The 57,671-nt window shown below is 52.0% G+C and carries 40 protein-coding genes; 22 read left to right on the plus strand and 18 right to left on the minus strand.

All coding sequences use genetic code 11. The annotated features are described in order from the left end of the window. Positions 1-371 precede the first annotated feature (371 nt). From FUA23_RS11205 to FUA23_RS22915, 6 genes are all read left to right on the plus strand, one after another. Complete coding sequence (locus tag FUA23_RS11205) at positions 372-563, plus strand: hypothetical protein (RefSeq protein ID WP_147930831.1); 192 nt, start codon at positions 372-374, stop codon at positions 561-563. Positions 564-970: 407 nt separating this feature from the next. Further along, positions 971-1,219: a hypothetical protein gene (locus tag FUA23_RS11210; protein ID WP_147930832.1), complete on the plus strand. Its 249-nt coding sequence runs from the start codon at positions 971-973 to the stop codon at positions 1,217-1,219. 651 nt (positions 1,220-1,870) lie between these two features. After that, complete coding sequence (locus FUA23_RS11215) at positions 1,871-4,690, plus strand: DEAD/DEAH box helicase family protein (RefSeq protein ID WP_187270982.1); 2,820 nt, start codon at positions 1,871-1,873, stop codon at positions 4,688-4,690. Between the two features lie 688 nt (positions 4,691-5,378). Next, positions 5,379-5,891, plus strand: coding sequence for a hypothetical protein (locus FUA23_RS11220; RefSeq protein WP_147930834.1), 513 nt, complete (start codon positions 5,379-5,381; stop codon positions 5,889-5,891). 1,075 nt (positions 5,892-6,966) lie between these two features. Then, positions 6,967-7,602: an exonuclease/endonuclease/phosphatase family protein gene (locus FUA23_RS11225; protein ID WP_246144166.1), complete on the plus strand. Its 636-nt coding sequence runs from the start codon at positions 6,967-6,969 to the stop codon at positions 7,600-7,602. 198 nt (positions 7,603-7,800) lie between these two features. Beyond that, positions 7,801-7,932 carry a hypothetical protein gene (locus FUA23_RS22915; protein ID WP_262713705.1) on the plus strand — a complete coding sequence of 44 codons (132 nt, stop codon included), beginning with the start codon at positions 7,801-7,803 and terminating at the stop codon, positions 7,930-7,932. Between the two features lie 1,058 nt (positions 7,933-8,990). On the opposite strand, the gene FUA23_RS11230 is transcribed toward FUA23_RS22915, so the two are convergent. Beyond that, positions 8,991-9,674, minus strand: coding sequence for a hypothetical protein (locus FUA23_RS11230; RefSeq protein WP_147930835.1), 684 nt, complete (start codon positions 9,672-9,674; stop codon positions 8,991-8,993). A gap of 705 nt (positions 9,675-10,379) precedes the next feature. On the opposite strand from FUA23_RS11230, the gene FUA23_RS11235 reads away from it, so the two are divergent. The 6 genes from FUA23_RS11235 (at position 10,380) to FUA23_RS11260 (ending at position 17,198) form a co-directional block, all read left to right on the plus strand. Next, positions 10,380-11,921, plus strand: a complete 1,542-nt coding sequence (locus tag FUA23_RS11235) for a tyrosine-type recombinase/integrase (protein WP_147930836.1) — start codon at positions 10,380-10,382, stop codon at positions 11,919-11,921. Between the two features lie 78 nt (positions 11,922-11,999). Further along, positions 12,000-13,385 (plus strand): metal-dependent hydrolase, encoded by a 1,386-nt coding sequence (locus FUA23_RS11240; protein ID WP_147930837.1) that lies wholly within the window; start codon positions 12,000-12,002, stop codon positions 13,383-13,385. Positions 13,386-13,805: 420 nt separating this feature from the next. Next, positions 13,806-14,660 carry a KilA-N domain-containing protein gene (locus FUA23_RS11245; RefSeq protein ID WP_147930838.1) on the plus strand — a complete coding sequence of 285 codons (855 nt, stop codon included), beginning with the start codon at positions 13,806-13,808 and terminating at the stop codon, positions 14,658-14,660. Positions 14,661-14,715: 55 nt separating this feature from the next. Further along, positions 14,716-15,216 carry a hypothetical protein gene (locus tag FUA23_RS11250; protein ID WP_147930839.1) on the plus strand — a complete coding sequence of 167 codons (501 nt, stop codon included), beginning with the start codon at positions 14,716-14,718 and terminating at the stop codon, positions 15,214-15,216. Between the two features lie 597 nt (positions 15,217-15,813). Beyond that, the gene (locus FUA23_RS11255; protein ID WP_147930840.1) at positions 15,814-16,224 is read left to right on the plus strand and encodes a hypothetical protein; all 411 of its coding nucleotides are present in this window, start codon (positions 15,814-15,816) and stop codon (positions 16,222-16,224) included. Then, positions 16,221-17,198, plus strand: coding sequence for an IS3 family transposase (locus FUA23_RS11260; RefSeq protein ID WP_147930841.1), 978 nt, complete (start codon positions 16,221-16,223; stop codon positions 17,196-17,198). Before FUA23_RS11255 ends, FUA23_RS11260 begins: the two co-directional genes overlap by 4 nt. 78 nt (positions 17,199-17,276) lie before the next feature. Here FUA23_RS11260 and FUA23_RS11265 read toward each other — a convergent pair whose 3' ends face one another. The 4 genes from FUA23_RS11265 to FUA23_RS11280 form a co-directional block, all read right to left on the minus strand. Beyond that, entirely contained in the window at positions 17,277-18,722 is a 1,446-nt protein-coding gene (locus FUA23_RS11265) for a replication initiation protein (protein WP_147930842.1), read from the minus strand. Between the two features lie 363 nt (positions 18,723-19,085). Further along, complete coding sequence (locus tag FUA23_RS11270; protein WP_147930843.1) at positions 19,086-19,301, minus strand: hypothetical protein; 216 nt, start codon at positions 19,299-19,301, stop codon at positions 19,086-19,088. 662 nt (positions 19,302-19,963) lie between these two features. After that, entirely contained in the window at positions 19,964-20,380 is a 417-nt protein-coding gene (locus FUA23_RS11275; protein WP_147930844.1) for a hypothetical protein, read from the minus strand. Positions 20,381-20,780: 400 nt separating this feature from the next. Beyond that, on the minus strand, positions 20,781-21,455 hold the full coding sequence (locus FUA23_RS11280; RefSeq protein WP_147930845.1) for a ParA family protein: 675 nt from the start codon (positions 21,453-21,455) through the stop codon (positions 20,781-20,783). A 1,347-nt stretch (positions 21,456-22,802) separates the two neighbouring features. On the opposite strand from FUA23_RS11280, the gene FUA23_RS11285 reads away from it, so the two are divergent. Then, positions 22,803-23,657 carry a GIY-YIG nuclease family protein gene (locus tag FUA23_RS11285; RefSeq protein WP_147930846.1) on the plus strand — a complete coding sequence of 285 codons (855 nt, stop codon included), beginning with the start codon at positions 22,803-22,805 and terminating at the stop codon, positions 23,655-23,657. A 20-nt stretch (positions 23,658-23,677) separates the two neighbouring features. Here the strand turns inward: FUA23_RS11285 and FUA23_RS11290 are convergent, their stop codons facing one another. Both FUA23_RS11290 and FUA23_RS11295 read right to left on the minus strand, forming a co-directional pair. Further along, positions 23,678-26,146 (minus strand): S8 family peptidase, encoded by a 2,469-nt coding sequence (locus tag FUA23_RS11290; protein WP_147930847.1) that lies wholly within the window; start codon positions 26,144-26,146, stop codon positions 23,678-23,680. Position 26,147: 1 nt separating this feature from the next. Continuing rightward, complete coding sequence (locus FUA23_RS11295; RefSeq protein WP_147930848.1) at positions 26,148-27,155, minus strand: AAA family ATPase; 1,008 nt, start codon at positions 27,153-27,155, stop codon at positions 26,148-26,150. Positions 27,156-27,202: 47 nt separating this feature from the next. Here FUA23_RS11295 and FUA23_RS23110 point away from each other — a divergent pair, with 47 nt between their 5' ends. From FUA23_RS23110 to FUA23_RS11310, 3 genes are all read left to right on the plus strand, one after another. Next, entirely contained in the window at positions 27,203-27,517 is a 315-nt protein-coding gene (locus FUA23_RS23110) for a DUF3883 domain-containing protein (protein ID WP_147930875.1), read from the plus strand. Positions 27,518-27,775: 258 nt separating this feature from the next. Next, entirely contained in the window at positions 27,776-30,223 is a 2,448-nt protein-coding gene (locus FUA23_RS11305) for a type I restriction-modification system subunit M (RefSeq protein ID WP_147930849.1), read from the plus strand. Beyond that, entirely contained in the window at positions 30,214-31,467 is a 1,254-nt protein-coding gene (locus FUA23_RS11310; RefSeq protein WP_147930850.1) for a restriction endonuclease subunit S, read from the plus strand. Before FUA23_RS11305 ends, FUA23_RS11310 begins: the two co-directional genes overlap by 10 nt. A 7-nt stretch (positions 31,468-31,474) precedes the next feature. Here the strand turns inward: FUA23_RS11310 and FUA23_RS11315 are convergent, their stop codons facing one another. The 5 genes from FUA23_RS11315 to FUA23_RS11335 all read right to left on the minus strand — a co-directional run bounded on the left by FUA23_RS11315 (position 31,475) and on the right by FUA23_RS11335 (position 35,312). Further along, entirely contained in the window at positions 31,475-32,143 is a 669-nt protein-coding gene (locus FUA23_RS11315) for a hypothetical protein (RefSeq protein WP_147930851.1), read from the minus strand. 19 nt (positions 32,144-32,162) lie between these two features. Further along, positions 32,163-32,702, minus strand: a complete 540-nt coding sequence (locus FUA23_RS11320) for a hypothetical protein (RefSeq protein WP_147930852.1) — start codon at positions 32,700-32,702, stop codon at positions 32,163-32,165. An 18-nt stretch (positions 32,703-32,720) separates the two neighbouring features. Further along, the gene (locus tag FUA23_RS11325) at positions 32,721-33,446 is read right to left on the minus strand and encodes a TIGR04255 family protein (protein ID WP_147930853.1); all 726 of its coding nucleotides are present in this window, start codon (positions 33,444-33,446) and stop codon (positions 32,721-32,723) included. Positions 33,447-33,517: 71 nt separating this feature from the next. Continuing rightward, the gene (locus FUA23_RS11330) at positions 33,518-33,982 is read right to left on the minus strand and encodes a hypothetical protein (RefSeq protein WP_147930854.1); all 465 of its coding nucleotides are present in this window, start codon (positions 33,980-33,982) and stop codon (positions 33,518-33,520) included. Positions 33,983-34,001: 19 nt separating this feature from the next. Further along, positions 34,002-35,312 (minus strand): AAA family ATPase, encoded by a 1,311-nt coding sequence (locus FUA23_RS11335; RefSeq protein ID WP_147930855.1) that lies wholly within the window; start codon positions 35,310-35,312, stop codon positions 34,002-34,004. Positions 35,313-35,386: 74 nt separating this feature from the next. Here FUA23_RS11335 and FUA23_RS11340 point away from each other — a divergent pair, with 74 nt between their 5' ends. Beyond that, positions 35,387-38,455, plus strand: a complete 3,069-nt coding sequence (locus FUA23_RS11340; protein ID WP_147930856.1) for a type I restriction endonuclease subunit R — start codon at positions 35,387-35,389, stop codon at positions 38,453-38,455. Further along, positions 38,455-39,177 carry a M48 family metallopeptidase gene (locus tag FUA23_RS11345; RefSeq protein ID WP_147930857.1) on the plus strand — a complete coding sequence of 241 codons (723 nt, stop codon included), beginning with the start codon at positions 38,455-38,457 and terminating at the stop codon, positions 39,175-39,177. Before FUA23_RS11340 ends, FUA23_RS11345 begins: the two co-directional genes overlap by 1 nt. A 38-nt stretch (positions 39,178-39,215) precedes the next feature. Here the strand turns inward: FUA23_RS11345 and FUA23_RS11350 are convergent, their stop codons facing one another. From FUA23_RS11350 to FUA23_RS11370, 5 genes are all read right to left on the minus strand, one after another. Continuing rightward, complete coding sequence (locus FUA23_RS11350) at positions 39,216-40,712, minus strand: hypothetical protein (RefSeq protein ID WP_147930858.1); 1,497 nt, start codon at positions 40,710-40,712, stop codon at positions 39,216-39,218. A 712-nt stretch (positions 40,713-41,424) separates the two neighbouring features. Continuing rightward, positions 41,425-42,675 carry a DNA/RNA non-specific endonuclease gene (locus FUA23_RS11355; RefSeq protein WP_187270983.1) on the minus strand — a complete coding sequence of 417 codons (1,251 nt, stop codon included), beginning with the start codon at positions 42,673-42,675 and terminating at the stop codon, positions 41,425-41,427. Between the two features lie 1,245 nt (positions 42,676-43,920). Continuing rightward, positions 43,921-44,499 (minus strand): SMP domain-containing protein, encoded by a 579-nt coding sequence (locus FUA23_RS11360; RefSeq protein WP_147930860.1) that lies wholly within the window; start codon positions 44,497-44,499, stop codon positions 43,921-43,923. Beyond that, entirely contained in the window at positions 44,499-51,074 is a 6,576-nt protein-coding gene (locus tag FUA23_RS11365) for a DUF6443 domain-containing protein (RefSeq protein ID WP_147930861.1), read from the minus strand. Before FUA23_RS11365 ends, FUA23_RS11360 begins: the two co-directional genes overlap by 1 nt. Before the next feature lie 38 nt (positions 51,075-51,112). Then, the gene (locus tag FUA23_RS11370; RefSeq protein ID WP_147930862.1) at positions 51,113-52,321 is read right to left on the minus strand and encodes a hypothetical protein; all 1,209 of its coding nucleotides are present in this window, start codon (positions 52,319-52,321) and stop codon (positions 51,113-51,115) included. Between the two features lie 1,288 nt (positions 52,322-53,609). Between FUA23_RS11370 and FUA23_RS11375 the strand changes: the two genes are divergently transcribed. The 4 genes from FUA23_RS11375 to FUA23_RS11390 all read left to right on the plus strand — a co-directional run bounded on the left by FUA23_RS11375 (position 53,610) and on the right by FUA23_RS11390 (position 56,719). Continuing rightward, positions 53,610-54,296, plus strand: a complete 687-nt coding sequence (locus tag FUA23_RS11375; protein ID WP_147930863.1) for a hypothetical protein — start codon at positions 53,610-53,612, stop codon at positions 54,294-54,296. Positions 54,297-54,391: 95 nt separating this feature from the next. Next, entirely contained in the window at positions 54,392-55,000 is a 609-nt protein-coding gene (locus tag FUA23_RS11380; RefSeq protein WP_147930864.1) for a hypothetical protein, read from the plus strand. Continuing rightward, entirely contained in the window at positions 54,987-55,442 is a 456-nt protein-coding gene (locus FUA23_RS11385) for a hypothetical protein (protein ID WP_147930865.1), read from the plus strand. Before FUA23_RS11380 ends, FUA23_RS11385 begins: the two co-directional genes overlap by 14 nt. 311 nt (positions 55,443-55,753) lie before the next feature. Then, complete coding sequence (locus tag FUA23_RS11390) at positions 55,754-56,719, plus strand: ArdC family protein (RefSeq protein ID WP_147930866.1); 966 nt, start codon at positions 55,754-55,756, stop codon at positions 56,717-56,719. Between the two features lie 89 nt (positions 56,720-56,808). On the opposite strand, the gene FUA23_RS11395 is transcribed toward FUA23_RS11390, so the two are convergent. Next, positions 56,809-57,660, minus strand: coding sequence for a KilA-N domain-containing protein (locus tag FUA23_RS11395; RefSeq protein ID WP_147930867.1), 852 nt, complete (start codon positions 57,658-57,660; stop codon positions 56,809-56,811). Positions 57,661-57,671 lie beyond the last annotated feature (11 nt).

Raw genomic sequence — 57,671 nt, forward strand, 5'->3', positions numbered from 1 at the left:
ACACTACTCTACATTTTTGGCTCCCTCTCCGCTGAGCCTTAAGCGAGCACGAAGTACTGCAAAGCAAACATAAAGGCGGGCGGGAGAAGAGGTGGAAAATCAAAAATGTAGAGTAGACCTGGTCTCAGGTACAGAAACTCGGCAACTGAATATTTCAGACAATCCAACCCCATTGTCATACATTTCACGCCAAAACGTGCTACTTTAGCATATTACAAATTATATTAGCCTCAATATTGCTATTGAGTGTTGAGCGGATTACCACGCTCCTTTTTACCGAATCATACTTCAGCGAAGCTTCTTAAGTGTTTTGCACTACCGCATTTCCCTGTCTTTCACAGCTTCTCTTCCGAACACTGTACCTACAACACATGCATAAGAACGACAAAAAAACACCTCCTGTCAGGTCATCCTCTGCCCAAAATGACGAGTCCAACGTGATCCTCGAAATCCATTTAGAGAAAGATTTGAACCAAAAACTCGACCAGAGTGCAAAGCACGATAAGCTTCCTCTAGAGGAAATCATCCTCAAAATCCTGAAAAAACGCTTCCAAAACCGCTAAGCGCCAACCTCAAATCAATGACTACCTGGTCCGCCACTACCTTCTGAAAAGGTAACATTTTCGTCCACGTTCAGAGCCCACTCCAATTCTCTCTAACGGAGAAATTGGAAAACAAAAGCCCGCAAAACAAACCCTCAGCTCAAAAAATATATGCGCTGAGCAACTTTTTTTAAAGTACAACCGCTTACCCCCCAACCCCTTGTAATACATAGGTTTTTCCCTAAATCTTCCCTCCCTCAAAAACGATTTTCGCAACAAGCTGCTTATCAGCAAGTTGCAACTCTGGAGCCATTTGTCATACATTTGACACATCGGGCCATCAGCTTCTCTGAACACGCTCCGCTGCAGCATCGCTGCTAATACACCGGCCGCGCTCCTCCTGCGAGCAGCGGCACAATCTCCGATTTATGCCATCTCCCGATCGCAGCGGGGGGCTGTCACCAACAGCCTCCAGAGCTACCGCTTTGCCCGCTAATTCCAGCCTCTATAACCGACAGGCTTATTTCCTCAGTCGCCTCGCTACAATCGGAATAAAAACCGATCAGGCCCAGGCTTACGGACTCAGCGCCGACCCCGAGGGCAACATCCTCCAACAAGTTCGCACCCTAAGCGGAGACTTCATCAAGTATATCCCCCACAAAAAACTGCATCAGTAGGAAAAACTACAAAATCGAAAAACAGCCTATAACCTTCACGAAGACGCTTTCTACAGCATCCTCAGCGTCACCCGCCGCCATCCCGACATCCTAGCCGCAGACCCCACCCTCCACAAGTACGACAATCCGTACAAGCAAAGCCTCAGGCCGCTCCCCGCTCCACTCGCCATCAAAGCGTATCGCGAAAAGAAAACCGGCGGACTCATCGTATTCCCCGAAGGCTATTTCAAAGCAGCAGCCCTCGATGTCGCAGGCATCGAAGCTGTAGCCTTCCTCGGAATCACTGTCTTCAGACTCAACCCCGACCTCCGCAACTACCTCCTCCAACGGCTCCCCGACACGATCTACATGCTCTACGATGCCGACGCTCTAAACCCAGGCTACAGCTCTGCTTCCCCGAAATGCGGCAGCAACATCACTCCTTCAGGGCCCACCTCGTCCCCCCTCTCCCGAGGACCTCGGAAGGAACAAGAAGCAAATCCTGTAGAAGTCGCGCATCAAGCACGAAGTATTGCGCAGCAAAAGGACCCACGAAAAAAGCTCCTCTCCTCCCGCCGAAACCAGGACTTCAATAACTCAGCCCAACGCTTCGCCGCCGAACTGTTCGACCTGTTCGCCACCGTCAACCACGAATGCAAAATCTGCTTCGTCATGGGCAGAACAGATATCCCAACGTGCAGCAGCAATACCACGCCTGCTACGTCTCCCCTCTCCCGGGGACCTCGGAGTGAACGCAAAACCGGTCACGTAGAAGCCGCGCATCGAGCACGAAGTACTGCGCAGCAAAAGGGGCCGGGGGAGAACGAAACCCCCAAAGGCGTCGACGACCTGATCGAAGCCCACGGCCACCAACCCGTAGCCTCCGACCTCTTGAAGTTTAACCTCTCTCCCTCCCTCCAGGAATCCAGATTCTTCGCCGGCTTCACCCTCTCAAAATCCAGCTTCCGCCATAAACTGAACCGACTCTTCCTCAAAAAAAACTACCGCGAGTGGGCCGAGTTTCACACCAAAGCAAACTTCAATGAGCTCGCCAAAGGTTTCTTCTATCAAAACGCCCGCTACCGCGCCCTCAGCACTGGAGACCTGCTAGACAATACCATCACCTATGAACTTATTACTGACCCCTTTCGAGTCGAAGTACCCACCATCAAACTCAACATCAACCGGTACCTCCAGGAACAATACCGGGCAATCTCGGCCATCCTGGCCACGCACCAATCCGTAGCCCTCGAAGCCCCCACCGGATCAGGCAAAACCACCTTCATCATCAAGTATGCCCGGCGCACGCGCCAACCTCTAGTCATCGCCGTGCCCACCATAAATCTGGCTCGCCAGATCGCCCACCAGCACAAGGGCTACGCCCTCACCGGAAATTTCAACCACAACAAAGTACAAGTCTCCAACGAAGCTGACCTCATCGTCTGCACCTACGACACCATCCACCAGGTGCCCCACCTATTCCTTCGACTCCTCGTCATCGACGAAGCTCATAATTTAGTCAATCAGTACGGACAAGTTTACCGGGGCTACAAACCTTTCCGCGCAGAAACCCTCCGCAAATGTGCCGCACTAATCCCCGAAGCTAAAAAAACGGTCCTCCTTTCCGGAACCATGTCTCCACTACTCTGCCAAACCCTCAAAGCTCAACTCGTCACCGTCTCCCGCAACCAAAATCCAAACGTCCGCGTCTTCGACATCGAAGCCGACGGAACCAACAACGAAGCCCTCGCCCGTTCCCTCATCACCCACCTCGCCGAAATCTTCCCCAGACCCCGAAGGGGGCAAACCTCCCTAACCCCGGGTGAAGCGCGTGCCGAAGGCACAAGCCGAACCCGGGGTTACGCAGCAACGCACGAAACCTCAGAGCGCTCAACCAAATCAGCCCCCCAGGGTAAGCTCCACGTAGTCTTCTGGAACAACACCGACCAGCTTACCGCCGTCAAAGAACTCGTCGTCCAGCTCGGCTACCTCCGCAAAGACCAAATCGCCACCATCTCCCGCAGCCACTACAACCGCGGCGAAGCAGATGCCCTCGATGATATCATCTCCCGCCAAAAAATCAAACCATCCATCAAACTCCTCTTCTGCACCTGCCTGATCAGCGAAGGCGTCAACATCAAAAACCGCAACGTCGGCCGCATCTTCACTGTCGGTCTTCGCGATGAAGACACCTTCCGACAGTTCATCGCCCGCTTCCGGAAAATGAAGGTCGTCAACGTCTTCTCCATCCTGCCCACCGAACGAAACCTCCTGCCAGATTTCTTCCCCTTCGCCGACGAAGAACTCATCAACAACCTCGAATTAGCCGAACTCCAGGCCCGCCAGCTCCGGCGCAGCAAAAAACGCTGGCAAAACGAATACCCTGCCGAAGACCTTCCTTTCATCACCAACATCGAGCAGAGCAACAACTACCAGTACCGGAACCACCTCCTCAACCTCGCTTACCAGCACGATAAGGAATGGATCCCTGATCCCCTACACGTACTCGCCGCAATCCACGGACGAAAGGTCGCCTCCGCCAACAACTGTTACTTCTATACCCGCCTCCGGGCCGTTGGCTTCACCATCCTCCGCGTCAAAAATAAACCATCCGCCGACCCGGTCAAGGATGCTGTCTCCAAAGCTGGCCAGACCCAAAAAGAAGAACGAAAGGCCTTCCACAAAGCACTCATAGAAGACCTCCTTCACCATCCCGCCCCTGTTATAAACGCCCTCTTCCTCTGGTACGCCGAACAGGGCAACCGCCATGGCCGCGCCAACCTCCAGCAACTAACTCCCAAACTCCTCGACAACGTCCAGGGAGCCACCGGAGCCCAATACCTTTCACAACACCGACGACGATGGGACGAGAAAGCCCGCACCCACATTCTTCGCTACTGCCGCCTCTTCGCCCTCGGCGTCACCGACAAAGAACATTTCCTCAACCTATCGCCTGCAGAATTTAACCACCAGTTCAGGGCCGCTAAATTTCACTTCGAACAGCAACTCTTCAACGACCCCAAAACTCGCAAACTCATGAAATCTGAACACAAGGAAGAAGTCCGCATCAAAAAGCACATCGCCCAACATCTGGCGCTCAATTTGCAAAACACAAATTCCGGAACTGAAGAAAATAAGGGCGCTAACGCAGGTGCCAAAATGGTTGGACGAGCATTGGTAGAACGCCTCAAACCCTTGCTTCTGGTCTCAAAAAAACCTCTTCTTCCCGCCAGATCAGCCCGCCCCCCTCTCATTGCAAAAAAACGCCGGCTTTCAGAACCTGAAGGCCTGATCGACCTCCTTGGCCTCTCCCCCGCCCGCGCCATCAACCTCGTCCGAAATATCACCCATTGTACCGTCGAAGGCTCCGGCCGCTACCGCACCATCACTATCCACGCCGCCTTCACCAACGACAACCCGCCGCCCCTGGCCGCCGCAGCCAACAACCTACTCGCTGACCCAGCTAAGATCCTCCCCCTCCTCGCAGCTTGATCCTGACAACTTAAGAGCAGATAGCTTGCACTTTAGCTGCCAGTTACAGATATCCTCTTACCCGCACCAGAGGGGCTCGCCCCCTTCTCTCGACCTCTCGCTTCTTGCTATCGGAGCCAGCCTCCTATACCAACGAATTGCTCTACCCCCACCAGAGCATAAGCCTATCTCCTGGCCATAAGCTTCCCTTCTCTCGTACTGGAGGGGCTCGCCTCCTCCCGCTCTTTAAAGCCGGAACCACCCGCAAAAACGAATTCACGCAAGACTATATAAGACAAACGTGAACTCAGACCCCACCCGGGGTCAACTCCCATTAACCCCAGGTAACAAAGTCGGCGCAGTCGACGAGAGAGCCTGGCGATGCTACGTCAACGAACAGACCCAAACCTCCACGATTCTTTCACAGAAGCACGAACGGAGTGAACTTCCACGTCTGCCCTCTCCAGCCCAGCGGTTTGGAGAGCGGCCGGGAAGAGAGGGCTTAACCACCCGCAAAAACGAATTCACGCAAGACTATACAAGACAAACGTGAACTCAGACCCCAACGGGGTCAACCCCCTTTAACCCCAGGTGACAAAGTCGGCGCAGTCGACGAGAGAACCTGGGGGATGCAACGCCAACGAGCAGCCCCTAGCCTCCCCGACCACAAAACAACACTCATCCTTCACTGCCAATCACCTCCTCCACTATGCAATCCTCCCTCCTACCCTTTCTCCTCCTCTGCTCATTCTTCCACCCCTGGGCACCAGGAGACCTGCCCGCCCAGCGCCAGGCCACAATCTACACCGGCAACCAAGACCCCATCTGCTTCGACGCCAACCGCTACCAAAAACAACACGTGGAATCATACCCCATCCTTCAGTTCCTCGGCGCACGCTGCGCCGAAACCACCAAAACCACCGCCACCCGCGGCCTATTCCGCTTCAAAGACGCCCACCCCCACTACCCCGAGTACCAGCGCCTCCCCCTCGATGTCTACTTCCAACCAAAAGGCGAACCTCTCGAAGAACTCTACCACATCAACACCGGCTCCGCAGCCTACCATATCACCCTACCCATGCGCTACGAAGGCACCTACTACGTCGTCATCCGCGACCAAACCAAACCCTCCGTCCTAATCGTCAACTCCGTCACCCTCGAAGCCGAATTCCGACGCTGCTGCGCCATCACCGAGTCCATCATCCCAAAATACAAAAACTAACCCCCAGGGCCGGAGGCCCGCCTCTCGTGGCGATGGGGTTTACCCCTTCCTTTTCGTTGAGACAGGATTCACACCCATCATCTTCCTTACGACGGGATTCACCCCATTCATCCTCGTTACCACCACCAGACTATTCTGCTGTTTTTATCTGAGTTTATTTTGTTTTGCAGCTCCGCCCAAGGGTGTTGGGAATCCCGGAGCATTTAGAAGGGCCGCCCCCATCCGATTGGGAAGCGGCCCTTCCCTTTTCGCCCCCCGCTGCGCCATCCCCCCCTCACCCCCCTCGACCCCAACGGGGTCAAACCTCCCTAACCCCGGGTACAGCAAGACGCGAAGCGACGAGCGGAACCCGGGACCCTTCACCACCGCCACTCACACACCCTACCGACCCCAACGGGGTCAAACCTCCTTAACCCCGGCTGCAGCAAGTCGCAACGCGACGAGCGGAACCCGGGATTCACCACCACCGCCACTCACACACCTCGACCCCAACGGGGTCAAACCTCCCTAACCCCGGGTGCAGCAAGTCGCAACGCGACGAGCAGAACCCGGGATCCACCACCACCGCCACACACACCCCCGACCCCAACGGGGTCAAACCTCCTTAACCCCGGGTGCAGCAAGACGCGAAGCGACGAGCGGAACCAGGGACCCACCACCACCGCCTCACACCCCCTTGACCCCAACGGGGTCAAACCTCCCTAACCCCGGCTGCAGCAAGTCGCAACGCGACGAGCAGAACCCGGGATCCACCACCACCGCCTCACACCCCCTTGACCCCAACGGGGTCAAACCTCCCTAACCCCGGCTGCAGCAAGTCGCAACGCGACGAGCGGAACCCGGGATCCACCACCACCGCTACACCCCCCAACCTGACCCGACCCCAACGGGGTCAAACCTCCCTAACCCCGGCTGCAGCAAGACGCGAAGCGACGAGCGGAACCCGGGATCCGGGACTAGGGACCCGGGACCCGGGACCAGATACCAGGGGCTCGGGTCTCAGGGAGCGGGCGGCACAACCTCCCCAGCCACAGGCTCCCGCGCCGTATCTTACAACCCCAACAATCTCAACATCATGCCCAACATCTTAGACCCCCTACCCGAAGAGCTACTACCCCGCTTCCACGCACTATCCGATAACCTCGATATACGCATCCCAGCAAAAAAAATCGGTCGGAACCTCCTCATCGCTACCTGGAACATCCGCGCCTTCGGCGACCTCTCCCGCATCTGGACCTCCGGCCAGGACGACTCCCCCCGTCGCGACCTCTCCTCCCTCAAATACATCACCGAAATCATATCCCGCTTCGATGTCATCGCCGTCCAGGAAGTAAAAGCCAACATTCGCGCATTCCGCGACATGATGAAACTTCTTGGCTCCAACTGGTCCTTCATTCTCACCGATGTCACCGCCGGCTCCGCCGGAAATGGCGAACGCATGGCCTATGTATTCGACACCCGCCGCGTTAACCTCTCCGGCCTCGCATCAGAAATCGTCGTCCCCAAAGAATGGCTCTCCGAGGTCGGGGAAAACACCCTCAAAGACCAGTTTGTCCGATCCCCATATGCCGTCAGCTTCCGGTCCGAATCTAAAACCTTCATCCTCGTTACCCTCCACATCATTTATGGCAAAAAATCCAAAGACCGCATTGCTGAACTAAAAGGAATCGCCCGCTGGCTCAGCGATTGGGCAACCGACATCAATGCCTAAGATCAAAACCTAATCTGCCTCGGCGATTTCAACATCGATGAACGCGGAGACCTCCTCGATCAAACATTCCTCGCCGAAGGACTATACGTACCGCCTGCTCTCCAGGACGAAGGCGCCACACGCTCTATCTTCAACAAGGACAAATACTACGACCAAATCGCATGGTTCAACGGAGAAAGCGGTAAACCAAAACTCTCCATGGACCTCCTCAGCGCCGGAAACTATGATTTCGTCCCGCTACTCTGGAACCAGGAAACCCACTCCAAACTCCAGCACTCCTGGATGATCTCAGACCACTACCCCCTCTGGACCGAATTCTCCATCCGCTAAGCCACCACCCACCCCCCTCGACCCCAACGGGGTCAAACCTCCCTAACCCCGGGTGCAGCAAGTCGCAGCGCGACGAGCGGAACCCGGGATCCTCCACCACCGCCACTCACCCCAACCTGACCCGACCCCAACGGGGTCCAACCTCCCTAACCCCGGGTGCAGCAAGTCGCAACGCGACGAGCGGAACCCGGGATCCACCACCACCGCCACACACCCCAACCTGACCCGACCCCAACGGGGTCCAACCTCCTTAACCCCGGGTGCAGCAAGTCGCAACGCGACGAGCGAAACCCGGGATCCACCACCACCGCCACTCACCCCAACCCCACCCGACCCCAACGGGGTCAAACCTCCTTAACCCCGGGTGCAGCAAGACGCGAAGCGACGAGCGAAACCCGGGACCATCCACCACCGCCACTCACCCCAACCTGACCCGACCCCAACGGGGTCCAACCACCCTAACCCCGGGTGCAGCAAGTCGCAACGCGACGAGCGGAACCCGGGGGTGCGGGGCAGTGCAGGGCGGGTGCAGGGCTGGGCTAGGCGGTGCAGGGCTAGGCGGAGCAGGACAGGGCTGTGCTAGGCAGTGCAGGGCGGTGCAGGGCGGTGCAGAGCAGAGCGGTTCATGGCGAGAGGTAGGGCACCGCCCCTCAGCCTCACCACCCCAGCCCCAACAGCGAAGGGGTCAAAACCCATCGGCCCTGACCCCTCATCTCTAACTTACTGATAACCTTCTTAAGGTACGAAAAATCGACAGTTCAACCTAGTAATTTCGTAGCAAAGGCTCCCTTATTTTATCCCACGGATCAGGCCAAACCAGCTCCCCGTTTATCGTATCCGGAACCACATTGTCCACTGATTCTTTGGGCGCGGACGCAGGTGCAGTACACGGTAGAAGAGCAGGAACATCCGACACCCCGATCTCCGGAGTCTCAGCCGCCGGCATCCCGTAAACCACCAACCGGTGATCCGAAGAAATAAAGGCGACGAATAACGCAACAATCAGCCCAATAACGGACCACCGAAGATGTCCCGCAACCAGTTTTCGGTAGGCTCCCCTAGTCATAATCAATAGCATTTAGAGTTTCACCGATTCCCCTTGTCAAGCCTCCCATTCCCCTAAAGGATGGCCCGGGATGAGGACGCTTCAACGTCCAAATCACCGCCCCTACCAGGGGCAACATCTCTTTAGTATCAAGCAGGTAAGCCTTGCCTCTAACCAACAACCCCGGTTCCCAGTCCTCTGGTATCCCCACTCCAAAGACCGACTGCCCACTCGACCCTGCAAACCGGCCAATCTCTCCCCGAACTTCAACCAGGGTAAGCTCCACTCCCTCGTTTCCCTCTACCATGAAAAGCGTTCCATTCTCCCCCCAGAAGTCTTCCTCCTCCGCCACCTCTTCACTGACAACGACGAACAACATCTTTGTAACCCGCTCTCTCATAAAGTAGTAATCTGTCCCTTTACCGGTTGTCAACCCATCACCTGAAAAGCCCTCATTGATTCGCTCCCAGGGGTCATCATGAAATTTTCCGCCCCTCACGCATTCCGATTCTCCGTAGAAATTCTCACGAATCCGGTCCCAGGGGTCTTCGTAACCCTTCGGGGAAGCCCCCTCCCAACAACCTATATAATAGGTTAGGCTCGTGCCACTCTCGGTTATAAATAGATTGTAGTCCTCCGTATCGTGAACACAGGTAGCCAGTAGCACCGCTGTAACCAGCATCGTTATTAGTCTCATCTCGATGAGTTTTAGTGACTCGTCGGTGCAAATCGAGATGGTCGGGGAGTTATACTCCGTGAAAGCCCTGAGGGCTCTAATCCGGTTGAGGAGCGGTACTCCTATTTTTTAATTCGCCCTTTTCGGACAGGAAGACTTTTGATGCAAATCCGGGCAGCAGCCATGCTCGACTACCACCCGGTCCGATTTACACCTAAGCCTTAATACCAGCACAATAGCCAGCTTTCTTTTCTTTAAAACGCTCAGCGTTTTCAATTCCTCCCCTCTCCGGTGAGCCTCAAGCGAACCTTACCGGAGAGGGGCCGGGGGTGAGGTTAAACTCAAAAACGCTCAGCGTCTTCAATTCCCCCCCTCTCCGGTGAGCCTCAAGCGAACCTTACCGGATAGGGCTCGGGGGTGAGATTAAACTCAAAAACGCTCAGCGTCTTCAATAGCTCCCTCCTCCGTGGGGAGGGTTGGGGAGGGGGTTTTACAACACAAATACGAAGTACCTCAGTTGCGAATTCCTCAGCAATTACGGGCCTTTGTTGCAAAAAATAAAATCTTCAAAATTTTACGCGTATATTAGTGTCCCCTTTACGCCTTTTCGGTGAGGGGACATTTTGCCCATAATGTCTCCCCCCACACCCCCCGATGCTACAGAAAGTTTTTTTGAAAAAAGTTTGCCGCTCAATGCTCGGGGCGCACGCGTAATCTGAATTTTACATGCTTAAGCTCCAGTCAGTGGGCAAGATGAAGTTCCTTAGCCCCAGGGAAGAAAAGGCCCTGCTCCAAAGCCTTGAAACCAAAATGTCCGGGAAGTACCTCGCCAAGTACCGACTGCTCGTACTACTGATGCTCGATGCCGGCTGCCGCGTCACCGAGGCCTGCTCCATGAAGCTCTACCAGATTCAGCCAGCCAAAAAGATCATCAACGTCAAGTCCCTTAAAAAGCGAGGTAAGAATGTATACCGCGAAGTCCCCATGACCCAGCGACTCCTCGATGCGCTGGCCGACTACTGGGCCTACGTCAAATCTCGTGACCCCGAAGCCTACTTATTCCCCTCCACAGTCTCCCCAACCGGCCACGCCGGAAGGAAAGTGATCTGGAGAGTAATCAAAAACCTAACCGGCAATACCCATCCCCATATCCTCCGTCATACCTTCTGTACCAAATTAGCCCAACAGGGAAACGATGCTTTTACCATCAAAGAGTTAGCCGGCCACGATAAAACCACCACCACCGAAATTTATATCCACGCCTCTAAAAATTCTAAAGAGGCAGCGATCTCTTCCATCGATCAAAATGGTTGGTGGGCCAGGATGTACCGGAAGCTCACTCCCCGCAGCCGGGTAGACATCATGCCCGTCCTGTCCGGCGGACTCCAAATCCACATCGGACGCAAAGACGAAATCGCCAGAATCGTTGACCTCGCCCAAAAGAAAGTCAACATCCTCATCACCGGCGAACAAGGTATGGGCAAGTCTCACCTCACCACCAACCTCACCGAAAACGGCCGCCTCGGCAAAGTCCTCCGCATCGACGACATGACCGCCATCAAGGGAACCCTGGCAGGTATGGTGCTTACCCTATTCGAAGGCGACAAAGACAAAATCAAAGACCTGCTCTACGGCACCGATACCGACGTAGAAAAAATCATCTCCAAGGAATCCATCAAACGACTCTGCGAGCTACTGATCCGAACCACCACCAAACATGAGTATACTATTGTGATCGATGATGCCACCCGCATCACCCCAATGGGAATTTCCACCCTGGAGAAGCTCAATGGTCATTTTCACATGATCATCGCCGCCCGTTCCATCAAACTCAGTCAGGTATCCTTCCTTTCCAACTTCGACAAAATCGAAATCAAGGGATTATCAAGGAATGAAGCCGTAGAACTCATCACTCGTACAAGCCAGGACTTCACCGATCGCATCGAAGATTGGGAAATGTACAAAGGCCATGTCTGGCGCGCGACTAATGGAAACCCCAAGTTCATCCTGGAACTCATCGAACGCTTCCGCCGCGAACCCTACGTCTCCACAGAGATGGTCCAGAAGATCACCCACACCACCGCCCTCAAAGAAGTCGACATGAGCCTCCCCATCATCATCGCCCTCAGCTCACTAATGATCCTCCGCTACGTCGGCGGCGAGGTCGGCACCGACGCCGGCGCCTTCCGCCTCATCGGCGGAGCATTCCTCGTTTTCGCCCTCTTCGCCCGCTCCATCCTCCGCTTCGGCACCCGCAAATATGTGTAACCACCACGAGCAAAGCGAGCAGCCCCTCGCGGCAGCAAATCGCATATCAAATATCGCCAATCACATATCGCATATCCCATGACCCTTCCCAACCACATCGCCGGTGGAATAGTATTCACCGGAGTCTTCGGTGCCTTCGCCGGAGTAAACATCCTCAACCACCCCGGACTGATCGTAATGACCATCGCCGCCGCCACCTTCGCCGACATCGACGTCCCCTCCTCCATCTGGGGTAGAACCTTCAAACCAATCTCAAAAGCCATCAACCGCAGGTTCGGCCACCGGACCATCACCCACAGTTTGTTATTCCTCTTACTCGGATACGGCGCGGTCGCCGGTGCAACAAAAGCTATCGGAACCGAGGCCCCCTACCCTACCGTCTTTCTCCTTGCCTACAGTTCTCACATCATCTTCGACATGATGACCGTCCAGGGGGTACCGCTATTCTATCCCTACAACAGAGCCCCCTGTGTAATCCCATCCGACCCAAAGCTCAGGCTGAAATCCAGTAACCCCCGCTCCGAAATCGCCGTCTTCGGCTTCTTCATCATCTCCGGCATCTTCCTCCAGCCACTAATGGCCGATGGCTTCTGGACCTCCTACAACCGGCTCTTCGGAACCATGACCCACCTCCAATCTGAATTCGAAAAAGCCGAAGATCTCCTCGATGTAACCTACCGCTACCGCGAAGCCACCACCGAATACTCCGGTTCCGGACTAGCCATCGAATGTACCGGAACCTCCGCATCCCTCTGGAACCCTGATGACGGTTGGCAACGCCTCGACGCAAGTCCCTCTTCCACAAAAACGATCCTCAAGGTAATTCCCCGCCATACCGGCCGTAAATTCAACCTCGTTCGCAAAAGCTTCGTCGCTATCTCCCCCGACAGCCTCGATCGCCTCATCCGAAACAACATCATCTACAAAATTCAACTTTCCGGAAACGAAGCATTCTCCGCCAATTACCAAACTTTCGCTGCCACCGAAAAAACCAACACCCGCTCCCTAAACCTCGACCTCCTCGAACACCTCTCCATCTTCGAAATCCCCGACAACTACTCCAACACAAACGTCAAGTACCATACCAGCCCCCGCATCCGCAGCCTCGAAGCCAGCATCCAGCAACTTCAAACCAACCACCAAAAAGAGGTCGCAGCAGCAGCAAATCTTACCCTCAGAATCCAAACCCTCGAAACCATCCGCGATGAAACAACCGACATCTACGAAGAACAACGCGCCGTCGAACAACTCGCCAAACTGAGAAAAAGGCCCGTCCTTGTGGGCGACATCGCGCCCAAAGTCAAGGAACTCCGCACCCAAATCGCAGAGTTACAAGCCGCCGACCAAATCAAATACGAAGAGAAGGTAGCTGCTGCTCAGCTGAAACTTCAAGCCGGCCGGTCCTCAGACTTAGAGGTTACCGGAATTGCGACCTTTGTGGAGTTCATTGAAGCCGGAAAGTAGTCAACCGTATATCAATAATACCCCCTCAATCTTCGGTGGCAATCAAGTCTCCCCGCACTTTCTGCCCCCCATTACAAAGTGGTCGAATTCGACCACTTTGAAGATAATTATGGCCGCAGCATGCTTCGAATCCAACTGCGTAACTTCCAAAAACACCAGGACGTTTGTGAATAAAAACCACTGCTTCCTTGTGGCTGAGTGCACAAAACACAGCTTTGGCCAGCAGAAGATTTCTCTGGCTCTAATTCCTCCGTGGACGAAGGCTGGCGAACGGATTTTGAAAACAGGAAGTCGAACTTCCTCAAGTTGCACCCCAACATCAAGGTCTTCATACCCCCACCGATCGAGCAAAGCTTAAATGATGTCAAATTCGACAACATTTAATCGAAAAGCCGTACATTTACTAGAAATAACCATAAAATGCCTAAAAAGGAAGTCTTACGCGTAGCGGATACCGACATCAAATATGACCGCACTACTGATTTCGTCTGCCTCAACGACATCGCCGCTCTGCAAGGAGATCCTCGCGTTCACATCCCTAACTGGTTACGCAATATTACCACCCTCGCTTTCATCGAAGAATGGGAACGATCCACCAACCCTAATTTCAACGCTCATCAGTTCACGCTCCTCCGGGGCCGTGCCGGTACCGGCGCCTTCCGCGTATCCGTATCCCAGCTAACCGATATCGGTTGTATCGGCGTCTATTCAAAAAAAGGACGCACCGGAGGTACCTACGCCGCTATCGAGTGGGCCATCCATTTCGCCAACTGGCTCGATCCTCGCTTCTACCTGCAAACGCTTCGCGGCTACCTCGCTATGCAAAAAAGCCTCTATGGCTTACACGCTACACACAAGCGTTTCGCCCGCGAGTTGGCCGCCGAAAATCACATCCTTCCCACATCAAGTGCAATATCTGCTCTACCCCCCGAAGCCGATGTACTCGTTGAACGGCGCATCGCATCTGTAGAAGCCGATATCGTCAATCTCGCCCTGTGGGGCATGACCGCCCGCGAATGGAGAACCCGCTTCTCCCAGCCAGATCCTAAACTATCCATGCGCGACTTCGCCACCCCCGAAGAACTCAAAACCCTATCCAGCCTCCTCGTCCTCAGCCAGGAACTCCAGCAACAAGGCTATAATTCAGAAGAACGACTCGACCGCCTCACAAATCGAGCCAACGACCTCATCAACCATTACTGTAAATCCTCGGAAAAACAAGATTTACTCACCCTCACTCAGCACAAACGAGGCTGGGGCCGTTTCATCTTTTAAGAAACGCACCCATTCTTTCCCACCCCCCTTATTTCCCACTTAGAAAGTAAAAACAGTGCCAGTCCCTACGCTCCGCCAACGTTTCAACGCACTTCGTAAAACCATGGCCTGGTCATGGAAAGACATCGATCAGATCACCGGCAGAAGTGACACCGGATCCAACATCTCCAAGGGTGTCCCCAACTGGGCCCGCCTGGCCATCGTCGCCAACGAACGCTACCAGCACCTTCTCCGCCTCCATATCATTGACGCCGTCCGCCGGGAAATCGGCTACGAATGGACCCTCAGACAACGATCCGACTGTGAGTTCACATTCACCCCTCCCCACCCCGTAGGCCATCACATAACCCTGAGTTTCAGCCCCGCTCAACTCCTGTTGCTCAGCAACAGCCCTCACCTTTCTAAAATCATCCACCTTTTAAATGAAATACACCCCTCAATAAAAACAGAAAAACGCAACAACGGAAACACAGCCACCACCTTCTGTCTTACTCCAACCAACGATCCTCCCACACAACTCAAACAGTACCTCGACGAGCACGCCCTCCCCGATTAACCCCAAAAAGCAGCACCAACTATACCACTCTTAGGGCGCAGCCGCAGGTGCAAAAACCCTTGGACGAAAGGACCCAGAACCCTAAAATTTCACACACCAACTAATACAAAGGGTTGGTGTGCAAAATTGGACCCCGGAAACTCCCCACCAGGGCCGGAGGTACACCTATCGTTGCGATGGGGTTCACCCCATCGTTTTCGATAGCAATAGGATTCACCCTTCCGTTTTCGTTAGTCCCTCGTTTTTGTCCCCCCCCCCTCATTGTTGCTTCCCCTTGTTTTCGTTTCACCCTTCTCGTCTCCCACCAGGGCCGGAGGCCCGCCTATCGTTGCGATGGGGTTCACCCCATCGTTTTCGATAGCGATGAGATCCCCCCTTCCGTTTTCGTTAATCCCTCGCTTTTGTTCCCCCCTCGCTTTCGCCCCCCCCCTCATTGTTGCTTTTCCTTGTTTTCGTTTCACCCTTCTCGTCTCCCACCAGGGCCGGAGGCCCGCCTATCGTTGCGATGGGGTTCACCCCATCGTTTTCGATAGTCCCTCATTTTCGATGGGGCTCTCTGAGTCGTCCTGAAATAGGTTGACACACAAATTGTGTGTTATGCAAATTCATAAGCGAATTAAAGATCATGGTCGCTACGACCGATCCCTCAAACGACAAGTCGCCCGCCGTTATCTAGCCGGTGAGTTCTCTTACCGTGTAGCTGCTGAGGAGTACGGACTCCGTGACGGTAGCGTGGTTAAACAGTTCGTCCGTTGGTACAAAAAGGAGGCTGCGTATCTTGATGCTGTGGAAGAGACGAATAAGCGGACAGAGGAAGAGAAGGATGATTTGGTGGAGTCTTCATCAGGGAGCTTAGCCGAACTCCACCGTCGCCTTGAACAAGCCGAACGGGAACGAGACGAAGCCCGGCTAGCTGCTGAAGGCTGGCGGACAATGATTGATATTGCGGAGCAAACCTTTAGCATTGAGATCGTAAAAAAGTCCGCAGCCAAACCGTCCGCGAAATGATCGCTTCCTATACCATGACGACGGTGTCGTTCTGGTGCGGGCTGTTTGGCTATACCCGTCAAAGCTACTACAAGAGTTTACATCGCCACGAGTTGCTGATCTTGCGAGAAGAAGTGGTTATCAAACTTGTTGAAGAGTACCGAAGCAAAGGACTTAAGCGTACGGGCACACGTAAGCTATATCATAAGTTGAAAGCGGATTTTGTGCTTGCGGGAATCAATATTGGGCGGGATACGCTCCATCAGATATTGTTGGGCAATGGTCTGACAATCAAGATTAAGCGTCGTGCGTCCAAGACCACCATAACGCATGCCTGGTACCGTAAATGGCCGGATCGGCGCCAAGGCTTGAAAGTGTTGGCCAGCGAACTACTCTGGTGTGCTGATATTACTTATATCCGTATCGTAGACGGCTTCGTCTATCTAAGCTTGATTACGGATGAATACAGTAAAAAAATCGTCGGCTGGTGTTGTCATGAGAGCCTGCATACGGAGGGTTGTCTACAAGCGCTTGAGATGGCCTTAGCCGCTCGAAAATATCCGGACCGCAAGCTTATTCATCACTCCGATCGCGGTTGTCAGTATTGCAGCGAAGCCTATACTGATCGACTGCTGGCTGAGTTCATCGACGTTAGCGTAACCCAATCTGGATCGCCTTACGACAACCCAATGGCGGAAAGTATGAACGGTCAACTCAAAGTAGAACTTGGCCTAGATGGCACCTTCGGCCATACCGCAGCAGCACAGTTAGGTTGTGGTGAGGCAATCAGATTGTACAATGATGAACGTAGTCACGGCAGCCTGGACTATCTTACGCCCTCCGAGGCCTACGCCATGACGGGGGAACAAGTCAAGCGGTGGCGTAAAGCTGGATCAGTAGATAAGACAACCCGTAGCCGGACAGCACTTGACGCTGTCAACCTGCTTCAGGTCGAAACAAATAATGTCAACTGCCAGCCGGTTGACGATTTTTAACTGTCAACTCTATTCAGGACGACTCACTCCCCTAGTTTTAGATAATTCCACTCATTCTAGCCTCTCCCATCCTCCCCACTACCCCCTACCCTTCCTCAGCACCTTCCCTTCAGCCTCAAACCCGGCCAGCAAATCCACAAAGTCATCCTTTGCCAACTCCATGATCTTCGCCTTTACTGCATCTACCAGAGCGCGGTCCTTACGGAAATCATCCACCGTCAATTTGCGGCCGGCCGCTTCCTCTTTTGTCTTGATGAAGATGCTCGTGATCGGGTCCGAACGCAACTGTTTGATCGCCTGATTGGTCAGCTTCGCATTCGCTTTCAGCAACTCACGGATCTTATCGTTAATAGCTGCTTTCTTACGTTCTTCCAACTCAGACAGAGCAGTAGCAAGCTCCATCTTCAGCTGCGCTTGTTCCTCCTTCTTCCTCGCCTTCTCTTCCACTTCGTCCGTAAAGCCATCCTTCAGCGCTTTCACAAAAAAGCCCGCAACGCTCTTCTTTATCTGCTGGTTGTACTTCGCCCGGTTCGTTACCCCTATCGCTTTTTCGATCTCTGCTGCAGAGTATTTCTCCAAAAGGTGCAAAAACACCGATGGCGTCACGGCAAACCGCTCAATCACGTCACGGTGGAACCGGTCAAAGAGCTTGTCCTTTTCCGTCTTAGCGATGCTGTGCTCCGCTTCCTGCTCCATTTCCCGTTCTACCGCTGCCGCTTCATCGTTCACCAGGTCAAGGCTAAGCTGCTGGATGTCCTCTCCCCGCATCTCCGCCAGCTCTATTTCGTTCTTCTGCCGAAACGTAAACTTCATCGCCACTACCCGGCGCCCTTCCTTAACCTTCTCGGTATCCGTTACCATCAGGTCCGTATACTCGTTAATCTCCTTGATCGCCGGACGAATAACCCACCGGTTGAAATCCCCAAACAACCGGTACTTATCCTCCACCTCAAACATGATCTTCATCTCGTCTACCCGGATCGTCCGGTGACCAATCGTCTGGTACTGCTTCAGCAGTTCATACACCCGAATCGGATACACCCCCAGCTTCACCACGTTCTGCAGGTCGTACGCCGTAAAGTTCTTCTGCAGCTGCAACAGCAGCGGCCGCATCACGTCCTCCACCACCACGTCGATGTACTCATTGTTCGTCGACCCCGACTTCCCCTCCTCTCCATCCTGCATCACGTCCACCGTCCGCAGAATGTGGTAAAGCTTCTCCCGCTTCACTCCTTTTTCCTCATAGTTCAGCACAAACTTCTTCGACATCAGGCTCCGCGCGCCGTCCCGCAAATACGCGTAAGAATCCCCCGACTTCAACCCGAATACGTTGATAACGTCCCGGTAACGAATACGATACGACTGAAACTCCTGGTCGTCCCTCCGGATCTGAGACAACACCGACAAAAATATCCGAGTCTCCCAAATATCAAACTTGTACCGCGACTCAATCAGATCATTAGCCTTCTTGATCAGTACTATCCGATTGCTTTTCTTCTTCGATTTGCGCGCCTTCGTAGCCATCTGTAAGAGTAATTTGGAAACAAACCTCTACTGATATGAGAGATTTAGAAACACAATGTAAGGCTTTACCACTCATTTTTTCCACATCTCTCATAATTGTTCTCCAAATTCCTCATTTCATCCATCCTCACGCCCTCCACTCCAAAATACTCATAACAGGCGCTACCGCCCAACTCACACCTCCAAATTTCTCATAGCCCCCATTTCCAAAACACTCATACTGCTACGCTCCAATATCCTCATATTTTGAATCCTCCCCACCAGGACCGGAGGTCCGCCTCCCGTGGCGAGGGGGTTCACCCCCTCGTTTTTGTTCAATCCTTCGTTTTCGTCCCACCCCCTAGTTTTCGTCCCATCCTTCGTTTAGGTTCCACCCTTCATTTTCGTCCCCTTACCCCTCTCATTCTCATTGATACCCTCCTTCTCGTTCAATCCTTCACTCTCATTACCACCTTCCTTGTCGCTCATTCCATCCCCATTCTCATTGCCACCTTCCTCCCCTCTTCTTCCCTTCCTCCTTACTATTACTGCTCTCTCCTTCCCCCCTACTATGAGAGATTCGGAACAATCCCCCTCCATCTCCCCTATTCTCCCCTCCGCATGAGTAAAATGGAACGAAACCAGCTTCAGTAACAGCCAACACCTTAACAGGAAGCTCCAAAACTCTCATAAAAGAGCAATTTGGAACACCACAACTAACCTACCTTCCAAAACTCTCATACCTTTTGCATCGGTCTTCTAAATCTCTCATACCTCAACTCCAATATTCTCATACAATTTTCCAATTCTCTCGTTACTTCGTCCCAAATTCCTCATACAAAACTCCAAAAGACTCATACAAAACCCTGTAAAACCTTCATTTACAATCAGTTACAAGGCCCTAAAAGACTTAAAAGGGTTAAAAATTAAAAAAGCCAACAAAACACACTTAGGCATCTTGTTGGTGCTATTTTTTTTAATTTTTAAAGAAGATTTCTCTTCGACCCACCAGCACAGGCCCCGTAAAAACGGAGGATCTGCTGCTCATCCCAATTTTCACATAGTTGTTGGAGAGCTCCTGTTCCAATCTTCTCACCTATGAGAGAATTGGAAATAGAAACTATGAGAATTCTGGAAGCCCCTGACTGGTGCAGACCTCCGTGTTGCCGCCAACGACAGCCACAGAACGCTCAGCGTTCCAACCAGCCCCTCCCCCGCGGGCAGAGCCCGTAGTCCTAAAATCAGCACCCCAAGAAGCAATGTTACTTCTTCTTCCGGATGTCCTTCACCTTCAGCAAACCGTGCAGGTAGTCGTTGATGATATCCTTCGTCGTCGACCTGTTCCGGAAATTATGCTCCCGCAAAGCGTCGTGCAGGTAAAATGGAATATCGATGGTCAGTCGCTTATTCCTAAGCAGCTTCTCCAGCTCTTTATCATCCTCCACCTTAGCTTTCTTTGCTGCCGACTTCGGTGCTCCCTCATTTGCCGAAGGCTTGGTGGCGGGCTTAGTCGATGGCTTGGCTGCAGCAGCCTTCTTGCGGGACTTCGGAGCCCCAGTGGTGGCCACCTGGTCAACAGCCTCCTCAATCGTCTTCTCGTCCGCCAGTGCCGATCGCCGCAACTTCGGCTTATCACCGTCACCAATTTTGATCGTAAAATCTTTTGTACTCTTTGCCATTTTGTTGTGTATTTTAATAATTATACGCCCCGCTACTTTTCATCCTTGTTCTCGAACGTTCAAGCGAAGGCGGAGCCGCAGTGTGTATCGCCCCCCTCTCCTCCGGACCTCCGTAGGAAGCCGGGCAGCGAATGGGAGCTGGGGGGTGAGAATACGAGCGCAGCGAGCATCCCCCTCTCCCCCTCTCCTACGGACCTCCATAGGAAGCCGCGCAGCTAATGGGGGCTGATGCTACGAGCGCAGCGAGCATCCATGTCTCCCCCTCTCCTACGGAGAGGGGGCTGGGGGGTGAGGTTACGAGCGCAGCGAGCATCCCCGCCTCCAACGCCAAGCAAGCCCAGCGCCGCGAGTGGTACGTGCGGCAGCGACTCCCGACTCCCACACTCCCGACTCAAGACTCCTAAGCCCCCGCAATCGTAAGAATCTCTTTCATCAAGCGGCCCATCTCCACCTTCGCCTTCCGGTTGTCCAGCTCCAGTACTCCTTTGCCCTGCATGCTCGCTTCGCCGTACACCACACGGTTGTGGATTATCGTCTCGAACCGACCAACGTCGTAGTGCGCACAAAGCTGGTCCATTATCTTGATCACCGACTCGTGCAGCACCACGTTCGTCTTATACCCGTTCGCCAGCAGAAAGGCCTCCACCTTCCCACCGTTGTCTTCCTTGATCTCGCGGATCTTCTGGAACTCCTTCAGCAACTTCTGGGTCACCTTAATGTCGTTACCGCCCGTTGTATTGATCGGAATAAACAAGTAGTCACTGATCGACATCGCCTTCACCGCAATCGGAGACAGCGCCGGCGGACAATCAATAATCAGCAAGTCGTACTCCCCGTCTTTATACAAGGCCTTCACCTGGGAAGTGAACGACTTCGGATTCGTCAAGTGAGAACACGTGATCGGTGGCGTTATCTCTCGCTCATGACGGTCCTCCGACCAGTCCATCGTCGCGCCCGTCCCGTCGGCGTCCACAATGCAAACCTTATAGCCGTTCAGCGTGAAGGCCACCGCAAGGTTCTGAGCCATCGTGCTCTTGCCCGTCCCGCCTTTGTAGTTTACTGATGATACGATCATTCTGATGAAAATATGTTTAGCGGCAAGCCGCAGGGTGTAAGTTGAAATGTGATTAGTCGTGCAGTCGTATACACGACCATACGCCTCGCTGTAGCAACGTATGCACGATGACACGACTAACCGTGCCATCGCAAACACGACTAACCGTTTGTACGATCAATCGTGTTCACGACTTTGTGGCCAGTCGTTTCATCGTGCAAACGACTTCACGATTACACGATAAATCGTGAAGTCGTTCGTACGCTGATGCGAATATACGACCAATCGTTCAATCTTGTAAACGATTGTACGATTTTTCGTGTGTGCGATGAATCGTTAAGTCGTTTGTTCGTGTTTACGACCACACGATTAATCGTATGAGTTTACCGCTTGACCGGATTTCATACGATCAATCGTGTGCACGATTGTACTGCTTTGATTTCATGCTGCCGCACGACTAATCGTGCAGTCGTGTGCGCGATCGCATTTGAAGATTCCCGCCCACCGTACGATTAATCGTATGTACGATCAAAAAACAACGGTTTTGAGGTGCTGCTGCGACGTTAGACTGTGCTGCGGGTAGCTTTAGATGCCCGTAGAGGGCAAATAGAGCCATTTTAAGCCCGTTTCGGAGGTTCTGCCTGGCGCGTACTTCTTATTGTAGTAAAGGTGATACAGGGCGCGTCTGAAGCTTTGGCGCAAACGCGGGATGCAAGGAACGGTTTTTTAAAAGGCACGCAGAAGAAAATCGGTCGCTTGACTCACGGTCAGAGCTCTCCAAAACGACCATTTTTCGCTTTCCCACAATGCGCCGAACGTTCACTTTAATTCGTTTTTTACCCGCATCAAGGAACCAGAAGTGAAGATTCTAGCACCAAAAAAACAATGGATTAGCCTTTTAGAAGAGCGATTAAGTTAACTTTTTCTGTAGCAGGGTAGGGGAAACCAAGTTAAATAAGCCGGGAAACCGAACCGAAATAGATGTGGGTCGCTGAAATTATTGAAGCATGATACCTGAATTTTACAGCTGAGGTGAGCAGAATGATGAACCAATTTTCCCTCAGTTTTCCAAAAACGCATACACTCGCCGACGCTATGGCGTCGTCTGCGCTTATCGCCTAGCAGGCTAAAACGCTGCCTTCGTCAAATTTTCACCTCATGTGACCGAGGGGTATAGTGTGAATAACAATTTGCAGAAATCCACGAAAATGTCACGAGTGTCCAGGACCGGAGGTCCGCCTCTCGTAGCACAGGGGCTCGTCCCTGTGTTTTCGTTCGTGCAATTTGTTATTTATACGGGGATATAAGTAATGTAACCTGGAATACAGTTCTTGCGTATATTCACCCTAATTAGCCCTAAAACTCCCCATGCCCCGCCCCCAAAACATCGAAATCCTCCTTACCGACGGAACACCCCGCGGTACCCGCATCGCCCACGTCACCAGCCGCATCGTTAAGGTGATCATCTTCCCCCGCAGCAAAATACAGGGCATTGGTGACCGCCGACCGGAACTTGATCAGGTCGGCACCTACTTCCTGTTCGGGGACCATCCCGATACCGGCCGCGAGACCGTCTACGTCGGCAAAGCCGAACACTGCCTGTCCCGTATCGGCCAGCACAACAACGGCAAAGACTGGTGGGACTACGCCGCCGTCTGCGTCGCCAAAGACAATACCTTCACCTTGGCCCATGCCGGCTACCTAGAGCACCTCGGCATTTTAAACGCTGGCCAGGCCAATCGCTTTGCCCTCGACAACAATCGCAATGAAAGCATGCCTCACGTCTCCGAAGGGACTGCTGCTGATCTTGAAGATACCTTCGAAACCATCAGTCTACTCCTCTCCACCCTCGGTTATCCTATCTTCGACAAACCCAAAAGCCGCGAGGAAATCCCCGTTTCCGAAGTCCTCAGCCTTTCCGGGAGAGGTGTAAAGGCCGAGGGCGATCTCACCGAAGATGGCTTCGTTATCTTCAAAGACTCCCGCGCCGCCGCCGAAGTCGTTTCCTCCTTCGGCAACTGGGCCGCAGGTAAACGTGACGAGCTCATCGCCGACGGCTCACTCGTTGCCGACGGTACGTCCCTACGCTTCACCCGTGACGTTATTTGTAGCTCGCCAAGTGGAGCCAGTAGTATCGTGCTGGGGCGAAACTCCAATGGTTGGGTAATGTGGAAGGATCGGCAGGGGAGGACGATTGATGAATTATATCGGCAGTCTACTTAGTGTAGCCTGGCCAATGAAACCTAGGTCTCAATAGTGACCTCCACCTGATTAGCTACTCTGATCGGGTTATAAACAGCTACCGCCTCTCCCAGTACTTCGATGGATACTACGATAGAGTAGGGGACAGCCGCTTTCGTTCGATCCCAGCCTTTATGTCCCTGAATAGAAAGATTAAAGGTTTCTGATAACTCATGCGACCGCACAAACGCCCAGTCCTTTTGCAAGCTACTGTTATTTCGATTGATTTCTTTTACAGCACCGTAATCTGAACGTCTCCTGATTTTCCAAGGGAAGCCATCCAGGTCATCCCTGGTCCCAGACTCGTAGGAGTTTTCTTCTCCGTTAATCGAGCGAAGCGCATAATCAGAAAAAGACTCGGCGGATTCTCCCATCTTACTGGGGAGCCAGTCAAGCCAGGTTCCTAAGTATGATTTTGTCTTTTGTCGGGTTCGCCGAACTTCAGCAGTATAGGCCAGCGTAACTTCAATAAGTACCTCAAAATCATATTCGGGAGAGCGGACTTCCTCCGGGATAGTAATTGAATACAAATGTCCCTCTTCGGCTGAAATCTCGCCCGAGTGGTAAAAAGTAACTCTATTTACCGCGTTGTCTGTAAGCCGGTCAAGCGTGGGAATCCCGTAGCCAAACTTAGAAATACAAAGGCGGGTTGGGTTCCGAAAAGAGTCACCGGGTAAACGAGCACTTTGTACAATCAAGGCGCGCATCAAATTAGGCCCCTCTTCTGGGTAAAGTTCTTTTACCTTGCCTGCTAAATAGGTGACATTAGGTGTAGCAAAAGAAGTCCCAACGGAATCTCTCCCCGTAGCACTTCCTCCTTGTAAAGTAGATCGCACTAATTCTGGAGAAAGCGTTTTATGTTCACGAACCCGGCCAGTAGCAAACTTTGAATCAACTAACCCTCCACCGTAGGTTACTACATCAGGTTTTACCATACCCCATATGCCCGGACCATAGCGCGTAAAGGGAGAGGGCTCGTCTTCTCTGCCTAGTGATGTATGGGTATGGTCTTCGAAAGAAGCGTGATTAACCGACCCCACCACTAGGGAAAAGCTACTTTGTCCGGGGTTCGCTATCCTACAAGCGGGCCTTTCTAGGTAGTCTGGATAAGCGCGTCCAGCATGTAGGTGACCATTAATACTATGGAGACTGGTATTCCCAGTAGAAATTATGAACAGAACTTCTGCTTGGTGGATAAGCTTATCTAGGGTAGCAGCCCAGGTAGACATGTGCTTCTTGCGAAACGGAGCACGTGAGGAAATGGAAAGATTAAAAATGGATAGATCGGCATGGTCGCCAACGATCTCTTCCATCAATGCTGCCGGGAATCTAGCCGTGAGTTTATTATCCTTATCGAGTACCCGCAGATTACGAAGGAAAAACGGTAGCTGGTAGGGCGAAACCATGTTTGATACACCTTCCGGATATAAGACTCGCCCGGCCACCTTAGTCCCGTGGCCGCCTCCCTGAACATAATCCGCCGTAGAGGCATCCTGGGTGTACGATACGGAACGCGTTCCATCAATGGCCGGAGCAAGCAACCGGTGGCCTTCCATAATGCCGCTATCGACAACCCCAATCTCCACTGAGGTTTCGGAAGGAGGGAGAACAGTTAAATCAGCTGCGACCTCCACATCAGTAGCTGTCACTGAAAGAGAAATATCGTCCTTCTCCGCGACCTCGAATACGTAAGGGTAGTTATGGACAAGGTCTTTGAGCCCCATACCGGTTAGCATTACTTCACAAGCGAAGCTGTCGTTGTTATCGACGAGGCTACTGGTCAGTTCACCGTAGTGACTAATGAAGGTTTCAAAGTGTTCTTGACGCTTCATCAAGGCCTCATCCCGCGCATCCAATGCTTGATAATGCTTGGCTAATCTCGTTTCACCTCCTTGCTTATCCGGATCTGGTGCTGCCGGAATCGGCACGTCAAAAGCGATACCGACTTCAACGGTGTAAGTAGCCGCGTCGTCAATCTCTCCCCATTGTTCCAGTAGCTCTGCGGATAGTACATGCTCTGGCTTCCAGGCTTCCCGGTCTCCAACCGTAATGGACCACAAATCCGCAACCTTTCCACTTCCGTGAACCTTATAGGCAAATCCCTGAATCTTTTCTGAAAGAGAAACCAGTTCGTCATACGAAGAACCTATTATGAAGCCATCCGCTTCCTCCGAAATAACCTCTATGCCAAGTGTGCGAAGGTCCGCATCACTTGATATCAAGCCAGGTTTAACTTCGAGGAATACAGGAATTGTAGTTGGGTCTAAAGAAGCGAGCCCTTCAGTGTCTCTTTGCTTAATATCTTGAATCCAGTCAGCTTTCTCTTGAGTGACACGCTCTGTTAACTGCTGGGAATGGCCCGCACGGTTTTGCTTGTTTGCTTCGGATCGTTGATGAGGGCCAACACGTCCAATTCGGCGTGGTTCGCCAACAATTGAACGGACAAAAGTTAAATGGGGGAATTGGGGCATTTTACAGGTGGCTATTCAGTCGGTTCTCTTTCAACACCTTGTCTAAATCAGCGGAGGAGATGGACGAGCGGGCCGTAATGACAGCTTCCTTCGCGGCGTCTTGCGCTACTTTAACGATGATGGCATAGGATAGCCCAACTAACCGTTTAGCGTAGGCTTTCAGGTCTACCGTAGCATCAAGAGTAAGGGCGGAGAAAGACATTTTTAAAATCTCGCGTACTTGCGCCAGTTCGGGCTTGGGCATTTCAATTAAATCGTCAAACCTGCGGAAAAGTGCTTTGTCCAAACTGTCCTCCAGATTGGTTGTAGCAATCAAAATTCCCTCCCCATTATACTCTTCTAGGAGGCCAAGCAGTACGTTGACAATACGATGAATCTCGCCGACATCGTTTGCGCTTAAATCCCGTTGCTTTCCAATGATGTCAAACTCATCCAGCAACAAAACGCAGGGGTAGTTGCGCGTGCTTTCCAGCAAACTGTGCAAGTTCGCAGCCGACTCCCCGAGGTAAGAAGATATAATAGAATCGAACCGAACTTTATAAAAGGGTAGGCCGAGTTCCCAGGCAATTTTTTCTGCCGCCATACTCTTTCCGCAGCCAGAGGGCCCGTAAAGTAAAACCCGTTTCCTCGGTTGTAGACCGAAATGAGCTAAGCGTTCCCTCCCTGAATACTCTTTTACAATACGACCAAGCTTCTCCGCCACCTTAGGGGGGAGAACCATCTTGTGCCGTAAATGATCCCGCTCAATATGGGTGGCTAAGGGGAGTTGATGGCGACGATCAAGAGGGACTTTGAAAGTACCTTCTTTGACGGGTTTAAGGGTGCGCGGTGCGCCAGAGCGCGTGCCTTTCTTCAGCTTGTCGTCCAGAATACTGCGCAACTTTGCCGCAACCTTTGTGTGTCCACGTCGGTCTTCGTCCTCGATTATACTGTACGCGACCTTTAGCAGGGCAGCGTTGCGATCCCCGTCTATCGTTTTAAAAAGCCGTGTTAGTAAGGACTGATTCATATTACGTCAAGCTCAGTTCTGTAAAAATACGATAGTACACTCAATTCATTGCATTCCGTTACGGCTTATTTTACAGAGCGAAAGGTGTAGGCTATGACCTCAAATCCTGGACCGTAGACGGTGAAGAACTGTACATCGAAGTGAAAACGACGACGGGGGGAATCAATACGCCCTGCTACCTAAGTGCCAATGAGCTGGCTTACGCCGAGCTACCCGAGAACAAAAGCCGGTACGTCGTCTACCGAATTTATGACTATAGCCAGTGCTGCAAGACCGGGAAATGCTTCATTATACGTAGCGGCGCTCAATCCATCGCAAAGGAGTGTACGGCCTTCAAGTGTCGATACAGCGGAAAGGCGTAACCTACGCCCCGCTCCTCTCAACCCTCCACCGCACCTGCGGCCCCGCCCACCAAATTTTAAATAGCCTAAACTTGTCTCAATCCCTCTTCTCGATAAAATCTGGAACTTCGACCACGTCCCCCCCCCGATGATGCCAGCAGGCAAAAGAATAAGTAAATACTAGGAGAAACTTGGATTACAGCGTAATAGTTAAGCGAACCGGTAACCTTCTAGGTTACAGATATTCCTTTATCCCTAAATCTTCCGTTTCTTCGCGCCATGGCCGTAAAAAAATCAGAACTATACCGCTCCCTCTGGGAAAGCTGCGACGAGCTACGGGGCTCCATGGATGCCAGCCAGTACAAAGACTACGTGCTCGTACTGCTATTCATCAAATACGTCTCCGATCGCTATACCGGCCAGCCCTTCGGGGCTATCACCATCCCCGAAGGTGCCAGCTTCAACGATATGCGCAAGCTTAAGGGCAAAAGCGACATCGGCGACCGCATCAACAAAGAGATCATCAAACCCCTCTTTGCTGCCAACAAACTGGCCATCAATCAGGGGGCCGACTTCGACGACGACAGCAAACTCGGCACCGGAAAGGCCAAAGTAGAACGACTCACCAACCTGGTCGCCATCTTCGAAAAACCGGAACTCGATTTCAGCGGTAACGGTGCCGCCGGAGACGACATCCTCGGCGATGCCTACGAGTACCTCATGCGCCACTTTGCCCAAGACAGCGGTAAAAGCAAAGGTCAGTTCTACACGCCTTCCGAAGTTAGTCGCATCCTGGCGGGTATCCTCAATATGCAGCCCGAAGAACTCGGCGCCAAAACCACCGCCTTCGATCCCGCCTGCGGCAGTGGATCTCTTCTGCTCAAACTGGCCGAGGCCGCCGACGGCAAAATCGACATCTACGGCCAGGAAAACGACAGCGCCACCACCGTGCTCGCCCGCATGAACGTCGTGTTGCACGATATGCCCGGAGCCCTCCACGAAATCAAAAACGGCAATACCCTCGCCGACCCCAAACACCTCGAAGGCCGCCACCTCAAACAGTTCGATTTCGTCGTCGCCAACCCGCCCTTCAGTTACAAAAGTTGGACCAACGGCGTCAACCCCGATAACGATCCCTTCGAGCGCTTCAGCGGCTACGGGGTACCGCCAACCAAAAACGGCGACTACGCCTGGGTACTTCACATCATCAAGTGCCTCAAAGCCACCGGCCGCGCCGCCGTCATCCTGCCCCACGGCGTCCTCTTCCGGGGCAACGCCGAAGCCGGTATCCGCCGCGCCATCCTGGAGCGTGGCCTGCTCGCGGGTGTCATCGGCCTGCCCGCCAACCTCTTCTACGGCACCGGAATTCCCGCCTGTATTCTCTTGCTCGATCGTAAAGGTGCCACCGACCGCAGCGAAGTCTTTATGCTCGACGCCAGCAACAGCTACATAAAGGATGGTAACAAAAACCGCCTGCGCGAGCGCGACATCCACCGTATCGTCGACGTATTCACCAACCGCCGCACCGAAGCTGGCTACAGCCGCAGCGTACCCGTCAGCGAAATCGCCGACGAGCAAAACGACTACAACCTCAACCTGCCCCGCTACCTCGACACCCGCCAGCGGGCCGACGACCAGGACATCGACGGACACCTTCGCGGCGGCATCCCCGTCGCCGATATCGACACCCTCAGCCCCTACTGGGCCGTCTTCCCCAACCTCCGTACCGAACTGTTCGAACCCCACCGCCCCGGCTACCTTCAGCTCAAAACCGACCGTTCCCAGCTCCGCCCCACCATCCTGGCCCACCCGGAGTTCCAAAGCTTCCGCCAACGTATGCGCAAGGTGTTCATGAACTGGCGCGGCCGCTGGTGCAATGAATTGGATAAATGGGCAATGGGCGACAACCCCAAAGACCTGCTCCACCGGATCAGCGAAGACCTCCTCGCAACCTACGCCGACCAGCCCCTCACCGAGCCCTACGCCGTCTACCAGCACCTGCTCGACTATTGGAACGAAACCCTCCAGGACGACCTCTACCTCATCAGTACCGACGGCTGGGACCAACCCGCCCGCCAGGCCTACCGCAAAACCAAAACCACCAAAACCAAAGGCAAAACCAAGGTCTCCGACGTCAAAGGCCCCCACGGCCTCGAGTCCAAGCTACTTCCCGCCCGCTACCTCATTGCCCGCTTCTTCGCCGAAGAGCAGGCCCAGCTCGACGCCCTCAACGCCGACCTCGAAACCGCCACCGCCACCAAAAACGAACTCGCCGAAGAACACGGCACCGAAGACGGCCTACTCTCCGAACCCGACAGCCTCACTAAAACCAACGTAAACAAATTCCTCACGGCCATCAAGAAAGACCCCGACATGACCGAAGAACGAGCCGCCGCCGAAGCCTTCATCGCCGCCTGCAACCGCGAGTCCGCCGCGAAGAAAGGCATCAAAGACCTCGAAACCACCATCGAAAACGAACTCCCCGAAACCTACGCCAACCTCACCGACGAAGAAGTCAAAACCCTCGTCGTCGAAGACAAATGGCTCGCCCACCTCGACGCTGCCATCACCGCCGAGCTCGACCGCGCCGGCCAAACCCTCGCCAACCGCCTCACCGTCCTCAGCGAACGCTACGCCGACACCCTGCCCCAACTCAGTCTGGCCGCCGACGGCCTCGAAGCCAAAGTCATCGCTCACCTCAAAAACATGGGCTACGCATGGAAGTAAGGAAAGGATATAAACGGACGGAAGTGGGGGTGATTCCGGTGGATTGGGAGTTGGTTTCTTTAGGAAACCTAATGGTCTTCAAAAACGGTATAAATGCCTCAAAAGAAAGATACGGAAGTGGAGTGAAATTTATTAACGTACTAGATATTCTAAGTAATGCACCAATTACATATGATAGTATTATCGGAAAGGTTCAAGTTTCAAATAGTGAGGTTGAATCTTATAAAATATCTTACGGCGACATTCTTTTCCAGCGTAGTTCGGAGACAATAGAAGATGCAGCTCAGAGCAACATCTATGTTGAGAAAGAGAAGACGGCAGTATTTGGTGGTTTTGTGATTGCTGGACGTAAAAATGGAGACTACAATCCATTTTATGTAAATTACCAGCTGAAGTCAAACAGTTCCCGAAAAGAATTAACAAGTCAATGCGGAGGTAGTACCAGATACAACATTGGTCAAAAGGGACTCAGTACTGTCAAAATCCCCCTCCCCCCCACCAAAACCGAACAACGCGCCATCGCCACCGCCCTCTCCGAAGCCGACGCCTACGTCGCCGCCCTCGAAGCCCTCATCGCCAAAAAACGGCAGGTCAAACAGGGCGTGATGAAAGAGGTGCTGACGCCGGGGGTGGGGTGGCGGGAGGTGCGGGTAAAAGACCATGTTTTTTTTCAGGAGGGACCGGGAGTAAGAAAATGGCAATTCACTGATAGAGGCGTTAAACTACTAAATGGTACGAATATCCAAAAAGGGGTTCTTGATTTGTCGAACACTAACAGATTTATTTCTGAAGAGTTAGCATATGGGCAATATGCTCATTTTCTTGTTGACTGTGGTGATATACTTATTGCTTGCTCTGGTATTAGTGTAGACAGATTCGAGGAGAAAGTATCTATTGCTGAAGAATGGCACCTTCCTTTATGCTTAAACACGAGCACTATGCGGTTCAAAGTCAATGAAGATGAGGTGGATAAGATGTTTTTCTTCCATTTTCTGAAATCTCAATTATTTAAACAACAAATAGGAGGAGCTGCAACAGGCAGCGCTCAACTGAATTTTGGTCCTTCTCATGTAGAGAAGGTTTATATGCGATGTCCTCCCAAACCAGAACAAACTCGCATCGCCACCCTCCTGTCCGCCCTCGACGAAGAACTGACCGCTCTAGAAGCTCAGTTGGCCAAAGCGCGGGCGGTCAAGACGGGGATGCTAGCGGATTTGCTGACGGGGCGGGTGCGGTTGGTGTAACGGCTTTTCACGCTGCGCCCTCAACGTAAACGGCGGGCGGTAGGGCGGTAAACGCTGGGACCTCCGCCCGTACCTGGTTCTGCAGCACCTGCCGGGCCGTCTTCAGAATCGCTTTGTCCCGTTTGTTCAGTTTCTTATTCGAGTCGTGGGGGTAGCGGTCACCGATGTCCGCTCCGGCATCATCTTCCACCCGCACCGAAAAGTGCCAGTAGTTTGAGCGGCACGGCGTGTGACGTACGCGCAGCGTAGCGTGGAAGCGTTCCCCTTGAAAATCAAACGGAAAGCGGTGATCGTTTACGTCCTCAATGAGCAGCGTATAAAGCGTGAGCGGAGCCTGGTGGGTAAATTCCGCCGTAGTTGGTGGCTCTGCTACCGTTTGTCCAGGGCTCCAGCCCTCAAAAACAAGGTAGTTGCGCCGGTTTTCATCGCCTATCCGCAAACGATAGTTGTAGTGCTCAGGGCAAAAATTACCGAGCAAGGAGGTGGAAACATCCTTCGTGTTTTTTGTGAACTTCTCGATGTACTCCTCTTGTGCTGGGAGCTCCGTCACCGGGTCGAAGAACTGCTCGGGTGGCAGGTCGTGCCAGCGCAACAAACTAAGCGCGGCAACGGGCGCCTCATTAGCGCGGAGCAGCTTGTAGTTTGGGGCAGGAATCAGTACTTCGGGGTAGTGCATCGGTGCGGGTGAAGATACGTTAGCCTACCACATCTGGCATAAATTCCTTCAAAATTACCGGCCACTTATCGTATTTGTTTGAAATCGACCGGCGGCCTTCGTAGCGGCTGTAGGTCAGGTAGAACTCCCGCTCTTCCGCCTCGAGGCTGATGCGCAAGAAGTCTTTACGCTGCTTATCTCCGTTCACCCGTGCGATGATGATGTCGCCATCCTCATTTGTGGAAGCGGTTACTGCAGTAAAGTCTTCGTTAAAAGCCATCAAACTTATGCCTAGAGAAAAGACAGCAAACCGTGTTTTGGAAAGTTCTTCGTCTTCCGTTTTTTGACCTAAAATCTCATTAACGACTGCCGCAATCTTAGCCTTCGCTGGCTCAAATTTGGCCAACAGCCGCTGCCGCAACACATCCGTTTCGTACTGTGGTACCGCTGATGTATAGTAGTCTGAGGTAGAAACCACTGCGGGATTAACCATGGGCCGCTCCGTACGGATTTCCGTAGGCGCGCCAAATAGTGCAACCGCCATAGGGATACCGATAGTCGAAAACTGTAGCAAGTCCATAATATCAGCGTTTTAAGGTTACTCGTAAACGGGGTGGAATCCTTCAACGAAGACCTCCGGAAGAAGTTCGCCAAAAAGGATTTCCTTATTCAAACGATGCAAAGAACTAAAAAAGTTCAGTATGTCGTCGTTGGTAGCGTCCGCAGTCGGGGGTAATACCCGGTGTAGAGCGGTATCAATGATGCCGTAAGGTTGCTCATCTTCCTTGATCAGGTTCTGGCTGGAAGTCAGGTTGATCACCGCCTGAACCCCCTCCCGGAACAGTACCCAACGAACGGTCTGAGACATCTCTTTCCAGTGGGGTAGGGTTTGGGGTTCAAAATGGTTAACCAGACCAAACACATCGTCGGTTGGTATGTGATTAACGTAACGGATCGATGTCCTGGTGGGTTTTACCAACTCATCCTCCAGAATTTTCGGTAGCGTCTTTTCCAAAAGCGGAAGGTAAGTACTTGCCCATCCGGGGTAAGTGCCGGAAACATTAAACACTACGCTTCCCTCATTGATCGTCAGCTGGAACGGTCCACACGTAAGCATCGGAATGGATGTCGCCCGGGCACTAATCTGCTGCCAGTTGAAGCTGAAGCTCGCAGCATTATTAACAGCCGGAAACACCCAGTCACCCCGTAAACGCTCGTAGATCATGCCGGGCAAAAGCTCCGCGGCAACGTTGGGCGTAAACCACAGCTCAACGATAGCGTCGTGCAGAAACGGAGTTTGAAGTGATTTCGGAATGCGCTGCATTATTCAGGATTAGTAATCAAAGGTAGGAAACTGAGGGCTAATGCCCCTTCGGATATTTCTCCAATCAAACATCAGTGATTACACTCAAGCCCCTGCAAACCTACTTTATCTAGTGACCAGACGTTAAGTTGATAACCACCAAACTTTCCGGAGGAACAGAGTTGCTCCCACTGCTGATGAATCATCAAATCGCCCAGCCCCATGCGATCTACGTACTGTGGTAAGCGGGTAAGAAAGTTGGCAACATCATCTCGTTCCGGAAAATCCATGATGATGAACGGAGCATCTCCGCTAAGCGAATCCGTGATAAACTTGGCAAGCTTAGTCGCCCACGCAGCCCGTAAGCCTGGGGCCATCTTATAGGCCCAGTTGCCCGTTTCAATGATGGTCGTCAGTGGAATGGCGAAGCGATGGCCAGCCCTTATCCGTTCTTCAAAAGCCGCAACAATGGCTTCCCGATCCTGGCTCCGATCGGGGTGCTCGAGTACGTTTAATAAGACGGAAGTGTCAACGATCCAGATGATGGGCTTCGGCATAATACAGCGCGCAGGTTACTTATTCTGTGATTGATTCCAACCAGGCTAGTCCTTCCTTTACCCGTTGCTGCGGCTGTTTTTTCATTTTTGCGTAGCGATCGATCAGCCCCTTAGTCAGTAGTTCCCCCAGGCTACCCTGTAAGATTAGAGAAGGGTAGTTGTCGATGTCTGCCATTCGGACCAACTGACTGTCTCCCTTTTCCGGCGCACGGTAACAGAAAACAACGTCGGGAATACTGTCATCGGGCAGCGCATCCAGCAGCGCAGGGTTATGGCTACTGATGAGCACGGAGAGCTTACGCTGCTGGGCCAGTGCCCGCACGGCCTGTAGAAGCATATGCGCCCGGCTGGGGTGGAGACCGTTGTCGATCTCTTCAATAATAACCAAACTTCCGGTAGGGGCCGTCAGCATGGCGGTCGCAAAGGCCAGCACCCGCAGTGTTCCGTCGGAAAGTAGCGTAGCATCCACCTTTCGCTCCTGCCCTCCGAAGGTTTCAACGGCCTGTAGCAATACGTCACCTTTTGCCCCGCTTAGAAACGAAAAGCCCGTAATGGCCTGCTCGGGTAAACTGCTGACGAACGTAAGTAAGGCTTTGCGGTCTTTATCATCTCCTCGCTCCCACAGCCGATAGAGCATCGCGCTCAAGTTGGAGCCGTCTCCCCGAAGAATACGCTCGGACAGATAGCTGGACTCCCGCATCTTGTGTGGTGTTGGGTCAAGAAACAGTATGCCCGCCAGTTGCTGCTGGGTATCGGCGCAGAGGCGGGGAATAGTCTTAATGGCCTTCTCGTGAGTCGCCGCAAAACGTGCCGGACTGTCTAACTGTAAAAAAATGGCTTTCTGATCGGTAGCGGGGAGTTGAGGCTTTTTTCCGCCACTCGCGAAGTTGTTGTAAGCCACCCGCAGCGTCGTCCTGTCACCACTACTTTTACTGGCCGTAGCGTATAGGGGGTAGGGCATACCATCTGCCTTGTATTGAAACATTTCTTCCCTGCTGATATGAAGCTCCTGGTCTGCCCGTCGCTCAATATCAATCTCCAGATGATTAAACTCCTCCCGGTCAAACTGACACCCCAGGGAAAAGGAGTCCTGATCAAACCGGAAAAGATCGGCGACGGTGCCGCGTACAATACGGTCATCATCGTTATTTACCAGGTACTGTAAATGACTCAACTGTTGTCCCTGCGCCAGCCAACTCAGAAAACGCAGCGCCTCCAGTGCGTTACTTTTGCCGGAAGCATTCGCCCCGATCAAAACAGTCAGGGGAGCTAACGGTAGTTCCGCGCTGACGTAGCTTTTGAAATCGGCAAGGGTGATTTTATTAATCATAACGTAATACTAACGTTCCTAAAGGTAGAACGTTTTTTATAATTCGTACCTTTTGCCCTCCAGTAAAAATCACAATGCCCCTAGAACGCCACACCCAGGACCGGATCATCGAGTTACTCACCCAAAAAATGATGCCCGGCTACACCAACCTGGGCAACCTGCAGTACGAAACCGACAATGACTTCATCATTGAAGCCCGCTTGCTGGCTTACCTCACTGGCAGGGGAGTAGCACCGGAGTTGGCCCAACGGGCAATCAACCGCCTGCGGACCGTAGCGACCGAAGCGGGTAAAGACCTCAAAGACCGCAACGAAGCCGTCTATAACCTACTAAAATACGGTGTCTCCATCAAGCCCGCGCCAGGCCAGCCCAACGAAACCATTCAATTCATCGACTGGGAGGCCATCTCCAACAACGACTTTGCCGTAGCCGAAGAAGTGACCTACCGGGGGGAGAAAGAAAAACGGCCTGACGTGGTTATTTACATCAACGGCATCTCATTGGTGGTCTTGGAGCTAAAACGCGCCAGCGGCGAAGTAGGAGATGGTATTCGCCAAAGTATTCGCAATCAGGAGGATCGCTTCATCGGCGACTTTTTCAGTACCGTACAACTGGTGTTGGCCGGCAACGATAGCCAGGGGCTACGCTACGGAACCGTCGGTACCACCAACAAATGGTTCCTGGAATGGAAGGAGGAAGATGACGACACTACGCAAGGCCTTAAAATTGACCGCGACCTGCGGCACATGCTCGACCGGTTCCGGCTCATGGAGCTTATCCGTGACTTTGTGCTCTTCGACGGCGGCATCAAAAAACTACCCCGGCCCCACCAGTACTTTGCTGTTAAAAACGCCCAACGGCACCTGCGGCCGCGCCCCCAGGAACGCAATGGCGGCATCATCTGGCACACCCAGGGCAGTGGGAAAAGCCTCACAATGGTGATGCTGGCCCGCTGGCTGCTACGTTTCAACCCCGAAGCCCGCGTCATCATGCTCACCGACCGCCGTGAGCTAGACAAGCAAATTCACGATGTCTTCGATGCTACCGGCGAGACCATCGCCCGCGCCACCTCCAGCCGCGAACTCATGGACCTGCTCACCGCCACCCAGCCCCGCCTCGTCTGCTCCCTGGTGCATAAGTTCGGTAAGCGCGATAGCGCCCAGGATTTCGAGGACTACCTCACCGAACTCCGTGCCCGGCCCCGGCAACCCTACGGCGAGCTGTTCGTCTTCGTTGACGAATGCCACCGCACCCAAAGCGGAAAACTCCACCGCGCCGTAAAGGCCATGCTTCCCCAAGCTACTTTTATCGGCTTCACCGGTACGCCGCTATTGGCCAACGATAAAGAGACGAGCCAGGAGGTCTTCGGCAGTTATATCCACACCTACAAATTCAACGAGGCCGTTCGCGATGGCATCGTCATGGACCTGGCCTACGAAGCCCGCGACGTAGACCAGCGTCTCGGCAGCCCCGAACGCATCGATGCCTGGTTCGCTGATACCACCCAGGGGCTCAACGATTACCAGCGCGGGGAACTGAAAAAACTCTGGGCTACCAAGCGGCGCGTACTCAGCAGCAAGGGGCGCATCACCCGCATTGCCGAAGACATCGCCTGGGACTTCCGCCGCTTCGATCGTCTCAAGAGCGGAAAGGGAAACGCCATCCTTGTCGCCGGTGGCATCTACGAAGCCTGCCGGTATTACGAGGTGCTCAACGCTCGGGGTAGTGTGCTTCGCGGCCATTGCGCCGTAGTAACCAGCTACAATCCACAAACGCGCGATATCGTCCACGAAGCCACCGGTGAAGCCCTGGAAACTGAAAAGGAATTTATTTACGAAACCTACCAGGAAATCCTGAAGGACGTAGCCCCCGAAACTGGTAAAACGCCCGCCGAAGTATTCGAGGATCGCGTAAAAACGCAGTTCGTTAAGTCTCCCGCCAGAATGAAGCTCCTCATCGTAGTGGATAAACTCCTGACCGGATTCGACGCTCCAGCCTGTACCTATCTATACATCGACAAAAAAATGCAGGACCATGGCCTCTTTCAGGCCATCACCCGTGTCAACCGCCTCGACGAAGGAAAAATTTATGGCCACATCATCGACTATAAAGGCCTGTTCGAAAAAGTAGCCGGTGCCATCTCTGTCTATACCTCCGAGTTGGATGCCGAAGGCTTCGATCAGGAAGACATCGACGTTAAACTCAAAACCCGCTACGAGCTGGGCCGGGAAAAACTGGAGGAAGCTCGCCGTATGGTCAACCTGCTGGCCGAGCCCGTGGCTCCGCCCCACGGCACGGAGGAATACATCCATTATTTTGTCGGTGACAGCACGGATAAAACCACAATGGGAGCTAACAAAACCAGGCGGGATGCTTTCTACCGCGCCTTTGCCTCTTTTGCCCGTGCTTACGCTACACTGAGCGACGCCATGTTAGCGGCGGGATATACTGACGACGAGACCAAGGCGATCAAAGTTGAGGTAAAGCATTACGAGGAGATGCGCCAAATTATCCGCCATGCTGCCGGGGAAACCTTAGATCGGAAAGCCTACGAAGCCGATATGCGCTACCTGATCGATACTTATATCGACGCCGACGCTTCGGTGAAATTACACGACTTCGGCGACCAGACACTACTAGACCTGATCGAGGCTGAAGGAGCCGAAGATGCGCTGAGTCATCTGCCCGCAGGTATTCGCCAGAGCCCCGCAGCGATGGCCGAAACAATCACGAACAATGTTCGGCGCAAGATCATCACTGATCACCACCTCGATCCTACTTTCTTCGACGACATATCCGCCCTTCTCGATGCCATCCTGGAGGAGCGTCGCCAGGGGGTAATCGATTACGCAGAAGCGATCGGTCGCCTAGCAGAACTGGCTAAAAAGACGAACCAGGGTAACCGGGAAGACGTTCCTGAGGGCCTGCAAGCGCCCGAACAGCGTGCACTTTTTGGCCTCCTCAACCGAGACAAAGACCTCACCATTCGTATCGATGCCACCGCCCGTGCCGCAGCACGTGCCGACTGGCGTGGCAACCCCGTAAAGGAAAAGGAATTACAAAAAGCACTCTTTGGAGTTCTCGGAGATGTAAATGAAACCCTACGTGTATTCAGCTTTTTGGAAGGGCGTAAAGAATACTGATGGCCATCAATAAAATCACCCTTGGCGAACTTACGATCACCGTTGATCGAAAGGCCATCAAGAACATCCACCTCAGCGTTTATCCACCCGATGGCCGCGTGCACATCAGCGCCCCTGAGCGGTTTACCCTCGATGCCTTGCGCGTGTACGCCATTGGCCGCCTGCCATGGATTGAGCGCCAGCGGCAAGAGCTGATAAGCCAGCCCAGGGATACCCCCCGCCAGTACATCAGTCGGGAAACCCACTGGTGGGCGGGCCAACGCTATCTACTTGATGTACAAGAACAACAAGGGGCGCGGCCGCAGGTGCAAAGTAAGTTGAAGGAGCTATGCATGACCGTGCCTCCCAGTTATACGCGCGAGCAACGCCAAACCTTACTCTACAACTTCTACCGGGAAGACCTCAAAGCCCGGGTTCCCGCCCTGATTGCAAAGTACGAATCCCAAATGGGGGTCTCAGTCGCCGAGTTCCGAGTAAGGAAAATGCGAACCAAGTGGGGCAGTTGCAACATTGAGGCTAGCCGAATCTGGCTCAACGTAGAACTGGCCCGGAAACCGCCAGAATGTCTGGAGTACTTGGTTGTTCATGAAATGGTACACTTATTAGAACGAACGCATAGTCGTCGGTTTCGGTCCCTGATGGATAAATTTTTTCCCGGCTGGCCAGCCGTTCGCAAATTGCTGAATGAGTTACCGGTGGCACATGTGGATTGGGCGTATTAGGGGAAGTCGATCACTCTTAACGATCGCGTAATCGATCCTCAATATCCTTTGGCTTTTCTTTTTGCAGTTATTAGTTTACCGTAATCCTTACGCCAGCTATTCGCCTGGACAATAGAGATGCACTGAAATCTGTACTGAGTGGCCAGGTACGGAAGGCAAGTTTCTAACCTGGTTTTTAGCGCGGGGTGGTAATTCCCATCGTGAAGAACCATATTACGGAAGGCTCTTGCCTCAACCAGGAGATCATTAAAGTGCTTGGCAAATTCGTCGTCGGCAGCTCGTTTTCTGTCAACTTTCCAATGACGGCCAAGTGATTTTACGAAGGGGTTTTGCGAGTGCTTCGTAGCCTCGTATATGTCAAGGTCTATATCTCGATTTCTTAGTCGCCTCACCATGTCTGACGGAAATTCATTCCGATCATAAGGGCTCATGTTGGAGAGCACATTGATCAAATCTGCTGCATATATTGAGTCAACCATCCGCTGCTTTCTGTAGAGTAAGATGTTGCTTACCGTTCTACAGACCGGCCGCTTGCCGAACTCCTCGGGGGTCGTATTTTCCAAATACTGCCAAAGTTTGATGAGATCCTTGTTTCGCTTACTCTCCCAAAATAAATGCTCCGTGTAGAGTAGCGGGTACTTCAGGCGGTCATTGATGTCTTTCAGATGACTGGATGCATTGTCCTTGATGAAATCAACCCGATAGTCCAAAATTTTCGCATTCGGGGATTCTGAAGACCAACCGGATGAAAAATTTTCAAAATCAAGCGTCTGCAGAAATTTACTCCTATTTACGGTTACTTTATTGTAACCCAACCGGGTGTTGAGGTAGTCGGCCACTGTTTGTGCCTTCGCGTAGATGTCGCCCCGGTAATCACCAACGTTCGTTTTAGTATTAATTTGGAAAAGGCAAACGGCAAAATTTTCGTGGTTGAAAAAATCCTTCTCCATCTCTGAGTCAGAGAGCGTTTCTATCATCCTGACCACCTCCTCATGGCTAGGGTCCACAGTACGTACGCCGTTGAACTCAAAATCCAAAGATGCACCGCTTCCAAACTCAACGTTCATCAATAGAATGATTACAAAAGGTGAGTATATTTTTCGGTTTACCGAGTCCGGGATCGCCGTAAAGTGGCCCCTAAAATTCCGCTCATTAAGATAGGATTTCTTACGCGATAGCCGCTCTTCCTTCTCTTCAATCTCATCTATGTGGGATGGAAAAGGAAATTTATAAATACTGCTAGAAAAGATGGCATTAAAATTATCTCTGGTCTGTCGTTTGTCGAAGCCATTAAAGCGATATATCGAAACCAGAGTTGCCGCTAAGTGCTCCAAATAGGCTTTGTGCGTAACGAGTTTGTGCCCGCAACCAAGATTACTAGCTAAGAAGTCAGAAATGACAGTCAATTCATTGGTCTGGAGTTGGTCGTGGATGGCTTCGATTCGCGGCACTAACCTTGGGCCTGCCATCTCTAATCCCTTCCTGGTCTCATTCCGTTTGGCAGCATTTGCTAATCGTGACAGCAGATTAGACATCTTCTCTCTATCGCTAGCGTGTGCCACAATTTCGAGATCGAAAGCTTGCAGGCTTTGTAGAAGGTTTTCTACGTACGGAATACACTTGTGTCTGTTATACTTAAGCTGAAACAACACTGAACTCAGTACGTAGGAGGGGCAGGTGAAACGGAATCGTGGAATCTTGCCTATGTGTTGATTAGCCTGTGCGAAGAAATTACAGAAGTAATTTACCTTCTCCGAAATCACTGGGTTCTCGTGGGTTACTAGGCTTAGGTGCGGCATAGTTTCTATGGTTAAATCTGATATTGCTGAATTTGCGGAAGTGCATGTTCTTAACCACATCGTGGTTTTGGAAGTTTCGCTCACCTCTGACAACTTGAATTACCAAGGCTCTAGGCAGAAAAAAGTCTGGGCGCGGAGGCAGGGGGAAAGTAAAGTTGACAAGCAGGGTAGGGGACTCTCTCCCTCAGCCTTTGATTTAACCTACACGCACCATCCGCCACTTCCGCCCGTCCAACCTCCTCTCCCCCTCCTGGGGGCCGGGAGGGGGCTCCTCCCGGCCGACGCCAGGCGTGCCCCAAAGGTGCAAAGAAGGCGAGCCTCTCCATCCCGCCGTGTATATCTCCAAATACACGGATCGCTTGCAGCAAGTCACCAGTCCAATTCTTTTAGCCTGGCGAAGCCGGATTAAAGTTGGCCTGCCGACTTTCGTGAGCTCAGTGCTCCATACCTAGTAAAATTCGCTAACCCCCTCCTCCCCATCAACAAACATAACAGGAGAGCCCCCAATCTCACTAACCTCCCCCGTAACCGCAATAACCTTCCCGTCAAACTCCGCCTTCGGGTCCCCGGGGAAGTTAACCAGGTTCTCCTTCCTGATCATCACCGAAAAGATCTGATTCGGGTACTGCTTATCCAGGTTAAACCACAGGTGCCCCGCTTGGCTGTACCGGCTACTCACCACTTTCCCGACCACCGTGACCTTCTTTCCTCTCCCCATATACAGCTTCGCTTGCACCGTATTAAAGTGACCCCGGGGTAGGGAAGGGGCATAAATCGGCTCCACGTCGCCGGCGGCGACCTCCGGTATCCAGAACTCCGTGTCAGCATCCGCTTCAACCTGCTCCTCAGCGCCCACCAACCCAAAAAAGTCGAGCCCCGTCAAATCTTCCACCTCATCAACGCTCACAGCATAGTGTTCAATCGGATATCGAAGCTTAGCATTTGGCATCAGGAACCCAATCGCCTTGCCTGCCTCAACATCCAGAACCACCTTGTAAAACTGCTCCGGAACCGACACCTTATTCACTCCCCGCTCAACCACCGGCAAGCCCTCCTGCAGCACCCCTCCGGTAACCACTATCAACTGACGACCGCTTCTGTCCACATGGCCTCGCAAAAGACCCTCCAGTTTCGCCCAGCCTTCCCGGTTAAAATCACCCACCTGAGGCGACATATTTGAGTAAAAGTAACTCTCCGATGTCGCCGTCTCCGACCACCGGAAATCCGCCGACGGCGCCAGGTGACCACGGTCCCAGCCAAAGCCGTCGTACTTATAAGTACTGTCCGCCTGCAGGTACTTCAAAAAGTAATCTTCCTCCACCGCTGATCCGGTAGAGACCAAGGGGTCTGCCCGGAAATCGTTCGTCCGCGCACCAGTACCGTCCGTCACCTCCGGCCTGATGATGTGCGCCACCCACCTGGCTTGCTCATGCTCCTCCGCGTAGGAGAGCACCATCGCCGAATGCCATACCTGTTCGCCGGCGGGTAAGCCAACGCTCCGTAGGTCCCCTCGAATCTGCTCAAATTTCAGCGATTCAATTTCCTTGTCCAGCTGATCCAGCTGTTGAAAAATTAAGCGTCGCTCGTCCTCCTTACCTGCCAGCTGAACGTCAATCGTCTGGCCATTAGCTACGAAAGAACCCAGGACCAAGACAAGCAGTAATCTAAATTTTATCAACATCGGTAATCTTTTCTTCATCAACGCTTCTGGTCGCTCCCTGTTTCTCTAGCGACCTTAAGTTTTCCTGGGCGCGGACGCAGGATGCAAAGCAAATTGAACGAGCAGGGTAGGGGACTACCTCCTTGAACCCTAATCCTCAACGCTACGCACCATCCGCCCCCGCCGCCCGTCCAGCCTCCGGACTCCTCCGGCTGGCCGCCCGGCGGCGGCGAACCGTGCTGCATGGTGACCCACCCCAATCACCGCTCTCCGGAAACAAAGCGGCTTGCCCCACTTTCGCTGCGCGTCTACTCCGTGGTGCCCGCCGGTTCCCCTCTTCCAGAAACCGAGTCTCCATCTTCCGCGTCACGGCGGACGCCAGGCGCGGCCACTACTTCGCTAAGGCTCGCGTGGCCACCCCTGTCGTCCACCGCGCCGCTTGCTTTGTTTATGACTGTTAGCTTGGTCTCGTACAGTTAGCAAAACCGGCAGCCAAAGAGCGGCAGGCCATTATGATAGCGTCATTGATGCCAGAGCCTTACCTCCATCGAAGCCCGGCGCTGAAGGCTAAACCGTTTCCTTTAGTAACTGTAGACATTACTTCCTCCGGATGCCCGCGCCGTTGTCCATTTCCGCTGGCCAGGCCCAGCTTCCATACTTCCAGCTGCTCCGTCCACCCGCAGCGGTCCACCGTGCTGCCTAGTCTATTACTTTGAACCCTGCTCTTCGAAGAAAGCGGCATGCCACACTTGGCGGGGCGGCTTCCTCCACGTTAAAGCTTGGTGACTTCTATCCACGGCATGGATTTTGCGCGTCCGCCGGCGGCTACGCACTCCCCGGCGGACGCGCAAAACCCGGGCCGCTCTACTTTCTCCCAAACCGGAAACATAGTCTCGATCCCGGAACAAAGCCACCCCGCCACCGCCGAAGGCAGCCGCGTAGCGAACTCACAGTGGCAGACCAATAGGCCGACGCCCACCCACCACCCCAGATCAATCTGCGGCGGAGTTATAGTAAGTTCGGGTTTATATAAAGTTATCGTTTTTTTGGAAAAGAATCATAATGAGGCGTTATGACACAAACTGGAGGTCACTAACTTGAATGATTCTCATCAGGTACAGCCATGGTTGCTGAGCGGAGTCGTAGTACAGGGCAAAGTAAGATGAACACTCTCTGGCTAGAGCTAAATCACTCCGCCCCACCCAATTGCCGCTGCACGACAAGTGCTAAGGCACCTGCGTGCAACTACTCATTGGGCGGGGACTTTAGACATTCATTTTAGTTTTAGTCGACCAATGCATCAATCAGTAAAGTCTTGATTAGGGTAAGTGCGCTACCAGCTTCACCTTGCATAACAGAGGGGATATCTTCAATTTTTACTCCTCTAGTATAGATTGAACAATTCCCTTTAGTACTCACAATAAGATATGCTTTATCATCTTGACCTCTTCCTAAACTGAGAGGAAAAATCTCGTAATCTGTACTCTCGATACGAAGCCATATATTTTCTATACTTTGAAGAACGTACCCATTTAAACCTAGGAACTTCTTACCTACTAATACTCCGTTTTGATACTTATATATTTTCAATGATTTAGTCTCAAGTGATATTTTCGCTACGTTCAGAAAGGTAGTTTTCATCCCAGAATTAACTCCTGTCTCAAAGACAAGTATATCTCCTTTATACTTAAATTTAAAATCACGTATGATTTCTTCATACTCACTTGTCAAAAAGCCTATGTCTGAGGTGTCAACTTTGAGAATAATACATGGAGGAGTGGAGCCTAAGTCAAAAGACTGGGCGTTTATTTCATGCAATAATGAAATCGAATAAAGAAATACTAAAAGATAAAGATTACGCATTAGTTACCATTTTTTAGTTTACTATAATGTTCAACTTTACCAGAATAATTATAGCCTGGTCTAATAGTTGGAGCATTGTAAGTCTCTCTCCTGGTTCCACGTGGTGATCTAGATTCTTTGGTCAAACCACTATATTGTTTACGAAGAGGAATGCTACTTCCGGACGACTCATTCACTTCAGATCTTATTATGTTTTCAATATGCGAAGCAGCTACTTCTTCGGCAATGTAGGCTTCAGATTTCTCTACTGCATTATCAAACATTCGATCAGCCATAACCTGACCAGCGTCAGGACCTAGTGATAGGATTTCGTTTGCGGATAAATTTTCGGGACTTAAGACGACATTTGTCTTTCCTTGATCAGCTCTCCAAGCATGTCCAACTTCATGCCCAATAACAATATTATTTCCTACTTCTTCGCCTTCTAGGCTAGTCTGATTTAGATTTACAGTAGTGGTAGTGTTTCCGTTACCATCACTTACATATGCTTCTCTATTGTCTATAGTGTTACTAGAACTACCCTTGTCGGTAAATTTGATAGTATGAGTATTTTTGGACTTTTTTAAGTCCTTCCACATCGCCTTAAAAGTTTTCGATTGCTTACGTAACGATTTCACCCGTTGCTTAAATTCCTTTTTGTCTGATTTAGAAACATTGTCACCGTATTCTACCTTTCTTCCATCTGGATCAATGTATAGAATAGGGTTGTTCAAGGTGTAATTGTATGGAGAATGCGATAGATATTGTTCGGCACTAGGATCGATTTGCCCCCAACGTCCAATGCTCGGGTCATAGTACCTAGCCCCATAATCATACAACCCCAAGCCATCAACGAGTTCTTTACCGTTGTACTTATAATCAAATCCACTACTCCCCGTCCCAATAGCCGCATTCTCCATACCAAAAGGATAATACGCATGAGTAGATTGCACGGAGAGGGAAGTACCCGTCCCCGGCCGAAAGACTACCCGTGTATTGCCAAGATGATCCCGCAGCACATATTCGTATTTCCAGGTTCCTTCCAATACTGCTCGGCCCTCCTCATGCATGATGGCCTCAAAGTTGGTCCCACTGATTTCGATGCCCCCAAGATAATCTTTTCTGGGCTGACCGGTAGTGATCTGGGCCAGTTTGTTCCCCCGCCCGTCGTAAATGATCTCCGTCGTGACGCCTGATTTGACGATCTGCTGCGGAAGGTTGAACACGTTCGGAGTTAGGGCCGTAATGCCGCTATTGTCCTGTGCGGTTAGGTTGCCTCGGTCGTCGTAGTCGAAGTCTTGCCAGCCCGTTCCCGGCGCCATGAAACCAGCGGCTAAATCACCATCGTCCGAAATTCTTCTCAGCCAGTTGTGCGACTTGGTTGTTGATGTGTGGTAATCATAAGTTAAATCGTCGATCGTCCCGTAGCTGCCGTTGGCCAGCTTACCCTTCCGGAGCAGGGTTTCGATGTTGCCATTAAGATCGTACGTGAGGCCCTGTACAGAGTAGCGATCTTGCGCACTGGTAGTACCGTTGAGGTTCTCAATGTAGTTGGCTTCTTCAAGGCGACCGTAGTCATCGTACTCAAAGCCGTAGGCCTTTATCTTATTGTCATCTCCGTGGCTTCGCCACTGGATGGCACTGATGTTCCCACTTTTTTGGGCAAGGCCGTTTACTCCCGATGGGACGGTGAAGTAGCTTAGCTCTTGGGAGAATAGGTCACTGTAGATGGCACTGTAAATAGTAGAATTTGAAACGGTATTGATCCCCTCAAGCCAGCCGAGAATGTTATAGGAGTAGTCGATGCTTTGACCGAAATAAATGCCCTGTTTAGCTATCCTTTTATTTGATTCCCGCCCCCAGTCATCATAAGTCCTTTCCGATATTGTTTGCTCTGCGCCACTATCTCCGATTTGATGATAGGTGTTTTCTACTCGCCCTCGCTCGTCATGGGTGTAGCGTTCATTGATAACCAGTGACTTTGAGGTTCCTCCAACGGGCGTGCTGGAATGTTCCCTCCGGTTGCGGAGCAGCCACCCCGCAAAATTGTACTGCGCCCAGGTTACGTCTTCACCACCCAAGTGATTGGTCGCTTTTGTTTGGATTACCCGGCCACGTCGATCATAAAATGTTGACCCCGTAAGGTATACGATGGGGCTGCTTTGTAAAACAAATGTTCGGTCTCCAGTTACTTGGCCCCGCACGAAGGCATTGGCTGAGCCATCATAAAAACTTGAATGCGACGATGGTGGCGCATCATAACTTGCACCGGTGTCCGGTGTCCCGTTCCCGTCATAGTCATAATCGTCGTAGTAAGTAGCTGTATACACCGTTGTGCCAGAAGTAGGAAAAGACTGATTAATAGTGTACTTATGACTCGATGATGTAGACTTTTCCTCATAAAGAGCGTTACTGCCAGAAGGCAAGGCCGAACCGGAATACAGCCCCGTCATAATTGGCCGGTTCAAAATGTCGTACTTGGTAAATAGTTGGTTGCCATCAGCATCTTTTGTCAACACCAGCCGATCCATGCGGTCATAGTAATAATAGGTTCTTTTGTTGTTTCCCTGGCCTGGAATGTGTTTGTTCGAAAGCAAATTAGTTACCGAAGAATAAACGTAACCGTAAGAATTGTTTTTGACATCAGTATAGGACACCGTTTTATAGGTCAATGTATGCCCAACAGCTGCAACCTTGGGTGGAATAATATAAGTGGGGCTTCCTAAGTCGTTATAGATATGGTAAGTCATGGCATCATCCTGGTCCTGCCGCACCCTTCGTCCTGCTTTATCCGTGAACGTTGTGGAAGTGCGACCATCTTCATCAGTAGCCTTCAAAACCATCAGGCTATTAGCAGCGTAAAAACCATAGGATTGATCAAATCGTCGTACCTCATTACTGTTGTTGGTTCGGTAGACAATTTGTCGGGGTTGGCCATGTTGATACTGCCCCAACCCTTTTTCGGAGTTTATGCGGTTTAGAGGAGATGGTTCCGCAATTGATTCAGTGTAGGCTTTATTCCCGTCAGCACTATTGTAAGCACCAGTATAGTAGCTGACCTGGTTACTCACAGTACTGGTTCGGTACGCCCCACCATTACTGGTCACGATCCATGGCAAATACTCCTTCGTTTTTCGGCCGTATTGGTCATAAATACTAAATGATACAGCGTCCTTCAATCCTGGTGCACCGCCTACATCTACGGACTGTATAGGCCGCAACAATCCATCAGAAAAATTAACGGTCTTAATTAGATCTGCAACACCCGTTGCATTTACGGCTGCTAATGTTGTCTTTCCAGCAATCAGCGGTTGCCGGCTAGTGACTTCGTTGAGTGTCGTTCCGGAGCCATCGTCGTACGCATATTCCACCGTACGAATGTAGTTACCGTCAAAGTCCTGGATTCCCTCAAGTCGGTGATGAGCGTCATAAGTAAACTTCTGCACCATTCCGTCTTGTCCACCCATTCCTCGCAAATGATGAAACTCTTTCTCAAAAGTAAAGGTCGTCATCAACGCATCTGCTGGGTAGAGCCGGACCTCGTCGACATAGTTCCAGAAACGGAAAACAACGTCTCCGCCAGTAACATCCAGAGTTCTTTCCACGTAGTACCAGCCCTCATTATCAGCAGGAGAAACTTTTACATCAACCTGAGAGGCAGTTCCTTCCAATGTGGTCTCACTCTGTTTTTTCGTCCAGTAGCTTAATATGTACTTACCGGAAGGAAGCCCGGTCTTGGTTAGTTTGTTTAACCGGCTAACGCCACCGCCCACTTTTGCAGTGTACCCCCGATAGTCGTGCCAGGGGAACTGCTGCTGGGTATTATCTACGGTCCAACCCCCGTAGTCTAAAGGGGATTCAAAACTCGTGAATGCCACCTGGTTCTCGCTAGCATTTTGTACCACAGCACTGATGTAACTTCCACGGTACGACCAGATATAGGCCGATGACTGGTCATGTTCCATCTTAGCTTCGGCTATCGTACCATAATCATTACGCTCTTCAACGCTCTCATTCCTTTCAACGGCGTTACCATTGAACCCATCATAAGTTTCCGAAACAAAATAGCCCGATCCCGTTCCGTGAGTGAACGATGATCGCCGCGTTTGGCTCTGGTACTTTTTGCTGGTGCCAACTAAAAAGACACTCGCCAATGGAACGGAAACGAAGTTGCCGTTCCTCAAATTTGTAAGATTGGTCGTCTCCGGGTTCCCAGGAGTGTAGGCAAAGTAATTCTTCTGCACTTGCTTTTTGCCATCGCTGTTGTAATAGTAGATTTCTGTGGGCTGCAAAGTATTTGGATCAGCGTAGGCAAAAAATCGCTCCTTAGTGATCGTTCCTGCAATCGTGCTTCCACCATTGTAAAAATGTTCCTTAATGATCTCCTTGGTTACCACGTAACTGGTGGGGAACAGGGTAAGGTTTTCAGACCAAAACCTACTCTTAAAAGTGCCATACTGAACACAGCCGCCCTGTTCACTCAGTCCTGCGGTATTTACCCAGTTGTAAGCTCCGCTGGCTCGTTTACATAAAAAAATCTCGTTAGATTGTAGGCTCTCACTGTGGATGAGAACTTCCTTCAGATCAGAGCTGGTAGACCTTACGTCATTGTATTCATAAGTGGTTTCCGCCAGTTTTTTAGCACTGGCATCGAGCACTTCTCTCTTAAGTAACTTTCCGTTTGTGTACTTGTCTACTTCGACGGCATTATATTCATCGTTTTTATAGTGATAGACCGTTTTTCCCCCATTAACTTCTTCTACTCGGCTGTAGCCTACATAACTGCCATCCACCGTGCGCAATCCGTTAATACTATGTGAACTGATGTTGCGACGATCACAATAGAAATCCTGATCTACCTCACAGGTGTTCCCCTGTTGGCTAGGGTATTCATCATTGGTGAAATAGGTGGTCAACGCATCGTATCGAGGCCTGGAAAGTAGCAGGCCGCTACTGCGTGTGCCATTATCCTGTAGGTAACGATACTCAACTTTTGACGCAGGTGTGGAATGGCTGGCATCACTAAACTTCTCGATTTTTTCCACCCGCACCCCACCACCTGAAACGATTGTTGAAGTAGCAACTGTACCGCAAGGACCCCAGTCCGGCACCTGATGAGCTCCGTAGGTGATTTCGGTGCGCCCTCCCGATGGAAAAGCGATTTCGGTTAGCATCCCCGCCTTGACCTTATAACTATCGGTCTCGCGGTTAGCGTTACCCGCTGTGTAGGTAGTGCTGCTACAGATGGTAACGGAAGGTACAAGAGAAGTGGCACTATTGGAATTATAGTACCCCCAATGATCGATACCCCTGGAGTCCGGGTTGGGCAAGGAGGGCGAACTATAGGAAAAGTCATACTTCTCACCAGACGGTAAGTAGCTCGAAGTATAGTCCTTCAGTGTCAGCCGACCAGTAGACTCATCATACGTAAAGTAGTGGCCAACGAAACTGCTCGATTCTGTTCGATAAACCTTGATGTCGTCCAGTTGCCTGCCCGAATAACTGTAGCTACCATAGCTCTTAGAAAAAGTGCTGTGATTAAAGGTAATTTTTTCAACTTCTTGATTGTTTCGAAGAAGCCTCGCCGAGCTCAACCACCTTCGGTTAGACACCTCCCTAGAATAGATCGAGCCTGAGGAACTTGTCACCGTAACCGCTGCTCCACAAGCTGGCTGACCGCACTGGTCAAGCAACGTACTAACCCGATAATTCCAGTTTTCTACATCATGGTCATTTGCCAAAATATCAAAGGGAGCACTCTCCGTATGGTAAGTTGATAATATCTTCTCCGTTTTATCAAACGATTCTACCTCGGATAGGTACCAGGCAGACTGAAAGGTATATACCGAAACACCAATCTGTGCACTCCCGTCAACGGAATTATTGACATTTATCTCCGTAGTCTCTGCCTGGTCAAAGGTGTACTTATTGCCCCGACCATCTTTAACAATGAACTGGGTGATTTTGTCTTGTGAATCAAAAGAAGGCGTTACCTTGAAATCTTCAGAATTTCGATAGACGATAGTCTTATCAGGCGCAATAAAAAAGGTTCCGCCGCCACCAGGGAACTTGATGTCAAACATATCAGGCTGAGTTTCCAGGTACCCTAGCTTGGCGTCATACATCAGCTCATTCTTTTGGATAAGGTCTCCCGAATTAAAAGTGATCAGCTCATCAATATCACTCTCTTTGCTGAAGTAGTTGCCCTTATTGTCCGGGGCACCTCTTACGGTTCTTGTCACCACGCCGCCAGCTTGCAGGGTCCAGCCCAAACCCATCCATCCGGGCAATTCACCTACTTTGTTTCCGTTGCCTCCATAACTCAATCGTACACCCATGCTCAAGGCATGGCCCTTCATCGTGTGGATGGGCAAGGTGTAATTGACGCTGCCCGTGTAGGGATTAACAGAAACATCTGTCTGTCCAACCAAAGAAGCGGCCTCAGGGGTAGCTCCTACTCGTGTTTGCTCCTTCAGGTTCGTCAGCCTGCGGAAACCGGCCTCGTCTAAAGAAGGATGATCGTCAAAAGTCTGGGCATTAAGGCTGATTGTAGAAAAGGAGAGGAGGAGAAAAAGGAGGTAGGTGGTAGCTTTCATAGCTTCTGGCTGAAGTTGTAAAGAGACTAGTCTGGTGATCACTTAGAGAGAATAATGAGTTGTTGGAAGACCTCTTGGTCTAGAATCAACTGGCACCAATAGTTGCCGGCAGGTAAATCACGGAGGGAGACCGTTCGTCTTGGGCTAAATTCACCCAATGCTATCTCTTTAACCACTGACCCCGCGCTATTCAACAACCTGATGTTGTTTACACCTTTCGCAGTTTCAGCAGATGGAATTTCAATGGTTATCTCATCAGCCGTAACTGTGGGGTAAATTCTTATTGCATCCAGTGGATTTTTTTTGACCTCTTGCCCTGCGGTGTTCTGGAGTCCGAGTATGGGACGTTTGCTGGTATAAACTCCACGGAATCGCGTAGCAACTAAATCATTTTGCTCAAGACGTAAAAAATCCATCAGGAACTTGTCGGGAAGACCTGTTGATAGTATTTCGTTGCCTATCCCCAAACCAATATCTCCCGAAAGGATTACAACCGAGCCATTAACGGCAAGCAGTTGGTCGATAACCCTCGCCTCCCGAGCACTTTCTAAATCAACTTCTTCCAACCACTCTCCTTCTGGGGATTCCAGATTGAATATTCCCCGACCGGATGTACCCACTAATAACTTATTCTCAAACCAAGACAGACTGATCACATCGGTGAATTCCGAGCTTTGGTATTTAGACCAGCTCGCCCCCTGATCCGCACTGTAATACAGCGCACTCACACCCCCGGCAAATATACCAATCGGTGTTGCCTGCACTGTATGGATGAACGAGGAATAGCCTCTCTTCGGTAGCTCCATTTTCTCCCACGATCTTCCCGCTAGTTCACGCTGATAGAGACCATTACTGGTACTGGCATACAAATAGGACTCATCCGTAGTTAGGTTATTCGTGTTGAGACAACCTAGATTTTCGTTACTCTCCTCCCAGCTTCTTCCAAAGTCTTGACTCACAAAGACACCGTGATGGCTAGTGGCCACAATAAGCCCTTGATCTTCAACATAAATCATGTCTCTAATGGCAAAATGCTGGGGAGATTCAGTAACCGCTTCCCAATGGTCTCCCCCGTCCGCACTTGAAAAGACCTCTCCCCCCAGGGTGCTCGATAAAATGAGGTCATTAACAACCAACAGCTTAGAAACTGGATACTCGGTAGGGTGAGACGTTGGCCACCAGGAAATGAGTTGCCCAAAAACACAAAGAGGGAATAGGCAGGGTAGGAGAGTAAGGAGTTTAAACATAGTTTTAGATGTATTTGTCAGACAGAAATAGTGGCTTGGGTATTACTTGCGAGAACCTCATCTTATGACTAAAGACGCAGGGACACTGTTTCTCCATATTCAGTTAAACCCTTGACTCAATTAACCAAGAATCAAATCACTGAAAATTCCTATACCAGCTCCCCCGAATGAGGACGTAATAGCAATTCCAATAAAACTCAACGCTATGAAAGTTAAATTGGATGTTAATAAAAGGGGCTGGGTAATTTTGAAGCCTTTTAAAAAAGGAGAGCTTCTTACCCTGTAAAGTTATTTATATTGTCGAGAAATAACTAGCGAATATCTATTTTTAACATTTTACAAAATTCGAAAGCGTCAGACCAGAAATGAATATAATGCAGCATCCTTTTCTTGCTTGTCATCGTGTGGCCTTTCCTACATTTATCTACCAAATTTGACACATACTATTTCAAGCCCCATGTGTATAGTTTTTTGGCCGGGTATAGGTAGGATGAAGCACTTTTTGGCGCGGCCGCAGGTGCAATAAAAGTCGAGAAGAGCAGGGTAAGGGGGCCAAGTCGCCTTCGGATCATCAATACTAAGAACTACCAACTAAGCCATAAAGGCACCCTTCACAGGGCGCAGGGCCCGGGCGTGCCGGCAGCCACGCCCCCTTCACCACCTCCAGTCAAAAAACCGCGCAAAAAAGCCCGTCAAGTGTGCTGGCTTTTTTGCGCGGTTTTTCTCCCTCCGGTGGCTCGTGGTCGCGGCCGCCGTCCCTGCCCGGGCATCGCTGCCCCTTGTCTTGGGTGTTATCATTAGTTACTCCAGGAAAGCCTTGTCGTAAACTAAAACATAGTCTCTTCGCCACAAACAACGGGGCGACCATTATTATGCGCGGATTTTTCTCTTTGCTCGGCTGCCCGTGGCCCCCAAGGTGCGCGCAGCGCGCCTTGCGTCCGGAACCGCAGGGTCTGAGGCTCCGCGACCGGGGACCTTGTTCTCGGGGCCATTAAGCACGGTGCTTTGCCCCATCGTCACCAGCCAGGTATCATGCTCCAAAAACCAGGATCCAAAAGTGAAAACCGGAAAGCCACACTAACCAAAGCGTAGCACTCCTAACCCCCTGACAGCCAGTAAATTAAATGCAATTATTTGTATTTTTATGTTGATAAAACCAACTAAAAATCGTATCTTTAAGTAGGTTAAGGGGCTGACTTACAGCCATTTAGCCGCGCTTTAACTTAATAGATAACCGCCCCGGGTGGCCAGTTTAAACAATGGCTGCCCGGGCACTTACTCCACACAAATGCTTTTAGATACGCTTCTGGCGAAGGCCACCGGCATGCCCGGGCTCGAGCTTTGGCGCGGACTTGCGCCCCGCCGTTTCCTCATTGATCACCTGCTGGCGGACTTCATCCATGCTACCGAGATCCTTCCGGCGGATAATGCCAACGGGTTATTTGCCGTCATCACCACTTCACCGCTGGGCCTACCCCAGACCCTCCCGGAAGAATGGGAGGAGGTAGAGCGTTTGGGTGAGTACTTCGCCACCTTCCGCGTTCCGGCTGGTACCACGGCCCGTGGGGCCGTCGAAGCCCTTGCCTTAGAGCTCATTCCACTTTTCTACCCCTCCGAGGTCTTTGAGGGCAAGCTCATCGCCTGGCTGCAGAAAAAGCTAGGCGACGACCCCGATACCGTCAGCCCGACCGCTCCGCAGGGCGGCCCAGGTCCAGCCCCCTTCGGGCCGGTCAGGGTCATCGATATCCCCAGCCCCCACGACTACCACAAAGAACCAAAAAGCGAAGCCGAGCAAGACCTCGACTTCCTCTACGGAAACGGCAGCACACCACCCGAATATCACGGCTATAACCGTGACCGCCTCTGGCAGCCGCGCAGCGAATGTGCCGGTCAATTAGCCCCCGCCTACGGCCCACCAGAGGCTTCTGATCAAGACATCCAGGCCATGGAAGAGCAAGCTTTCTACTTCGGTTAAAATCAATCATTTATCGGCCTCCCTGGCTCCCCCTTTGGGGGCTGGGGGGCTTCACCCGCCCGCAAAATAATAGGGCAGAATCAACAACCATTGCCATGACAACCAATTACTCCCCACTATCCGACCCCGCATCCTTCGCCAAAGCTCTCCCCGAGCGCGTCACCTACCTCGAAGGTCTCCCTCGTAATTACAGGTTCAACGCTAAGGAAGGCACCCTCAACTACGAGAAGGAAAAAGAAATCACCTCCAACGGCTCCACCTTCTGCATCCTGCCTTTAGCCTTGCGCGTATTTACCGCGCCCCTGTTCAAAGGCCCCGATCGCAAGTGGCTCGAGATCTTCTTCCTCAATAAGAGTGGCCATGTGTGCGGCGTCTTGTTCCACTCCTCCAGCGTCGACCGTTTCTACGACGCCGCCGGCAAGCGGATGGTTTACGACGGCGTTAGCCCCATCACCTCCCTGATCACTGTCCGCCCCTTGCCCCGCAAGCACCCCGAGCACGGCCCGTATTACGTCGCCGATTTCAGTTTCGAGGAACTGCCCAAAGAAGCCATAGCCAAAGCCGAGGCCATCCGCGAAGCACTCCCGCCCATCTACCGCGACGATACCGTCACCCACCCCGAAACCATCCTGCTTCAAGACGGCTATCAAGCCCCCGACTACGAAGCTCAATCCACAGAAGTAACCGAGCATGTCGCAGCTTAACGACCTCCACTCACGCCCCTTCTCCCGGTCCAGCACCGGGAGAAGCGCGGCACCGGTGGCCCAGTACCCCCGCGCACCGTTTCCTAAAGTCGCCGCGCTCCTCATCGACCCCGACACCCGCACCATCCGCACCGTTTACGTCCGTGCCACCGGTACCGGTCTCCGGGAAATCTTCGGCGACCAGCGCGTCACCCACGTCGACCGCGACTTCTTCCGTGCCTACGGCACCAGCCAGTACCACGAAGAGGTAACCAACCGCGCCATCTTACCCGGTGCCCGTCTCAGCGTCCAGGGGAAAATCCTGATCACCGGCCCCCGGTTCACCGAAATCATCGGCGAGGTTTCCTATGAGATCATGCAGGGAACCAAGTTCAGCCGCTGCGATGCACACGAGCCGCAGCGGTTAAAACTAGGTTACTCATCCAGTAATATCTCAAAATGATTTTGCGTGTCTGTAGGTGTTTTTTCGCAGGGTAGGGGAGCCAATGTCAGAAGCTTGTAAAACGGCTCTTCTCCCTGCTTTTCCTAGCCCCCCCTTTGGGGGTTGGGGGGCTTCCACAGCACCTGCGGCCGCGCCTAAAATGCTGCACTCCAAGACCACCGACCTCAAGCCACAATTACCCGCCAAGATCACTGATTCCTGCCCGAAAACATAGCCGGAAAGTCCCCCCTCTCCCTAGGAGAGGGGCTGGGGAAGAGGGTTTAAATGCCTTCGCTCCAACCACATTTTTCTAACCTTTAAACCACAATTCCATGCCTTCCAAAACCAAACGCGCACCGCGCGTAAAGCCAGACCTATACCAGGTCATCACTAACAAAGTCATCGAGCTCCTCGAAGCCGGAACCGTTCCCTGGCAACGCCCCTGGAACCAGTACGGACTCGCCCGCAACTACGCCACTGGCCACGTCTACACCGGCATCAATGCCTTTTTACTCAACTTCTTCCCGAATTTCGACGTGCCCTTTTACCTCACCTACAAGCAAGCCCAGGCCCTCGGTGGCCAGGTCCGCAAAGGGGCCAAAGCCGAAACGGTCTACTTTTTCAAGACTTTATATAAGAATGTTGATGGCAAAATCCTCAAAGCCGCAGAGCTCGCAAAACTGAAAGAAAGCTCCCCCTCTGGGGGATGGGGGGCCGCCATTCCAATGCCCCGAACCTTCCACCTGTTCAACATCGCCGATATCGACGGCATCAACTTTGAAATTCCTGAGCTGAAGGAAAACCCCAGCGCCCCGATCGAGGCTTGCGATAATTTCGTTGCTTCATTCCCCCTTTGGGGGCCAGGGGGCCTCGAAATCCGTCACGACGACCTGAACCACGCCTTCTACACACCTAAAGCCGACCGCATCAATATGCCACCGTTGCCCCGCTTTCATTCGCCCGAGGCCTACTACAAAACCCTCTTTCACGAAACCATCCACAGCACCGGCCATGCCTCCCGCCTCAGTCGCCCCGGCATCACACTACCAAAGGAACAACGCAAGCCAGGGTCGGAAACCCACGCTCAGGAAGAACTCATCGCCGAACTCGGCGCCGTCTACCTTTGTCAGCACGCTGGCATCACTGTTGCTCCCCCTTTGGGGGCTGGGGGGCTGGAGAACGCCGCCGCTTACATCGATTCTTACCTCCAGCTGCTCAAAAACGACAAACGCTTCCTCTTCCAGGCGTCCAGCCAGGCGCAGAAGGCGGTTAACTTTTTGCTGGAGGTACCTACGTAGGTACTAGTTTCAAAGGTTTAGCGAACTCGTAACCTGTCAGTTTAGAGTGGGTCATATGACCCGCTTTAAACTAGGGGATATCCCCTAGTTTAAAAAGTAAAGCGACCCCAGCCTCGTTTGTGCTGGGCAAGTTCGAGAACCGCTTCTTTTTCAGGAGTAGAGCAGAATAATTTAATGTACTCGTCAGCTTTAACGGTAAGACGAACCAAGCGCTCTTCGGCCGAGTAGCCGTTCTCTTGCATCTCCTGACTAATAACCTGAAGTGCCGTTACGGCTTTTAGCTCTTCCTTTGTAGCAAAGTCTCTCATGTTTTTGCGAGCGTTTTTTTGCGGAAACTTTGCTCGCCAGGTCATCGCAGTCATCCCCCACATAGCCAGGTTGATCATGTCCGCCTCAATGGAAGCAAATCGCCTTTCAAAAAGAGGGTCTGCGGAGGCAGGTAAAGACGACAAAGCTTTACCCGTCGGAAGCCGGAGCGTTTCACTGGCCAGCTCGCGGGTCATTCGCTTTTCGATCATGTGCTTACCGTGTACAGAGTTAAGTAACTTAAGGTAACCACGTAGCGTGCCTAAGTAAAATTTGGGATCCAGCCAGTTGGTGAAATGGATGGCCCATTCGACGGCAGCGTAGGTTCCGCCGCTGCGCCCCCTCTTCGAGTAAATACCGATACAGCCTGATTGGTTAAGTTGATTAGCCGAAATCCGGAAAGAGCCAGCACCGGTCTGAGCTCTTATTTGAGCAAACTGCTCGACGTCGAATCCCGGATTGGTAGCCATTTCCCACTCCTGAACAAAAGCTAGGGTAGCGGACAAGCGCAACCAATCCTGGATCAGAGGACTAGGGGTGCCTTTCAAAGATGCTATGTCCGTTAGGGACATATAACCATTGTCAAATTTGATCTTGCGACCTTCAACAATCAGGTCTTCATCCTCTTTAGCCATGCCTCATTAAT

Origin of the sequence: Neolewinella aurantiaca (assembly GCF_008014675.1) — a bacterium.
GTDB lineage: Bacteria > Bacteroidota > Bacteroidia > Chitinophagales > Saprospiraceae > Neolewinella > Neolewinella aurantiaca.

What these genes read in the sequence shown, in the direction of transcription:
- FUA23_RS11310 (WP_147930850.1), top strand. Translation starts at nt 30,214, where the DNA reads ATGGAAGTAAGGAAAGGATATAAACGGACGGAAGTGGGGGTGATTCCG.
- FUA23_RS11320 (WP_147930852.1), bottom strand. Translation starts at nt 32,702, where the DNA reads ATGGACTTGCTACAGTTTTCGACTATCGGTATCCCTATGGCGGTTGCA.
- FUA23_RS11230 (WP_147930835.1), bottom strand. Translation starts at nt 9,674, where the DNA reads ATGAGACTAATAACGATGCTGGTTACAGCGGTGCTACTGGCTACCTGT.
- FUA23_RS11245 (WP_147930838.1), top strand. Translation starts at nt 13,806, where the DNA reads ATGCCTAAAAAGGAAGTCTTACGCGTAGCGGATACCGACATCAAATAT.
- FUA23_RS11315 (WP_147930851.1), bottom strand. Translation starts at nt 32,143, where the DNA reads ATGCACTACCCCGAAGTACTGATTCCTGCCCCAAACTACAAGCTGCTC.
- FUA23_RS11350 (WP_147930858.1), bottom strand. Translation starts at nt 40,712, where the DNA reads ATGTCTAATCTGCTGTCACGATTAGCAAATGCTGCCAAACGGAATGAG.
- FUA23_RS11345 (WP_147930857.1), top strand. Translation starts at nt 38,455, where the DNA reads ATGGCCATCAATAAAATCACCCTTGGCGAACTTACGATCACCGTTGAT.
- FUA23_RS11260 (WP_147930841.1), top strand. Translation starts at nt 16,221, where the DNA reads ATGATCGCTTCCTATACCATGACGACGGTGTCGTTCTGGTGCGGGCTG.
- FUA23_RS11215 (WP_187270982.1), top strand. Translation starts at nt 1,871, where the DNA reads ATGGGCAGAACAGATATCCCAACGTGCAGCAGCAATACCACGCCTGCT.
- FUA23_RS11325 (WP_147930853.1), bottom strand. Translation starts at nt 33,446, where the DNA reads ATGCAGCGCATTCCGAAATCACTTCAAACTCCGTTTCTGCACGACGCT.
- FUA23_RS11275 (WP_147930844.1), bottom strand. Translation starts at nt 20,380, where the DNA reads ATGGCAAAGAGTACAAAAGATTTTACGATCAAAATTGGTGACGGTGAT.
- FUA23_RS11210 (WP_147930832.1), top strand. Translation starts at nt 971, where the DNA reads ATGCCATCTCCCGATCGCAGCGGGGGGCTGTCACCAACAGCCTCCAGA.
- FUA23_RS11240 (WP_147930837.1), top strand. Translation starts at nt 12,000, where the DNA reads ATGACCCTTCCCAACCACATCGCCGGTGGAATAGTATTCACCGGAGTC.
- FUA23_RS11370 (WP_147930862.1), bottom strand. Translation starts at nt 52,321, where the DNA reads ATGTTTAAACTCCTTACTCTCCTACCCTGCCTATTCCCTCTTTGTGTT.
- FUA23_RS11225 (WP_246144166.1), top strand. Translation starts at nt 6,967, where the DNA reads ATGCCCAACATCTTAGACCCCCTACCCGAAGAGCTACTACCCCGCTTC.
- FUA23_RS11390 (WP_147930866.1), top strand. Translation starts at nt 55,754, where the DNA reads ATGCCTTCCAAAACCAAACGCGCACCGCGCGTAAAGCCAGACCTATAC.
- FUA23_RS11270 (WP_147930843.1), bottom strand. Translation starts at nt 19,301, where the DNA reads ATGGAGGGGGATTGTTCCGAATCTCTCATAGTAGGGGGGAAGGAGAGA.
- FUA23_RS11340 (WP_147930856.1), top strand. Translation starts at nt 35,387, where the DNA reads ATGCCCCTAGAACGCCACACCCAGGACCGGATCATCGAGTTACTCACC.
- FUA23_RS11255 (WP_147930840.1), top strand. Translation starts at nt 15,814, where the DNA reads ATGCAAATTCATAAGCGAATTAAAGATCATGGTCGCTACGACCGATCC.
- FUA23_RS11220 (WP_147930834.1), top strand. Translation starts at nt 5,379, where the DNA reads ATGCAATCCTCCCTCCTACCCTTTCTCCTCCTCTGCTCATTCTTCCAC.
- FUA23_RS11280 (WP_147930845.1), bottom strand. Translation starts at nt 21,455, where the DNA reads ATGATCGTATCATCAGTAAACTACAAAGGCGGGACGGGCAAGAGCACG.
- FUA23_RS11305 (WP_147930849.1), top strand. Translation starts at nt 27,776, where the DNA reads ATGGCCGTAAAAAAATCAGAACTATACCGCTCCCTCTGGGAAAGCTGC.
- FUA23_RS11365 (WP_147930861.1), bottom strand. Translation starts at nt 51,074, where the DNA reads ATGAAAGCTACCACCTACCTCCTTTTTCTCCTCCTCTCCTTTTCTACA.
- FUA23_RS11295 (WP_147930848.1), bottom strand. Translation starts at nt 27,155, where the DNA reads ATGAATCAGTCCTTACTAACACGGCTTTTTAAAACGATAGACGGGGAT.
- FUA23_RS11375 (WP_147930863.1), top strand. Translation starts at nt 53,610, where the DNA reads ATGCTTTTAGATACGCTTCTGGCGAAGGCCACCGGCATGCCCGGGCTC.
- FUA23_RS11235 (WP_147930836.1), top strand. Translation starts at nt 10,380, where the DNA reads ATGCTTAAGCTCCAGTCAGTGGGCAAGATGAAGTTCCTTAGCCCCAGG.
- FUA23_RS11205 (WP_147930831.1), top strand. Translation starts at nt 372, where the DNA reads ATGCATAAGAACGACAAAAAAACACCTCCTGTCAGGTCATCCTCTGCC.
- FUA23_RS11395 (WP_147930867.1), bottom strand. Translation starts at nt 57,660, where the DNA reads ATGGCTAAAGAGGATGAAGACCTGATTGTTGAAGGTCGCAAGATCAAA.
- FUA23_RS11285 (WP_147930846.1), top strand. Translation starts at nt 22,803, where the DNA reads ATGCCCCGCCCCCAAAACATCGAAATCCTCCTTACCGACGGAACACCC.
- FUA23_RS11355 (WP_187270983.1), bottom strand. Translation starts at nt 42,675, where the DNA reads ATGAAGAAAAGATTACCGATGTTGATAAAATTTAGATTACTGCTTGTC.
- FUA23_RS11265 (WP_147930842.1), bottom strand. Translation starts at nt 18,722, where the DNA reads ATGGCTACGAAGGCGCGCAAATCGAAGAAGAAAAGCAATCGGATAGTA.
- FUA23_RS11380 (WP_147930864.1), top strand. Translation starts at nt 54,392, where the DNA reads ATGACAACCAATTACTCCCCACTATCCGACCCCGCATCCTTCGCCAAA.
- FUA23_RS11335 (WP_147930855.1), bottom strand. Translation starts at nt 35,312, where the DNA reads ATGATTAATAAAATCACCCTTGCCGATTTCAAAAGCTACGTCAGCGCG.
- FUA23_RS11385 (WP_147930865.1), top strand. Translation starts at nt 54,987, where the DNA reads ATGTCGCAGCTTAACGACCTCCACTCACGCCCCTTCTCCCGGTCCAGC.
- FUA23_RS11290 (WP_147930847.1), bottom strand. Translation starts at nt 26,146, where the DNA reads ATGCCCCAATTCCCCCATTTAACTTTTGTCCGTTCAATTGTTGGCGAA.
- FUA23_RS22915 (WP_262713705.1), top strand. Translation starts at nt 7,801, where the DNA reads ATGGACCTCCTCAGCGCCGGAAACTATGATTTCGTCCCGCTACTCTGG.
- FUA23_RS11360 (WP_147930860.1), bottom strand. Translation starts at nt 44,499, where the DNA reads ATGCGTAATCTTTATCTTTTAGTATTTCTTTATTCGATTTCATTATTG.
- FUA23_RS11330 (WP_147930854.1), bottom strand. Translation starts at nt 33,982, where the DNA reads ATGCCGAAGCCCATCATCTGGATCGTTGACACTTCCGTCTTATTAAAC.